55 protein-coding genes and 1 pseudogene (1 of these 56 only partly in view) are annotated in these 57003 nt (G+C 64.3%); 32 read left to right on the top strand and 24 right to left on the bottom strand.

Features of this window, described 5'->3' with window-relative positions:
* A protein-coding gene (gene rep, locus DOM57_RS13120; protein ID WP_110649656.1) for a DNA helicase Rep crosses the window boundary here: on the bottom strand, nt 1–1574 show its 5' portion. It extends 475 nt beyond the left edge of the window; 1574 of the gene's 2049 nt are visible here — the first part of the coding sequence; its start codon is at nt 1572–1574; its stop codon lies off the left edge, out of view.
* A 65-nt stretch (nt 1575–1639) separates the two neighbouring features.
* Between rep and DOM57_RS13115 the strand changes: the two genes are divergently transcribed.
* Nucleotides 1640–2095, top strand: coding sequence for a GNAT family N-acetyltransferase (locus DOM57_RS13115; RefSeq protein WP_110649655.1), 456 nt, complete (start codon nt 1640–1642; stop codon nt 2093–2095).
* A gap of 24 nt (nt 2096–2119) precedes the next feature.
* Here DOM57_RS13115 and trmL read toward each other — a convergent pair whose 3' ends face one another.
* From trmL to pyrE, 3 genes are all read right to left on the bottom strand, one after another.
* Nucleotides 2120–2590 carry a tRNA (uridine(34)/cytosine(34)/5-carboxymethylaminomethyluridine(34)-2'-O)-methyltransferase TrmL gene (trmL, locus tag DOM57_RS13110; protein ID WP_110649654.1) on the bottom strand — a complete coding sequence of 157 codons (471 nt, stop codon included), beginning with the start codon at nt 2588–2590 and terminating at the stop codon, nt 2120–2122.
* A 403-nt stretch (nt 2591–2993) separates the two neighbouring features.
* Complete coding sequence (locus DOM57_RS13105; protein ID WP_110649653.1) at nt 2994–3563, bottom strand: YfaZ family outer membrane protein; 570 nt, start codon at nt 3561–3563, stop codon at nt 2994–2996.
* Nucleotides 3564–3708: 145 nt separating this feature from the next.
* Nucleotides 3709–4398, bottom strand: coding sequence for an orotate phosphoribosyltransferase (gene pyrE / locus DOM57_RS13100; protein WP_110649652.1), 690 nt, complete (start codon nt 4396–4398; stop codon nt 3709–3711).
* 124 nt (nt 4399–4522) lie between these two features.
* Here pyrE and DOM57_RS13095 point away from each other — a divergent pair, with 124 nt between their 5' ends.
* The gene (locus DOM57_RS13095; RefSeq protein WP_110649651.1) at nt 4523–5290 is read left to right on the top strand and encodes an exodeoxyribonuclease III; all 768 of its coding nucleotides are present in this window, start codon (nt 4523–4525) and stop codon (nt 5288–5290) included.
* A gap of 111 nt (nt 5291–5401) precedes the next feature.
* Here the strand turns inward: DOM57_RS13095 and rph are convergent, their stop codons facing one another.
* On the bottom strand, nt 5402–6124 hold the full coding sequence (gene rph, locus DOM57_RS13090; protein WP_110649650.1) for a ribonuclease PH: 723 nt from the start codon (nt 6122–6124) through the stop codon (nt 5402–5404).
* A 187-nt stretch (nt 6125–6311) separates the two neighbouring features.
* Between rph and DOM57_RS13085 the strand changes: the two genes are divergently transcribed.
* The 4 genes from DOM57_RS13085 to DOM57_RS13070 all read left to right on the top strand — a co-directional run bounded on the left by DOM57_RS13085 (nt 6312) and on the right by DOM57_RS13070 (nt 8813).
* On the top strand, nt 6312–7175 hold the full coding sequence (locus DOM57_RS13085; protein ID WP_110649649.1) for a YicC/YloC family endoribonuclease: 864 nt from the start codon (nt 6312–6314) through the stop codon (nt 7173–7175).
* A 79-nt stretch (nt 7176–7254) separates the two neighbouring features.
* Nucleotides 7255–7494 (top strand): type II toxin-antitoxin system Phd/YefM family antitoxin, encoded by a 240-nt coding sequence (locus DOM57_RS13080; RefSeq protein WP_110649648.1) that lies wholly within the window; start codon nt 7255–7257, stop codon nt 7492–7494.
* Complete coding sequence (locus DOM57_RS13075; protein ID WP_239496219.1) at nt 7466–7882, top strand: type II toxin-antitoxin system VapC family toxin; 417 nt, start codon at nt 7466–7468, stop codon at nt 7880–7882. Before DOM57_RS13080 ends, DOM57_RS13075 begins: the two co-directional genes overlap by 29 nt.
* 91 nt (nt 7883–7973) lie before the next feature.
* Nucleotides 7974–8813 carry an inositol monophosphatase family protein gene (locus DOM57_RS13070; RefSeq protein ID WP_110649646.1) on the top strand — a complete coding sequence of 280 codons (840 nt, stop codon included), beginning with the start codon at nt 7974–7976 and terminating at the stop codon, nt 8811–8813.
* Between the two features lie 49 nt (nt 8814–8862).
* Here the strand turns inward: DOM57_RS13070 and DOM57_RS13065 are convergent, their stop codons facing one another.
* On the bottom strand, nt 8863–9219 hold the full coding sequence (locus DOM57_RS13065) for an RcnB family protein (RefSeq protein WP_110649645.1): 357 nt from the start codon (nt 9217–9219) through the stop codon (nt 8863–8865).
* A gap of 315 nt (nt 9220–9534) precedes the next feature.
* On the opposite strand from DOM57_RS13065, the pseudogene DOM57_RS22715 reads away from it, so the two are divergent.
* The 3 genes and pseudogenes from DOM57_RS22715 to DOM57_RS13050 all read left to right on the top strand — a co-directional run bounded on the left by DOM57_RS22715 (nt 9535) and on the right by DOM57_RS13050 (nt 12005).
* Nucleotides 9535–10628 (top strand): annotated as a pseudogene (locus tag DOM57_RS22715) (MFS transporter).
* A 93-nt stretch (nt 10629–10721) separates the two neighbouring features.
* Nucleotides 10722–11378, top strand: a complete 657-nt coding sequence (gene grxB / locus DOM57_RS13055; RefSeq protein ID WP_162619527.1) for a glutaredoxin 2 — start codon at nt 10722–10724, stop codon at nt 11376–11378.
* Nucleotides 11379–11441: 63 nt separating this feature from the next.
* Entirely contained in the window at nt 11442–12005 is a 564-nt protein-coding gene (locus DOM57_RS13050; protein WP_239496217.1) for a DUF924 family protein, read from the top strand.
* On the opposite strand, the gene DOM57_RS13045 is transcribed toward DOM57_RS13050, so the two are convergent.
* Complete coding sequence (locus tag DOM57_RS13045; protein ID WP_110649641.1) at nt 11997–12572, bottom strand: cytochrome b; 576 nt, start codon at nt 12570–12572, stop codon at nt 11997–11999. The genes DOM57_RS13050 and DOM57_RS13045 overlap by 9 nt on opposite strands.
* A complete protein-coding gene (locus tag DOM57_RS13040; RefSeq protein ID WP_110649640.1) occupies nt 12569–13639 on the bottom strand; it encodes a catalase family peroxidase in 1071 nt (356 codons plus the stop codon). The genes DOM57_RS13045 and DOM57_RS13040 overlap by 4 nt, the downstream gene beginning before the upstream one ends.
* A gap of 179 nt (nt 13640–13818) precedes the next feature.
* Here DOM57_RS13040 and DOM57_RS13035 point away from each other — a divergent pair, with 179 nt between their 5' ends.
* Together DOM57_RS13035 and DOM57_RS13030 are read left to right on the top strand one after the other, a co-directional pair.
* Complete coding sequence (locus DOM57_RS13035; RefSeq protein WP_110649639.1) at nt 13819–14349, top strand: sigma-70 family RNA polymerase sigma factor; 531 nt, start codon at nt 13819–13821, stop codon at nt 14347–14349.
* A complete protein-coding gene (locus tag DOM57_RS13030; protein WP_110649638.1) occupies nt 14346–15143 on the top strand; it encodes an anti-sigma factor family protein in 798 nt (265 codons plus the stop codon). Before DOM57_RS13035 ends, DOM57_RS13030 begins: the two co-directional genes overlap by 4 nt.
* A 5-nt stretch (nt 15144–15148) precedes the next feature.
* On the opposite strand, the gene DOM57_RS13025 is transcribed toward DOM57_RS13030, so the two are convergent.
* Both DOM57_RS13025 and DOM57_RS13020 read right to left on the bottom strand, forming a co-directional pair.
* Nucleotides 15149–15751: a LysE family translocator gene (locus DOM57_RS13025; protein ID WP_110649637.1), complete on the bottom strand. Its 603-nt coding sequence runs from the start codon at nt 15749–15751 to the stop codon at nt 15149–15151.
* Nucleotides 15748–16485, bottom strand: coding sequence for an alanyl-tRNA editing protein (locus DOM57_RS13020; RefSeq protein ID WP_110649636.1), 738 nt, complete (start codon nt 16483–16485; stop codon nt 15748–15750). The genes DOM57_RS13025 and DOM57_RS13020 overlap by 4 nt, the downstream gene beginning before the upstream one ends.
* Nucleotides 16486–16590: 105 nt before the next feature.
* Here DOM57_RS13020 and DOM57_RS13015 point away from each other — a divergent pair, with 105 nt between their 5' ends.
* Nucleotides 16591–17988 carry an aminotransferase-like domain-containing protein gene (locus DOM57_RS13015; RefSeq protein ID WP_110649635.1) on the top strand — a complete coding sequence of 466 codons (1398 nt, stop codon included), beginning with the start codon at nt 16591–16593 and terminating at the stop codon, nt 17986–17988.
* 13 nt (nt 17989–18001) lie between these two features.
* Here the strand turns inward: DOM57_RS13015 and DOM57_RS13010 are convergent, their stop codons facing one another.
* A complete protein-coding gene (locus DOM57_RS13010) occupies nt 18002–19003 on the bottom strand; it encodes a D-2-hydroxyacid dehydrogenase (protein ID WP_110649634.1) in 1002 nt (333 codons plus the stop codon).
* Between the two features lie 237 nt (nt 19004–19240).
* Here DOM57_RS13010 and DOM57_RS13005 point away from each other — a divergent pair, with 237 nt between their 5' ends.
* From DOM57_RS13005 to DOM57_RS12985, 5 genes are all read left to right on the top strand, one after another.
* Complete coding sequence (locus DOM57_RS13005; RefSeq protein ID WP_110649633.1) at nt 19241–20248, top strand: ABC transporter substrate-binding protein; 1008 nt, start codon at nt 19241–19243, stop codon at nt 20246–20248.
* An 8-nt stretch (nt 20249–20256) separates the two neighbouring features.
* Complete coding sequence (locus tag DOM57_RS13000) at nt 20257–20955, top strand: ABC transporter permease (RefSeq protein WP_239496216.1); 699 nt, start codon at nt 20257–20259, stop codon at nt 20953–20955.
* A 104-nt stretch (nt 20956–21059) separates the two neighbouring features.
* A complete protein-coding gene (locus tag DOM57_RS12995) occupies nt 21060–21638 on the top strand; it encodes a histidine phosphatase family protein (protein ID WP_110649631.1) in 579 nt (192 codons plus the stop codon).
* A gap of 84 nt (nt 21639–21722) precedes the next feature.
* A complete protein-coding gene (locus tag DOM57_RS12990; RefSeq protein WP_110649630.1) occupies nt 21723–22445 on the top strand; it encodes a GntR family transcriptional regulator in 723 nt (240 codons plus the stop codon).
* Between the two features lie 176 nt (nt 22446–22621).
* Nucleotides 22622–23572 carry a dihydrodipicolinate synthase family protein gene (locus DOM57_RS12985; RefSeq protein ID WP_110649629.1) on the top strand — a complete coding sequence of 317 codons (951 nt, stop codon included), beginning with the start codon at nt 22622–22624 and terminating at the stop codon, nt 23570–23572.
* Nucleotides 23573–23625: 53 nt separating this feature from the next.
* Here DOM57_RS12985 and pyrC read toward each other — a convergent pair whose 3' ends face one another.
* From pyrC to DOM57_RS12945, 8 genes are all read right to left on the bottom strand, one after another.
* Nucleotides 23626–24675 (bottom strand): dihydroorotase, encoded by a 1050-nt coding sequence (pyrC, locus tag DOM57_RS12980; protein WP_110649628.1) that lies wholly within the window; start codon nt 24673–24675, stop codon nt 23626–23628.
* A 71-nt stretch (nt 24676–24746) separates the two neighbouring features.
* Nucleotides 24747–25943 carry an MFS transporter gene (locus DOM57_RS12975; RefSeq protein ID WP_110649627.1) on the bottom strand — a complete coding sequence of 399 codons (1197 nt, stop codon included), beginning with the start codon at nt 25941–25943 and terminating at the stop codon, nt 24747–24749.
* 297 nt (nt 25944–26240) lie between these two features.
* Nucleotides 26241–27014: an ABC transporter ATP-binding protein gene (locus tag DOM57_RS12970; protein ID WP_239496215.1), complete on the bottom strand. Its 774-nt coding sequence runs from the start codon at nt 27012–27014 to the stop codon at nt 26241–26243.
* Nucleotides 27011–27787 (bottom strand): ABC transporter ATP-binding protein, encoded by a 777-nt coding sequence (locus DOM57_RS12965; RefSeq protein WP_110649626.1) that lies wholly within the window; start codon nt 27785–27787, stop codon nt 27011–27013. The genes DOM57_RS12970 and DOM57_RS12965 overlap by 4 nt, the downstream gene beginning before the upstream one ends.
* A gap of 10 nt (nt 27788–27797) precedes the next feature.
* On the bottom strand, nt 27798–28787 hold the full coding sequence (locus tag DOM57_RS12960) for a branched-chain amino acid ABC transporter permease (protein ID WP_110649625.1): 990 nt from the start codon (nt 28785–28787) through the stop codon (nt 27798–27800).
* Nucleotide 28788: 1 nt separating this feature from the next.
* Nucleotides 28789–29703 (bottom strand): branched-chain amino acid ABC transporter permease, encoded by a 915-nt coding sequence (locus tag DOM57_RS12955; RefSeq protein WP_110649624.1) that lies wholly within the window; start codon nt 29701–29703, stop codon nt 28789–28791.
* Between the two features lie 122 nt (nt 29704–29825).
* A complete protein-coding gene (locus tag DOM57_RS12950; protein ID WP_110649623.1) occupies nt 29826–30947 on the bottom strand; it encodes a branched-chain amino acid ABC transporter substrate-binding protein in 1122 nt (373 codons plus the stop codon).
* Nucleotides 30948–31123: 176 nt separating this feature from the next.
* Nucleotides 31124–31846, bottom strand: coding sequence for a GntR family transcriptional regulator (locus tag DOM57_RS12945; protein ID WP_110649622.1), 723 nt, complete (start codon nt 31844–31846; stop codon nt 31124–31126).
* Nucleotides 31847–32080: 234 nt separating this feature from the next.
* On the opposite strand from DOM57_RS12945, the gene DOM57_RS12940 reads away from it, so the two are divergent.
* Together DOM57_RS12940 and DOM57_RS12935 are read left to right on the top strand one after the other, a co-directional pair.
* A complete protein-coding gene (locus tag DOM57_RS12940; protein WP_110649621.1) occupies nt 32081–33082 on the top strand; it encodes a 4-hydroxyproline epimerase in 1002 nt (333 codons plus the stop codon).
* Nucleotides 33083–33351: 269 nt separating this feature from the next.
* Complete coding sequence (locus tag DOM57_RS12935; protein ID WP_110649620.1) at nt 33352–35907, top strand: membrane-bound PQQ-dependent dehydrogenase, glucose/quinate/shikimate family; 2556 nt, start codon at nt 33352–33354, stop codon at nt 35905–35907.
* Nucleotides 35908–35979: 72 nt separating this feature from the next.
* Here the strand turns inward: DOM57_RS12935 and DOM57_RS12930 are convergent, their stop codons facing one another.
* Both DOM57_RS12930 and DOM57_RS12925 read right to left on the bottom strand, forming a co-directional pair.
* The gene (locus tag DOM57_RS12930; RefSeq protein WP_110649619.1) at nt 35980–36741 is read right to left on the bottom strand and encodes an SDR family NAD(P)-dependent oxidoreductase; all 762 of its coding nucleotides are present in this window, start codon (nt 36739–36741) and stop codon (nt 35980–35982) included.
* A 79-nt stretch (nt 36742–36820) separates the two neighbouring features.
* Nucleotides 36821–37579: a sulfite exporter TauE/SafE family protein gene (locus DOM57_RS12925; protein ID WP_204352965.1), complete on the bottom strand. Its 759-nt coding sequence runs from the start codon at nt 37577–37579 to the stop codon at nt 36821–36823.
* Nucleotides 37580–37882: 303 nt separating this feature from the next.
* On the opposite strand from DOM57_RS12925, the gene DOM57_RS12920 reads away from it, so the two are divergent.
* Nucleotides 37883–39211, top strand: coding sequence for an aspartate aminotransferase family protein (locus DOM57_RS12920; protein ID WP_110649617.1), 1329 nt, complete (start codon nt 37883–37885; stop codon nt 39209–39211).
* A 62-nt stretch (nt 39212–39273) separates the two neighbouring features.
* On the opposite strand, the gene pdxR is transcribed toward DOM57_RS12920, so the two are convergent.
* The gene (gene pdxR / locus DOM57_RS12915) at nt 39274–40734 is read right to left on the bottom strand and encodes a MocR-like pyridoxine biosynthesis transcription factor PdxR (RefSeq protein ID WP_110649616.1); all 1461 of its coding nucleotides are present in this window, start codon (nt 40732–40734) and stop codon (nt 39274–39276) included.
* A gap of 215 nt (nt 40735–40949) precedes the next feature.
* Between pdxR and DOM57_RS12910 the strand changes: the two genes are divergently transcribed.
* The 8 genes from DOM57_RS12910 to DOM57_RS12875 all read left to right on the top strand — a co-directional run bounded on the left by DOM57_RS12910 (nt 40950) and on the right by DOM57_RS12875 (nt 49178).
* Complete coding sequence (locus DOM57_RS12910) at nt 40950–42353, top strand: sodium/glutamate symporter (RefSeq protein WP_110649615.1); 1404 nt, start codon at nt 40950–40952, stop codon at nt 42351–42353.
* A complete protein-coding gene (locus DOM57_RS12905; RefSeq protein WP_110649614.1) occupies nt 42350–43978 on the top strand; it encodes an amidohydrolase in 1629 nt (542 codons plus the stop codon). The genes DOM57_RS12910 and DOM57_RS12905 overlap by 4 nt, the downstream gene beginning before the upstream one ends.
* On the top strand, nt 43971–44879 hold the full coding sequence (locus tag DOM57_RS12900; protein ID WP_110649613.1) for a CobW family GTP-binding protein: 909 nt from the start codon (nt 43971–43973) through the stop codon (nt 44877–44879). Before DOM57_RS12905 ends, DOM57_RS12900 begins: the two co-directional genes overlap by 8 nt.
* 179 nt (nt 44880–45058) lie before the next feature.
* A complete protein-coding gene (locus DOM57_RS12895) occupies nt 45059–45952 on the top strand; it encodes a transporter substrate-binding domain-containing protein (RefSeq protein WP_110649612.1) in 894 nt (297 codons plus the stop codon).
* Nucleotides 45953–46036: 84 nt separating this feature from the next.
* Entirely contained in the window at nt 46037–46678 is a 642-nt protein-coding gene (locus tag DOM57_RS12890) for an amino acid ABC transporter permease (RefSeq protein WP_110649611.1), read from the top strand.
* 29 nt (nt 46679–46707) lie between these two features.
* On the top strand, nt 46708–47373 hold the full coding sequence (locus DOM57_RS12885; protein WP_110649610.1) for an amino acid ABC transporter permease: 666 nt from the start codon (nt 46708–46710) through the stop codon (nt 47371–47373).
* On the top strand, nt 47366–48139 hold the full coding sequence (locus DOM57_RS12880) for an amino acid ABC transporter ATP-binding protein (protein ID WP_204352964.1): 774 nt from the start codon (nt 47366–47368) through the stop codon (nt 48137–48139). The genes DOM57_RS12885 and DOM57_RS12880 overlap by 8 nt, the downstream gene beginning before the upstream one ends.
* Before the next feature lie 73 nt (nt 48140–48212).
* Entirely contained in the window at nt 48213–49178 is a 966-nt protein-coding gene (locus DOM57_RS12875) for a D-2-hydroxyacid dehydrogenase family protein (protein WP_110649609.1), read from the top strand.
* 60 nt (nt 49179–49238) lie between these two features.
* Here the strand turns inward: DOM57_RS12875 and DOM57_RS12870 are convergent, their stop codons facing one another.
* The gene (locus DOM57_RS12870) at nt 49239–49925 is read right to left on the bottom strand and encodes a glutathione binding-like protein (RefSeq protein ID WP_110649608.1); all 687 of its coding nucleotides are present in this window, start codon (nt 49923–49925) and stop codon (nt 49239–49241) included.
* A gap of 123 nt (nt 49926–50048) precedes the next feature.
* A complete protein-coding gene (locus DOM57_RS12865; protein ID WP_110649607.1) occupies nt 50049–50759 on the bottom strand; it encodes a glutathione S-transferase N-terminal domain-containing protein in 711 nt (236 codons plus the stop codon).
* Nucleotides 50760–51195: 436 nt separating this feature from the next.
* Here DOM57_RS12865 and DOM57_RS12860 point away from each other — a divergent pair, with 436 nt between their 5' ends.
* The 4 genes from DOM57_RS12860 to glcF all read left to right on the top strand — a co-directional run.
* Complete coding sequence (locus DOM57_RS12860) at nt 51196–52893, top strand: L-lactate permease (RefSeq protein WP_110649606.1); 1698 nt, start codon at nt 51196–51198, stop codon at nt 52891–52893.
* 176 nt (nt 52894–53069) lie between these two features.
* Nucleotides 53070–54569: a glycolate oxidase subunit GlcD gene (gene glcD, locus DOM57_RS12855; RefSeq protein WP_110649605.1), complete on the top strand. Its 1500-nt coding sequence runs from the start codon at nt 53070–53072 to the stop codon at nt 54567–54569.
* 23 nt (nt 54570–54592) lie between these two features.
* Complete coding sequence (gene glcE, locus DOM57_RS12850; protein WP_110649604.1) at nt 54593–55738, top strand: glycolate oxidase subunit GlcE; 1146 nt, start codon at nt 54593–54595, stop codon at nt 55736–55738.
* 30 nt (nt 55739–55768) lie between these two features.
* A partial coding sequence (gene glcF, locus DOM57_RS12845; protein ID WP_110649603.1) for a glycolate oxidase subunit GlcF occupies nt 55769–57003 on the top strand: 1235 nt, incomplete at its 3' end.

The following is a 57003-nucleotide window of genomic DNA, read 5'->3' as shown; positions in this document are numbered from 1 at the left end:
ATCGACTTTTCGAGCTGGTCGATCAGCGTCCAGACGTTGGCCATGCGACGCTCGGCGATGGTTGGCGCGCTGGCGTTCTGGTAGAGCCAGGCCTCGTAGTCCATGTCGCGAATCATCTCGCGGATCGCGCTGATGGCATCACCTTGATCCATGCGTTTGCGCACGCCATCGATAAAATGCGCGAAGCGGCCCAGCCGCTCGACGGCGCGGGTCGGCAGCACCTGCTCCAGCCCCATCTCGCCGCAGGCAGCGAACATCGAACCGCCGCGATCACTCGAGTAGTTGGCGAGTTTTTCCAGCGTGCCGGGGCCGATCTCGCGGCGCGGCACGTTGACGATGCGCAGGAAGGCGTTGTCGTCGTCCGGATTGATCAACAGCCGCAGATAGGCCATCGCATCCTTGATCTCGTTGCGCGAGAAGAACGAAGTACCGCCGGAGAGCTTGTAGGGAATCTGATGGTGCTGGAGCTTGAGTTCTAAAAGCCGGGCCTGGAAGTTGCCGCGATAGAGCACGGCGAAATCTCGCCACTCCGCGCGCTCCTTGATTCGCCGGGTGAGAATCTCGCCGGCGACGCGTTCGGCCTCGGCTTCCTCGTGGCGGTTGACGATCACGCGGATCGGGTCGCCCTGGCCCATGTCGGACCACAGCGTCTTGTCGTAGACGTGGGGATTGTTGGCAATGAGCGTGTTGGCCGCGCGCAGGATCGTACCGGTCGAGCGGTAGTTCTGCTCCAGCTTGATCACGTTCAGGCGCGGGAAGTCCTCGCCGAGTGTGACCAGGTTCTCCGGCCGCGCGCCGCGCCAGGCGTAGATCGACTGGTCGTCGTCGCCGACCACGGTGAAGGTCGCGCGCTCCTCCATCAACAGCTTGACCAGCTGGTACTGGCTGACGTTGGTGTCCTGGTACTCGTCCACCAGCATGTAGTGGATGCGCTTGCGCCAGCGCGCCAGCGCCTCCGGATCGGTCTTCAGCAGCACCACCGGCAGCATGATCAGGTCGTCGAAATCGACCGCGTTGTAGGCCTTCAAATGCCGGTTGTAGGCCTCGTAGATACGCGCGGCGTACTGCTCGTCTTCGTCCGTCGCGTGCGAGATCGCCTGCCCCGGCAGCACCAGGTCGTTCTTCCACTGCGAGATCAGGCTCTGCACCGCACCGATCTGCTCGGCGTCGGTATCGGCCTCCTTCTGCATCAGGTCGCGCAGCAGCGCCTTGGCGTCCTCGGGATCGAACAGCGAAAAGCCGGGACGGAAGCCGAGCGCCTTGAGTTCGCGGCGGATGATGTTGAGGCCGAGGTTGTGGAAGGTCGAGACGGTCAGGCCATGGCCTTCGCGCCCCTTGAGCATCTGCCCCACGCGCTCCTTCATCTCGCGGGCCGCCTTGTTGGTAAAAGTGACGGCGGCGATCCTGCGCGCGCTCATCCCGCACTCCTGAACCAGGTAAGCGATCTTGGTGGTGATCACGCTGGTCTTGCCGGAACCGGCCCCCGCCAGCACCAGGCAAGGGCCATCGATATAGCGCACCGCTTCCTGCTGACGCGGATTGAGTTTGGCGAGGCGTTGGCGAATATCGGACATGGAGGCAGAATCGCAAAGGTGGAGACAGCATCGAGAAGAACAACCGAACGGGAATGATACACCCCATGGACATCATCCGAGACGACTTGCGTGGCCCGGAAATCGCCGCGTTGCTGGAAGCCCACCTCAAGGACTTCGCGCCGCACTCACCCCCGGAGAGCCGCCACGCGCTGGATCTCGAAGGCCTGCGGCGCCCGGAGATTCACTTCTATAGCGCCTGGGAAGATGGCCAGCTACTGGGCTGCGGCGCGTTCAAGCGCCTCGACGACACCCACGCCGAGGTCAAATCGATGCGTACCGACCCGAAACATCTACGCAAAGGCGTGGCGCGGGCGATACTCGCCCATCTGATCGACGAAGCGAGGGCGCTCGGCATTCAGCGGTTGAGTCTGGAAACCGGTTCAATGGAAGCCTTTGCCCCGGCGCGCCAACTCTACGCAGCGTTCGGCTTCGATTACTGCGAGCCGTTCGCGGATTACGTCGAAGATCCCTACAGTGTTTTCATGACGCGGACGTTATAAGAAAAGACGTCACCCAACGGCGCGCTAGATATCCACCGCCCCGGCGAAATCCAACTGGCGCCAAGCCTCGTAAACGATGATCGCGCAGGCGTTGGAGAGGTTGAGGCTGCGGCTATCGGGCAGCATCGGCAGGCGTAACCGTTGCGCCGGGGGCAGCGCGTCGAGCATGTCCTGCGGCAGGCCGCGGGTTTCCGGGCCGAACACCAGTGCATCGCCTTCTCGGTAATGGATATGGTTGTAGCCGTGACGACCGCGCGTGGAAACGGCGAATACCCGCTCCGGGCCGACGGTCTCGAGAAACGCCGCCCAGTTGGCATGGACCTGGACGCGCGCCCACTCGTGGTAATCCAGCCCCGCGCGCCGCAGGCGTTTGTCGTCGAGCTCGAAGGCCATCGGCTCGATGATATGCAAGCGAAAACCGGTATTGGCGCACAACCGGATGATGTTGCCGGTGTTGGGCGGGATTTCGGGTTCATAGAGCACGATATCGAGCATGGCGGCCGGGCTCGCAGGTGAGGGAACTCCCGCATGATACGCAATCGGCGCCACTCTCTACAGGGCCCCGACGCCGGCCCTTGCTACAGAGCCCCGACGCCGGCCCTTGCTACAGAGCCCCGACGCCGGCCCTTGCTACAGAGCCCCAAGCCGGCCCGCGCTACAGGACCCGACGCCAGCCCTCGCAATGGGACGCCGATAGCTGATCTCTCAAGCGCCCCGAGACTGGCGTCATCTCATGGTTTTCGAACATTCACTCCATTGGGCACGAATATCCAAAACTCTTCGAGCGAAGATCAGGCGAGGCAAAAATTCGCGAAAGCGCGGAGTTTACGGGTTGTAAATGAGCAGCTTGAGCGAATTTTTAACACTGCTTGATCGAGCGCAGAATGTTTTGGGCGGCTTAGAAACCGACGCTGACCCCCAGTACCGGCCCGCTGTCGAGCGTGTGACCGTCATCGTTGTCGAAGTCGGTGCGCATGTAACGGTAGCCGCCATAGACATAAGTCTGAGAGATGATGTTCACCCGTGCCTGGGCGCCATATTCGTAGCTCTTGTCGATATCTCCATGGGTCAGACCATCCGGCGTGTAGAAGCCGTAGGCACCGATGGAGGTCAGCGGAATCGGTGTATCGACGAACGCCGAACCGCCCAGGCCAACACCACCACCGTCACCGTAATGCGTATCCTGATACTGGTAACGGGCACCGACTGCGAGATCGATGCCCGGCAACCAGGGCGAGAACATCAGCGAACCCGAATAGGCCTTGGCGTTGTGGCCGCTGTCGTCGGTGGTCAGATAGCCGACGCCGGCGCGCACGCTGGGAAAAATGGTCTGGCTGGCTTCAACGCCGAAGGAATCGTCGCCGCCGTTGGCCGATACGCTGAGCGCCATTGCCTGCTGACTGGCAAAAACGAAGGTCGCTGTCGCGAGGGCAGAACCCCAAAGTTTGAACCTGCTGCGCTTGATCATGTCACGTCTCCCGAAATCGCGTCGAAACGCGTTGGACTACGAACGCAAGCGTGACATAATTCCGAAAATTATCAAACGGTGTTTTTAAACCGTTTGTAACGCGCCGCGCGTCGATACGTCGCAGCAGCGGATGAAGGCAGACTCTTCAGCCAGCCTGAACGCCGTAGCGATCGCGGTAGACCCGAATCGCTTCAGCATGGCTGGCCAACGAATCGCTGTCCGAGGCGTGGCTTTCGAGGTAAGCGAGCATTTGATCGAGGTTGACGATGCTGACGACCGGCATATGATACGCCGCCTCGACTTCCTGGATGGCGCTATGCGGTTTGAGGCCATTGGCATCCTGGCCTCGCTCCTGGCGATCCAGCGCAATGACCACGCCAGCCGCCTTGGCGCCGGCGCCCTGGATGATCTGCATCACTTCGCGGATGGCGGTGCCGGCGGTGATCACGTCGTCGATGATCAGTACGTTACCGCGTAGTTCGGCACCGACGATGTTGCCGCCTTCGCCGTGATCCTTGGCTTCCTTGCGGTTGAAAGCGAAGGGCATGTCATGGTCGTGGTGGTCGGCCAAAGCGATGGCCGTACTCGCGGCCAATGAAATACCCTTGTAAGCTGGACCAAATAGTACATCGGCCTCGATTCCACTGTCGGCAATGGCGCTGGCATAGAAACGCCCCAAGCGGGCCAAGGCACGGCCGGAGCGGAACAGCCCGGCATTGAAGAAGTAGGGACTGAGACGGCCTGACTTGAGCGTGAACTCGCCGAATCGCAGCGCCCCCTCGGCGATCGCGAATTCGATGAATTGCTGTTGGTAAGGCTGGATCTCCACGCTCACTCGGTCCCCCTAATCGCGCCGGCCGTTGTCTTGGGCTGGGAACGCCCCCATTTAGGGGCGTTCTCGTTTACCTAAATCTCTCAAGCTCGGGTATCATACACGCGCGACAAAGAAGGAACACGGTATGAAAATCGCCAGCATCAATGTCAACGGAATCCGTGACGCCGTCGAACGGGGCTTTCTCGACTGGCTGGCCGAACAGGATGCTGACGTCGTTTGCGTGCAGAACCTGAAGGCCAAGAGCTTCGAGCTCGACGACAGCGTCCTCTATCCGGAAGGCTATGAAGGTTACTTCCTGGATGCCGAGCAGGACGGATTCTCGGGCGTGGGACTCTATTGTCGCAAGATCCCCAAGGCGATCATGTATGGCCTGGGCTTCGAGCAGTGCGATCACGAGGGACGCTTTCTGCAGGCGGATTACGATCGCTTCAGCATCGCCTCCTTCCTGATGCCGGACGGGCAGGACCCGGCCGCCAAGCAGGCGTTCATGACGCAGTATCTGGAGTACTTGAACAAGATGGCGCGCAAGCGTCGCGAGTACATCATCTGCGGCACCTGGCATATCGCGCACAAGACGCTCGATCTGGCCAACTGGACCGACAACCAGACCACGCCGGGCTTCAAACCCGAAGAGCGCGCGTGGATGGATCAGGTCTTCGGCCCGACCGGCTTCATCGACACCTTCCGCGAGGTCAATCGCGAAGCCAACCAGTACACCTGGTGGCCGAAGCTGGACCAGGAAGTGCCGCGTGCGCGTCAGGAAGGCTGGCGACTCGATTATCAGATCGTCGGCCCCAACTTCCGCCGCCACGTCAAGGATGCCTGGATCGACACCGACGCCACCTTCAGCGAGTTCGCTCCGCTGATCGTGGAGTACGATCTCGAGCTGTGATCGCTCGGCCTTGGACATAACGGCAAGCAGGACAAGCACACCCGCTGTTGTCATTACCTGAAACGCCCCGCAACCGCGGGGCGTTTTCATGCCTGGAAGGGAAAGGCAAAGTCAGCGGCGCATGCCCAGCGCTTCGCGCTGCTTCTCGAACAGCATCTGGCAGCCGCTCTCGGCCAGATCGAGCATGCCGTTGAGCTCGGCGCGGGAGAATGCCTTGGCTTCGGCCGTGCCCTGGACCTCGATCAACTTGCCATCCTCGGTCATCACCACGTTCATGTCGGTGTCGGCAGCGCTGTCTTCCGGATAGTCCAGATCCAGCACCGGCGTCTCCTGGAACACGCCCACCGAAATCGAACTGACCAGTTGTCGGAACGGATCGGTCTTGATCAGCTTCTTGCGCTGCATGAACTGCAGTGCCTCGACCAGCGCCACGCAAGCGCCGGTGATCGACGCCGTGCGCGTGCCGCCATCGGCCTGCAACACGTCGCAATCGACCGTGATGGTGAACTCGCCGAGCTTCTTCAGATCCACCGCCGCGCGCAGCGATCGGCCGATCAGGCGCTGAATTTCCAGCGTACGCCCGCCCTGCTTGCCCCGTGCCGCCTCGCGGCCACCGCGGGTATGGGTCGCGCGCGGCAGCATGCCGTACTCCGCCGTCACCCAGCCCTGGTTCTTGCCACGCAGCCAGCGCGGTACGCCGGCCTCGACGCTGGCGTTGCACAGCACCTGGGTGTCGCCGAAGCTCACCAGCACCGAGCCTTCGGCATGGCGGGTGAAACCGCGGGTCAGCGTGACCTCGCGGGGCTGGTCGGGTTGTCGTCCACTCGGGCGCATGAAAGCCTCTCGATCCAAAACATCAATGATAGAAGCACCACGCTGACGGCGCCTCAAGGAGGTCGGCCATTCTACACATCCTGCACGCACAATCACGGCCCAACGCAGCGACCCCGATTGGCGGCGACCAACGACCTTGTCGATGCGGTACACTCGAACGATCAGCTCGCCGATTCAAGGATTCCCCATGCCTCACAGCATGACCGCCTTCTCCCGCCAGACCTGTGATGCCGAGTGGGGCAGCCTGCAGCTCGAACTGCGCTCGGTGAATCAACGCTACCTGGAGCCGCACTTTCGGCTTGCCGATCCACTGCGCGATCTCGAACCGCACTTTCGCGAGGCACTGCGCCAGCGCATCTCGCGCGGCAAGGTGGAGTGTACCCTGCGCTTCGAACCTGCCGAGACGGGCACCGCCCCGGAGATCAACCTCGATCAACTCAATGCGCTCGCGCAAGCGCTGGAACAGGTCCGTCGCCAACTACCGGAAGCGCCAATGCCCAACGCGCTGGAACTGCTCGCCCATCCCGGCGTGATGGCAACGCAGCGACTGGACCTGGAAAGCATCAAGGCCGCCGGAATCGAACTCTTCGACGCCGCGCTGAAGGATCTGGAGACCGGCCGCGCCCGCGAAGGCGACCGCCTGGCGGAACTGATTCGCGAGCGGCTCGATGGCGTTCGCGAGCAAGTCGCCATGGTGCGCACACATCTGCCGACGATTCTCGAACGCCAGCGCGGCCAACTGCTCGAACGACTGGAAACCGCCAAGGCCGAACTCGACTCACAGCGGCTGGAAGCGGAAATGGTGCTGATGGCGCAGAAGGCAGACGTCGCCGAGGAACTCGACCGGCTGGAAACCCATGTCACCGAAGTAGAGCGCCAGCTCAAGCAAAAAGGCCCCATCGGCCGCCGCCTCGACTTCCTGATGCAGGAACTCAACCGCGAAGCCAACACCCTCTCCTCCAAGGCCATCGTCGCCGACACCACCCGCTGCGCGGTGGAGCTGAAAGTGCTGATCGAGCAGATGCGGGAACAGATTCAGAATCTGGAATGACGACGCCAAACCTCGGTAGCGACACTATCGGCCACTTCGAATAGACTAAGTCTATTAAACTAGATCGTCGGAGCATCCCATGGAATCCGTCAACATTCACGAAGCCAAGACCCGTCTCTCCCAACTCCTCGCCAAAGCCGCGCAGGGAGAAGGGTTCATCATTGCCAAGGCCGGCAAGCCGATCGCCAAAGTGACAGCCATCGAGAGCCCGGAAGCCGGTCAGCAGAAACGGCTTGGCTTCATGGAAGGTCAGTTCAAGGTTCCCGAAGACTTCGATCGCATGGGCGAGGATGAAATCGCTGGAATGTTCGGGGGCTGAAATGAACTTGCTTCTCGATACACATGTGTTGCTCTGGGCAGCGGCGGAGCCCAGCCGGCTCTCCGATGAGTCGATCGCGCTGATCAATGACCGAGGCAACAAGGTCTATTTCAGCGCGGCGAGTCTTTGGGAGATCGTCATCAAAGCCGGCCTAGATCGCCCTGACTTCCAGGTAGATCCGCATCTCCTACGCCGCGGCCTGATCGAGAACGATTACCTCGAGCTGCCAATCACCTCTCGGCACACCTTGGCTATCAGCCACTTGCCAGATATTCACAAGGATCCGTTCGACCGTATTCTGGTAGCCCAGGCCGAGTCCGAGGGTTTTCTATTATTAACGGCGGATGAACTGGTCGCGCGTTACCCGGGACCGATTCGGCGGGTTTGAGTGCAAGGTGGGATGCTCAGCGCGGACCGACGAACCTGGGCGACGGAATCGGTTACCCTAGGGAGAAGTCCCAACGAGCCAGGAGCCCCGCATGCCCACCCAAGCCATCAACCTTGAACTGCAGCAGCAACTGATCGAGATCGTGCGTCGGGCCGCCAAGGCCGAGATTCTGCCGCGCTTTCGCAATCTCTCCGAAGACGCGATCCGTTCGAAGAGCGCGCCGGACGATCTGGTCACCGACGCCGATCAAGGCGCAGAGCGGATGATGACGGCGGCGATCCGTGATCTGCTGCCGGAGGCGACGGTGATCGGCGAGGAAGCGGTGGCGGAGGACAGCGCCAGTCTCGGCGACATCGCCGGCGCGGAGCTGGCGCTGGTCATCGACCCGGTCGACGGCACCTGGAACTTCGCCCGCGGGCTAAATCAGTTCGGCGTGATCCTGGCGGCGACCAGCTTCGGCGAGACGATCTTCGGCCTGCTCTACGATCCGCTGGCGGATGACTGGATCGTCGCCCGGTGCGGCGAAGGCGCCTGGTTCGGTCGCCCGGACGGCACCCAGCGTCAACTGCAGGTGTCGGAAACCGACAGGCTCGACGAGATGGTCGGCTCGACCTCGATCCGGCTCTTTCCCAAGCCGCAGCAGTACCAGTTGGCGGCCACCTTTCCCGACTTCCAGCGCATGATGGCCTTCGGCTGTGCCTGCCACGAATACCGCACCATGGCGTTCGGCTTCGTCGACTTCATGCTCACCGGCAAGCTGATGCCGTGGGATCATGCCGCCGGACTGCTGATCCACGCCGAGGCCGGCGGCTATTCGGCATTGCTCGATGGCACACCCTACAAATCGACCGTTCACCAGGGCCACCTGCTTGCCGCCAGTTCCCGCAACCATTGGGAACAGTTGCGCGACAAGTTCGCGTTTCTGGTGTGAGGCCGATGGGGCACTGCCGGTTGATGGTAGCCGGCAGTGCCCAGCGCGATCAGTGCCCCAGAATGACCGCGGCGATCACACCGGTCGCCACGGCCGCCAGCACGTAGTCGCCATCGATTCTGATCCAGCGATGGCCGTGCGGCGGTTCGGGCAGATGGCGCGCATGCCAGTCGCGGACCCAATAGCGGTCGTCGCGATAGTAGCGCGAGTCGATGTGTCCGCCTTTGTGCCAGTTGCGATGAGAGTCGTGCCCCTGGTAGTCATGACCGCCTTGATGATGCGCGTTCCCATGCTTGTTGCCATTGCCATGACCGTGCCCATGGCCATGTCCGGGGTCGGCCTGTGCCAATCCCGTCACACCCAGCGCGGCGATCAGCAGGCTGGTCGTCAATATGCGACGCTTCATGATCAGTCTCCTCTCTTCGCCCTTGATGGCGAGATGTCGTCAGCATGCGGGGAAAATTAGAAAACACTGTTCATGAATTATGAATGCTGCATGCTTCACTCATTCGGGCAGCGCCATGTTCTCGGAGCGCTCAAGAAGTGCCGAAGCCCGATGATGCATTTAGCGTGCTAATATCGTTCATCATTCGCCTCCAGCTCGGATACACCGCCTGTGCCGACCTCACCCCAGCGCATCGATACCACTCCCTGGCCCACCATCATCCTGCTGGCGCTGACCGCTTTCTGCGCCGCCGCCACGCAGCGAATCCTCGACCCCATGCTGCCGCGGGTCGCCGAGGTCTATGCGACTTCGCTCTCCGCGGCGTCATGGGCGATCACCGCGTTCGCCATCGTTTATGGCTGTCTGCAGCTGGTCCTGGGTCCCAGCGGCGACCGCTACGGCAAGCTGCGGGTGATCTCGCTGTTTTCCCTGGTGGCCGCCGTGGCCAGCCTGCTGTGCGCACTTTCCGGCAGCCTGGCGACCCTGATCGCAGCGCGCATGCTGGCCGGGGTCGGCTGCGCCGCGGTGATTCCGCTGGCGATGGCATGGATCGGCGACAACGTTCCCTACGAGCAGCGACAGGCGGTGCTGGCGCGCTTTTTGATCGGCCAGATCTGCGGGCTGGCCTGCGGCCAGACCTTCGGCGGCCTGGCCGCGGAGCAGAGCTGGTGGCAGTGGCCGTTCGTCGCCTACACGCTACTGTTTGCCGCCGCCGGTGGACTCTTGTGGTATCGCGCCGGCCGTCACGAGCGGCCCCAGGGTCGGAAGCGGGAATCGCTCGGCGTGAGCCTGCGCCATGTGCTGCAGAAGCCCGGGCGCGGGTGGTACTCATCGCCGTGTTCTGCGAGGGGGCGGCAGTATTCTGCGGATTTGCCTTCGTCGCCAGCCACCTGCATGTCGCCGGCGACATGCCGCTGACCGAGGCCGGGCTGATCCTGGCGGTATTCGCCGTGGGCGGCCTGAGCTTCGCCCTGCTGGCACGGCGTCTGGTGCCGAGACTCGGCGAGAGCGGACTGTGCCAACTGGGGTGCGTGCTGATCGCGATCGCCCTGGTCGCCATCTGTGTCTGGCCGACGCCCGTCGTCGCCATCGTTGGGTGTTATCTCTTCGGGCTCGGCTTCTATATGCTGCACAACACTCTGCAGACGACCGCGACGCAGATGGCGCCGGAACGCCGCGGCGCGGCCGTATCGCTGTTCTCGACCGCGTTCTTTACCGGTCAGTCTCTCGGCACCGGCATCGGTGGTGCCATCATCGCGTTCTCGGGCACGGCCCCCACATTGGCACTGGCGGCCATCGCCATACTGCCGGTCGGCTTCGGTTTTGCCTGGCAGATCCGCAGTCGCGACCGGGAACTGGTCACGGAATAAAGCGCACTGGCGTTAAAAAATGTCACCACCCGGGCAGCCTCACTGTCCCTTTTCTACCTTGTAATGACGCGTCGATATCATGGAGGAGCGATTATGCGTCTTTACATCTACGATCACTGCCCATTCTGTGCGCGGGCTCGCATGATCTTCGGTCTGCGCGACGTACCGGTGGAAGTGCAGACACTGCTGTTCGACGATGCCGAAACCCCGACCCGCCTGGTCGGCGAGAAGACCGTGCCGATTCTGGAATTCGACGACGGCGACACCCTGAGCGATACCCAGGAGATCGTGCGCGGCATCGACTCGGAAGCGGAGGGCGTCAAGGTCATGGAAGGCCCTCAGAATCCGGAGATCGAGCGCTGGGTGAAGGCCGCCAACGACATCATCTTCAAGCTGTTCGCGCCGCGTGCGGTGGAAGCGCCGTTCGGTGAACTGGCAACACCGGAAGCAGCCGCGCTGTTCGGCGCCAAGATGACCGATATGGTCGGCGACCTCGACGAGCTGCGCGAGCAGACCGCGCCACTGATGAACGAGCTCGAGCGTTGGCTCAACGAGTTGGAACCCCTGATTCAGTCGCCCGAGGCGGTCAATCAGGTGCTCTCGCTCGACGACATCGCACTCTATCCAACCCTGCGTCATCTCTCGATCGTCGAAGGCGTGAAGTACCCCGAAAAGGTCGACGCCTACCGCCTCGCCATGGCCCAGCTGTCCCGCGTGCCGCTGCACGATCAGGCCATCGAGCCCACCTGAGTCGCCACGCCTCGCTGTCGGCGGGTTATGCTGCTATTCACCGACAGACAGCGAGGCAATCCCGTGTACCGAGCGCCCGAATACATCGCCACGCCGCAGCAGATCCTCGAGTTCTGGTTCGAGGAGCTCATTCCCAAGCAGTGGTTTCTCAAGGATTCCGAACTCGACCGCATGATCGGCGAGCGCTTCGGCGCGACCCTGGCCGCCGCCACGCGCTGCGAATGCTGGGCTTGGCGAAAGACGCCCGCCGGCCGGGTGGCGGAGATCATCGTGCTCGACCAGTTCTCGCGCAATATGCATCGCGACACGCCCGACGCCTTCGCCCAGGACCCGCTGGCGCTGGCGCTATCTCAGGAACTGATCGGGCTGGGCCTGGATACGTCATTGCCGCTGGCGCAGCGCATCTTCGCCTACATGCCATTCATGCACAGCGAGTCGTTGCCGATTCACGACCGCGCCCTCGAGCTGTTCGACCGGCCCGGCATGGAAGAGCAGCTCGACTACGAGCGACGCCACCGCGTGATCATCGAGCGCTTCGGCCGCTATCCGCACCGCAACGCGATCCTGGGGCGGGAATCGACGCCGGAAGAGATCGAATTCCTGCGCCAGCCGGGTTCTTCATTCTGAACCGGGGCCACGGCGCCGTGTCCCCGAAGTCATGCTGGCGAACACGTCGTCGCGCAGCATCCAGGCGTGATACAGCGCCGCCGCCAGATGCAAGAGAATCAATGCGAACAGCGTGAGCGCCAGCCAGGTATGGGCGAAACGCAAGGCGGCGTAGAGCGTCACCGATGTCGGCACCAGTGGCGGCAAGGTGATGCCGGGCGCCAGTGTCACCGGGTAGCCAGCGGCCGAGACCATCGCCCAGCCGATCAGCGGCATCGCCAGCATCAACGCATAGAGCAGCCAGTGCGACAGCCTGGCAGCCAGTCGCTGCCAGGCTGGAAGGTGCCGTGGCAACTCGGGTGTCGGGTAGCGCCAGCGCACGCCGAGGCGCACGATCGCCAGCAGTAGAATGGCGATGCCGAGCGGCTTGTGGATCGAAATCAGCAGGGCGTGGCGCTCCGAGACCGTCGCCACCATGCCGGCACCGATGAACAGCATGGCGATGATCATCACCGCCATCGCCCAGTGCAGCAGGCGAGCCGGTATCGAAAAGTCCTGCCCGTGGCGGGAGGCGTGGCGTTCGTTCATGACTGCGGCTCCTGGTGGCGGTTGGGTGCCTCGGCCTGCTCGCGGGTACGGCGGTTGAAGGATTCGGAATAGGCCGCCGAGCGCGCGCTCAATATCGGATCGTCGGAGCCCTCGATGCCGTCCGGCAGGATCAGCGGATCGTAGTTGATGTCCCGGCACGGGCCGTCGACCTGGGATTGCGCGCTGTCGACGGTCACGATGCCGGCGTCGATCCTGCGCCGCTCCGCCGGCCACGCCAGGGTCGCGTCGTCGGTGGGGTCGCCGGGCTCGGCGACGGTGATGATCAGATGCCAGCGCTGCGGCCCGTCGGCCAACCGCTGCCGCAGTTCCTGGGAGAGGAAATCGGGATCCTGCTTCTGAGCCTCGGTCATCGGCGAGAACGGCGCTTCGGGCTCCACGCCCCAGCGCACGAAGTGCGTATTGCCGTCGTCATCGATGAAGCGGAAGGCGTTCAGGCTGTTGTAACCGATATTGGCGTAGCTGGAGGAGCGCCGAGCGGTCTTGGCCCAGGCGAGAAACGGCTTGGTTTCCGGGTGCGCCTGGAAGAAGGCCGCCAGCTTGTCGGGATCGGGCTTGCCGGTTTGCGGGTCCGGCTGCGATGCCTCCAACTGCTCCCGGAAGGCCTCCGGCGTGGAAACCGAAAAGACCGGCATGGCATTCATCGCCGTACGCCACTGTTCGTTGTCCGGCAACCGGAACAGCAGCGCGAAACTGCGCACCGGCGGCATCGCATCCGACGCATTCGGATCGGGACCAGGGATCGCCAGCCTGCCGATCACCGGAACACGGCGGCCCGGGTCGAAAACACTGGCCCGGGAAAGCGCTGCCGCCTGGCCGTTGCTCTCGAATTCACCAGTCACGCAGATACCCTTGGCATGGTTGCGGCGGTAACCTGCATGGATTCCGGTGTCCGCCTCCAAGGTATCGATCAGGCTATCCGGCGTCAGCCAGCCGGGGTCCAGCCAACCGGAAACGTAGGCGAAGGCCGTCGCCAGGATGGCGATGACCAGGCCGATCGCCGCCAACCGGAAGATGGCACGGGGCGGTCGCGGGGGTTGTCGAGACATGGGCACTCCACGAGTGATTGCCGTTGGGAGCGGGTAGGACGAGCCGATCGACGGTTTATTCCCGCCGGCGCGCGAAGAGGATCGCCGGAAAGGCAAGGAAAGTGACGAGTCAGCGCTCGGCGGGAATAGCCTTGCGTCTCGTTCGTCTGACGGGGACTTACCCGGATTGCGAGCACACCATGAACCCACCGGACGATGACCAACTGCGTGACGTCCTGCCCCGGCTGCGACGCTTCGCGCTGTCGCTGACGCAGGACCCCAGCAACGCCGACAATCTGGTGCAGTCGACCATGGAGAAAGCGATCGGCCGCTGGCATGACCGCCGCGCCGATGGCGATCTGCGCGCCTGGCTGTTCTCCATCCTCTATCGACAGTTCATCGACGGACAGCGACGCGCCAAGCGCTATACGCGGTTGTTGCAGTTGTTCACCGGCGAGACCTCGACCACTGCCTCGGCGGAGGAGGTGGTGATCGCTCGCGCCACCTGGGAGGCTTTCGACCGGCTACCCGCCGAACAGCGGGCACTGTTGATGCTGGTCACGCTGGAAGGGCTGAGCTATCGCGAGGTCAGCGCAACCCTGAACATCCCGATGGGTACGGTGATGTCACGCCTGTCCCGGGCACGCCGGGCCTTGCGCACGCTGGACGAGGGCGAGTCCGATGGAGCGGGACGACAGAAAGAGCAAGCGGCATTGCGGAGGCTGAAATGAACGAGCGTCATCCGAGCGAATACGATCTGCACGCCTACCTCGATGGCCAGTTGGACGACGAGCGCCAGCGCTGGGTCGAGGCATGGCTGGCAACCCAACCGGAGCGGGCCGCCGAGGTCGAAGCCTGGCGCCGGGATGCCCGGCGTCTGCGCGCCGTCTACGCCAATCCGCAGCAGTGGCCCCACAACCCGGCACTGGACCCCGCCGCTCTGCGCCGCCGACGCCACCAGCGGCAACGACGACACCTGGCCACGGCGGCCATGCTGGTGATGGCGCTCGGTCTCGGCATGACCGGCGGCTGGCAGGCCAACGACATGATGCGCCCACCCTCCCCGCCGCCCATGGCCGACGCGGTGCAAGCCTACCGTCTGTTTGCCGATGCCTCGCCGGTCGGTCTCGAGCCCGAGACAACGCCGGCCAATGGCCGCGACGCCCACGCCGAACCCGCCGTCGACACCCGGGCGCACGTCGAGCAGCTCTTTCATACTCATTTCAGCGGTGGCGTCATGCCTCCCGATCTCAGCGCCGCCGGTCTGCGTATGGTCGACGTCCGCCTGCTCGCGACCGAACAGGGACCAGCCGCCATGGTGATCTACCGTGACCGCGCCGGACGCCGGATGATGATGTATATCCGCCCACCCGGCAGCGGCAATCGTCTGCTCGATCCCGGCAAACGACTCGACGGCCACCTGATGGCGCAGTATTGGTCCGAGGGCAACTACAACTACGCCGTGGTCAGCCAGCCCGACGACCCCAATGCCGCCATGCTGGAACGCATGCTACGCAGCAGCTAGGCGCTTCAACTGAGGATAAAGCCCACGCAGGCGGCGGTGGCGAGCCCCATCACGCCGTTGAACACCCGCCAGGCTCGGTGCGTCTTCAACAGCCGGCCGATCGCCATGCCGAAGCCGGCCCAGAACGAGATGCAGAAAAATCCGACCAGTTCCATGAACAGCGACAGCACCACCGCATTCACGATCAACGGCCCTTCATGCGGCATGAAGCCGGCGATCAGCGCAATGCCCATCACCCATGCCTTGGGATTGACGAACTGGAACACCGCCGCCTGCCACGCCGTCAGCGGTCGCGCGCCCTCCGTGGCAGCCAGATCGGGCGATGGCGCGGTGGCGATCTTCCACGCCAGATAGAGCAGGCAGATGGCGCCGGCGATCCTGAGCGCCTGCTGCACGATCGGGAAGCGCTCGAACAGCACACCCAGGCCCAGCGCCACGGCCATGAACAGCACGAAGCAGCCCGCCATGATGCCGAAGATATGCGGCAGCGTGCGGCGATAGCCGTAGAGCGCACCGGATGCGGTCAACATCACGTTGTTGGGACCGGGCGTGCCGGTCATCGAAATCGCGAACAGTGCCACCGAGAACCACCAGGCCAGCGACGTCATGACGGCTCGCCTCCCTGAGCGTTATCGTCGCCCCACACCAGGGTGATACGGCGGTTGCGCGCGCCACGGTTCTTGATGCTGGCGACCCGGACCGGCCCGATCTCGGCGGTGGAAGCGACATGCGTACCGCCGCAGGGCTGGTAGTCGATATCGCCGATACGCACCATGCGGATTTCGCCCGCGCCCCGCGGCGGCGCCACCGACATCGTCTTCACCAGTTCCGGGTGCGCGTCCAGTTCCGCTTCGCTGATCCATTCGCTGGTGACCGGATGGTCGGCGGCGATCAAGGCGTTGAGCCGCTCGGTCAGCTCGTCCTTGTCGAAGCTGGCGTCGCCGAGATCGAAGTCGAGCCGCCCGCGATCGGCACCGATACTGCCGCCGGTGACGCCATGGGGCACGACCACCGAGAGCAGGTGCAGCGCGGTATGCATGCGCATGTGTGCCCAACGGCGCGGCCAGTCGAGTTGCTGGGTGACGCTCTGGCCGACTTCGAGGCCGTGTCCGGGATCGAGCAAGTGGCATACCTGCCCACCCTCGCCCTTGCGGGTATCGTTGACCGCCAGCGTGCGCCCGTCGGCGGTAATGAACGCGCCGCGGTCGCCGGGCTGACCGCCGCCATGCGGATAGAACAGCGTGGCATCGGTCACCACGACGCCGTCGTCGCCGATCGCGGTTACGGTCGCCAGGCTTTCCCGGGCGGTAGGCAATTCACGAAAGAGCAACGCGGTAGACATGGGGCCTCCAATTGTACGGGTTCAATTTATTGACATAACGACTAATCTTCCGAACAATCCGAGCATAAACCCACCGTTTCCCCGGTCAACTCGATTTTTGTCACCATGACAATCTGGATACCCGAACTTGCCGGCCAAGGCCCGCGTTATCGTCAACTGGCCGACGCCATCGGCCATGCCATCGCCCGTGGCGAACTCGCGCCGGGCACCAAGCTGCCGCCACAGCGTCGCCTGGCGGATGCGCTCGGCGTCACCGTCGGTACGGTCACGCGCGCCTACGCACTGGCGGAACAACGTGGCGACGTCATGGCGCGTGTCGGCAGCGGTACCTATGTTCGTGGAGCAGAAAAAACACAGCTGGCGTTCAATCACGTGCGCCAGACGCCGCCGGAAAGCGACACGGTCGACCTCAGCCTGTCGCTGCCGCCGGCACACCCCGAGCGCGAAGCCGCGCTGGGGCGGGCGATGCAGGCGATCCAGCGGGAGCCCGCCAACCTGCGCGCGGCGATCGATTATCAGCCGGAGCAGGGCCAGGCCGGCCAGCGCGAGATCCTGGCCGACTGGTTCACCCGGCTGGGCCGACCGGTCTCGGTGGACGAACTGCTGATCGATCAGGGCGGAATGCACGGCATCTATCTCAGCCTGAGCGCACTGCTGGCGCCCGGCGAACGCCTGGCTGCCGAACGCCTGACCTATCCGGGACTGATCAGCGCGCTACAGCAACTCTCGCTCAAGAGCGTGGCAATCCCGCACGATCGTGACGGTATCGATGTGGACGCGTTGGCCAGGGCCTCCGACCAGCAACCGTTTCGCGCGCTGTACGTGATGCCGGATTGCCACAATCCGACCACCACGCGGCTTACCGAATCACGTCGGCGGGATCTCGTGGCGCTGGCCCGCGAGCGGCAGTTCTGGCTGATCGAGGACGAGGTCTACCAGCATCCGCATGTCGAGCCCGCCACGCCGCTCTACCAACTGGCACCGGAGCGCACCGTGACGCTGTTCTCGGTCGCCAAGCTGCTTGGCGGCGGCCTGCGCGTCGGCGCCCTGCGCGCGCCCGGGGAACTGCACGGCCGCCTGACCGCCGCTCTCCGCGCACAAAGCTGGATGCCGCCACCGCTGATGACCTCGCTGGTGTGTCAGTGGATCGCCAGCGGCGACGCCGACGCCCTGCTGGCATGGCAGCGCGAGGAGCTGGTCTGGCGCTTCGACCGCGCCATGCAGAAACTGGAAGGCTTCCAGCCGCGCGGTCAGCGCGGCGGTTTCTATCTGTGGCTGCCGCTGCCCGGCGAGCTGCGCACCAGCCATGTCATCGAACAATTGAAGGCACGCCAGGTCACCGTCAGCAGCGCCGAAAGCTTCTGTCTCGGCAATGTCGCGGCCCCGCAGGCGATCCGCGTCTGCATCAGCGCCGCCGAAAGCCGGGAAGCGCTGGATCGCGCGCTGGACATCATCGCCGAGACGCTGGGCAATCCGGACCCGATGCTGTGGCAGACAGTGTGAGCTTCGATTTCGATCAGTAGCCCAGTGCCGTATCGACCCGGTTCTGCAACGGCTCGCCGTCGAGATAACGCGCGACGTTGGCGAAGAAGAAACGCAGGCAGCGCGGCACGTAGTCGGCGTCGTAGAGCCCGCTATGCGGCGTGACGATCAGGTTGCGCGTGCGCCAGTAGGGCGAATCCGCCGGTAGCGGTTCCTCGGGAAACACATCGAGCACGGCGCCGCGCAACTGGCCCGCTTCCAGCCGCTTGGCCAGCGCCTCGACATCCAGTACCGGGCCGCGGCCGATGTTGATCACGCCGGCACGCGCTGGCAGCGCCGCCAGTTCCGCCTCGCCGACCGCGTGCCGAGTCTCCGCCGTCAGCGGCAGGGTGATGAGCAGAAAATCCGCCTCCGCCAGCGCTTCCCGCAACCGGCTCTGGGGCAGGCTCGCATCGGCCAGCGCATGCTCGCGTCCCGATCGGCTGACGCCGATCACCTTCAGATTCAGCCGCTTCGCCGCCTCGGCCGCCGCGCTGCCCAGTGCGCCCATGCCCAGAATGACCACCGTCTTGCCGTCGATCGGCTCGATCGCGGTCTGCTCCCAGTGCCGCTGGATCTGTTGGGTAACGAAATCCGGCAAGCGATTGTTGAGCATCAGCAGCGCGGTCATCGAGAACTCGCGGGTGCGTGCCTCGTGGTTGCCCTTGGCATTGGTCACCAACACGTCCGCCGGCAACCGATTCAGCGGGATGCGGTCAACGCCGGCGCTGGTGATATGAATCCAGCGCAACTTCGGCGCTCTGGCTGCGACGTCGGCGATATCCAGCGCCCCGACCAGAATCAGTACCTCCGCCTCGGCCAGCGCCGCATCGAGAGTCGCTTCGTCGTGGCTGAAACTCAGCGCGACACGCGATGACAGCCCCGTGAATTCGGCCAGAATCGACAGCACGCGCTCGTCGGCGAAATCCTTCGACTGGCGGAATTCGGGGTCGGTATAGATATGGATATTGAGCGGAGCGGGGCTTTCGGTGGCCATGATGTTCCTCGTTGTCGTGATGCTGGCGCAGGTTCGGATGGTTGTATGACGTTTGAGCCAGCAGTGTTACCGTAAAACGGAATAGCCGGCAAATCGGTGGCGGACTCATCGCCATTTGGCTGTCACCGCATTGTCATATTGCCGACCTAGCCTGTCCTGATAGTTGTCGCGACAGGCACACGCCATGGCGCGCTTCGCTCGCGATTTTGATCCGCCATCCGCCAACGTTGTCCGCCCATGACTCCCAGATCGTCCCTCGTTCGCCTTGCCGCTCGGCTTTCCGTTCAGCTTGGCGCCGGCCTGGCCTGTATCGCCGTCGCCGGCACTGCCAGCGCCGAATCGCTGATGCTCTACACCAGCCAGCCGACCACCGACGCCCAGCAGACCGTCGACGCCTTCGAGGCCGCCAATCCGGATATCGACGTCGAGTGGGTGCGCGACGGCACCACCCGGCTGATGGCGCGTCTGCAGGCCGAACTGGCCGCCGGCCAGACCAAGCCGGACGTACTGCTGGTGGCCGATGCCGTCAGCCTGGAGAGCCTGCGCCAGCAAGGTCGCCTGGCGGCCTATCGGCCGGAAGGGCTTTCGCACTATTCCAAGGATTTCTACGATCCCGATGGCTATTACTACGGCACCAAGCAGATCGCCACCGGCATCGTCTATCATCAGCGCGCCGCCGAGCATCCGCAGCATTGGCAGGATCTCGCCGATCCGGCGCTGGCCAATCAGGTCGCCATGCCCAGTCCGCTCTACTCCGGCGCGGCGCTGATCCATCTCGACACGCTGGTCAACGATCCCCAGTTCGGTTGGGACTACTACGAGCAGTTGGCCGCCAACGGCGTCAACCCGAACGGCGGCAACGGCGGCGTGTTCAAGCAGGTGGCCGCCGGCACCAAACCCTACGGCGTGGTGGTGGACTTTCTCGCCCTGCGCGAGAAGGCCAAGGGCTCGCCGATCGAGTTCGTCTATCCCGACGAGGGCGTCAGCATGGTGACCGAACCGGTGGCGATCCTCAAGGATGCCGCGCATCCCGAAGCGGCCCGGCGTTTCGTCGACTTCGTGCTCTCGCGACAGGGCCAGGAGCTGGTCAGCGAGCAGGGCTACCTGCCGGCTCGGGACGATGTCGAAGCCCCCGACGGCTATCCGCCCCGCGACGCGATTCACCGTCTGCCGTTCTCGGCGACCCGGGCGCTGGAGCAGGCCGACGCCGAGAAGGCACGCTTCTCAGAGATTTTCTCACCCTGATGCCATCGGTGGCACCTCGGGCCGGGGCCTGGCCAAGACTCCTCGGCTCGATACTCCTGCTAGCGCCGGCACTTGCGATCAGCCTGCTGCCGTTGGGACAGCTATTGTTCGATGCCATCGGCGAATTGCTCACCTCGCTGGATCACTGGCGCGATACCGCGTTGGTGGATGTGCTGACCAGCGCCGCTACCTGGCGGGCCACCGTCCACAGTCTCTACACCGCGCTGTTCGGCACGCTGATCAGCGTCGTGCTGGGCGGGGCGTTCGCCTTTCCGCTGGCGTTGACCGATCTGCGCGGCAAGCGGGCGCTGGTGCTCTGCTTCATGCTGCCGATGATGATCCCGCCGCAGGTCACGGCACTGGCCTGGCTGCAACTGTTCGGGCCTTCCAGCACGCTGTTGATCACGCTGGGGCTGGCGCCGCCACTGGGCGCACCGCAGCCGCTCTATTCCGCCAACGGCATCGCGCTGCTGCTCGGCGTGCAGCATGCGCCGATGGTCTTTCTGGCGCTGCGGGCCACGCTCAATGGCCTGCCCGGCGAGTTGATCGAGGCCGCCCGCCTGAGCGGCGCGGGTCCGTGGACGGTGTGGCGCACCGTGGTACTGCCGCTCTCCTCGCCGGGTTTGATCGCCGGCACGGCGATGGCGCTGGTGGCGGCCAGACGCTGGCCGCCTACAGCGACCGCCCGCACGCGCCGGGCAGCCTGACGCGAGTGGCGATCGATCGTGTCTGGGGGCTCGATCCCGCCGCGTGACAGCGCTCGTGGGAACGGTAGGATAGGGCATCGAATTCGTTCTGGAGTCATCGCCCCATGCCAACCTTGATTCGCCGTCCCTTCGTCTTCCTGCGCCACGGCCAGAGCACGCGCAATCTCGAGCGGCGAATCGGCGGTCAGCACGATGTGGCGCTCACCGCGCAAGGCGAAGAGGAGGCCCGGCGTGCCCGGGTACTGCTGGGCGATATCGACTGGTCGCTGGTGGTCTCGAGTCCGCTCGAGCGCGCCCGACGCACCGCCGAACTGGCGCTGGGCCGCGCGCCGGATCGACTCGTCGACGGGCTGATGGAGCGCCACTGGGGCGAGTTGGAGGGCCAGCCGATTCCCGAGACCATTCCCTACATGAGCACACCCAAGGGAGGCGAATCCTGGGACGCCTTCGTCACGCGCATCGCCGATACCCTCAATGCGTTGCTCGAGGAAGCCGACACGCCGCTGATCGTCGGCCACTCGGGTCTGGTCCGCGCGGTACGCTGGTTGACCGCCGGCAGCCCCCATGGCCCGCGCTCGGCCAACGCCGTGCCGCTGTGGATCGCACCCGAGGGACGCCGCGCATGGTCGATCGCCCCCTTCGACGCAACGCTCGCCCGCACCAACGGTTCCGTCGGCTGCTGAGAACGCGGTCGCCCCTGTTCGAGACACGTTTTTTTGCTATCGTCCGTCATCCTCACTGGCGGGCGACGATACAAGGGATACTCCATGGCCAACGGCGACGATGCGAAGACAGGGCGGCCGCGCGCGAAGCACAAGCGCGGTCACGGCGTCATCACGGCCTACGAAACCTTGAAGCGCGAGATTCTCGAGCTGACCATGGCGCCCGGCAGCCCGGTCGACGAGATCCAGTTGTCGCAGCGCTTCGGCATGTCGCGTACGCCCATACGCGAAGCCCTGGTACGCCTGGCCAGCGAGGGGCTGATCGTGACCCTGCCCAACCGCTCGACCATCGTCGCCCCGATCGACTTTCTCGACCTGCCGCAGTTCTTCGATGCGCTGACCCTGATGTATCGGGTCACCACCCGTCTCGCGGCGATGAACCGCAGCGACGACGAGATCGCGCACATTCGCCAGCTCCAGGCGGGTTACGCCGAGGCGGTGGAAGCCAAGGACGTGGCCGGCATGATCGAGGTCAATCGCCATTTCCACGCCGCCATCGCCCGGGCCGGCAAGAACCACTACTACACCGAGCTGTTCGAACGCCTGCTCGACGAGGGCCGGCGCCTGCTCCGCTTTTACTACTCCTCCTTCAACGATGAGTTGCCACGGGTCTATCTCCAGGAGCACCAGGACATGGTCTCCGCCATCGAAGCGCGCGACATCGAGGCGGCCGACCGTATCGCCCACGCCCATGCCGACCAGATCGTGCGCCAGATACGCGCCTACATCTCCGCCGACCGCCGCCTGAACGCTTCCATTCCACTGTGACCTGAAGCCGCCGCACCGGCTTCTCCTCATAAATCGGGTTTTCCGGTTATCGAGCGATATCTCGACGCATCGCTATGGCTCGATACTTTGTATTTTTTAAGTCGACAAAAAGGGCTAAGCTCGATATGTCACAGGAAGCCAGCTCGACACACCCGAGAAACCTCGAAGGAAAAACGATGAACGACACGATTTTCACCGGTTGCATTCCAGCGCTGATGACGCCCTGCACCGCCGAGCGCAAGCCGGACTACGACGCCCTGGTCGCCAAGGGTCGTGAACTTGTCGAGACCGGCATGAGCGCGGTGGTCTATTGCGGTTCGATGGGCGACTGGCCGCTACTGACCGAAGCCGAGCGCCAGGAAGGCGTCGCACGCCTGGTCGCCGCCGGCGTACCGACCATCGTCGGCACCGGCGCGGTCAACTCCAAGGAGGCGGTATCCCACGCGGCCCATGCCGCCAAGGTCGGCGCCCAGGGGCTGATGGTGATTCCCCGCGTACTCTCGCGCGGTACTTCGAGCGCCGCTCAGAAAGCGCATTTCTCCGCCATCCTGGAGGCCGCGCCCGAACTGCCGGCGGTGATCTACAACAGTCCCTACTATGGTTTCGCCACCCGCGCCGAGCTGTTCTTCGAACTACGCCGGGAACACCCCAACCTGATCGGCTTCAAGGAGTTCGGCGGTGCCGACGACCTGCGCTACGCGGCGGAGCACATCACCTCGCAGGACGACGACGTTACCCTGATGGTCGGCGTCGATACCCTGGTGTTCCACGGCTTTATCAATTGCGGCGCGACCGGCGCCATCACCGGTATCGGCAACGCCCTGCCGCGCGAAGTGCTGCACCTCGTTTCGCTGTGCAAACAGGCCGCGCAGGGGGACGCCGAGGCGCGCCGGCTGGCGCAGGAGCTGGAATCCGCCCTGGCGGTGCTTTCCTCCTTCGACGAAGGCGTGGACCTGGTGCTCTATTACAAGCATCTGATGGTGCTGAACGGCGACACCGAATACACCCTGCACTTCAACGAAACCGACGCCTTGAGCCCCGCCCAGCGCAACTACGCCGAAACCCAGTACACCCTGTTCCGCAACTGGTATGCACAGTGGTCCCGGCAATTCGATAACCGGTCCTAAGTTCTAACCTGGACAGCGAGGCGCTAGCGGCAAGGTGCTATTTCAATCCCGCGTCAATCTCGTGCCACCGACCAGCTCAGCGACTCACCCGCCTTATAGGGCACGAAGGTTTTGTCGCCCTCGCCGACCGATTCCGCCACCGGGGTCGATCGGCGAGTCAGGGTGACATAGCCGTCATTGAGCGGCAGGCCGTAGAAGCGCGGGCCGTTTTCGGAACAGAAAGCTTCGAAGTGTTCGAGCGCGCCTTCCTGTTCGAACACGTCGGCGTAGACCGAGAGTGCGGCTTCGGCATTGAACACGCCGGCACAGCCGCACGCGGTCTCCTTGGCGGCGCTGACGTGGGGCGCCGAATCGGTGCCGAGGAAGAAGCGCGGATGACCGCTGGCCACCGCCTTGCGCAGCGCCTGTTGGTGCTCGCCGCGCTTGAGGATCGGCAGGCAGTAGAGATGCGGTCGGATACCGCCGACCAGCATGTCGTTGCGGTTCTGGGCCAGATGCTGCGGGGTCAGCGTGGCACCGAGGTATTCGTCGCCCTCGAGCACGAACTGGGCCGCGTCCCGGGTGGTGATGTGCTCGAAGACCACTTTCAGTTCGGGGAACCGGCGACGGATGTCGATCATCACTTCGTCGATGAAGATCTTCTCGCGATCGAAGATGTCGATCTCGCCGCGCGTGACTTCGCCGTGGACCAGCAGCGGCATGCCGATGCGCTGCATCACTTCCAGCAGCGGGTAGACGTCGGCAATGCGCTTGACGCCGTGCTGGGAGTTGGTGGTGGCGTTGGCGGGGTAGAGCTTGGCGGCGGTGAACAGGCCATCGGCGTGGCCGCGTTCCAGGGTTTCGCGGCTGACGCTCTCGTTGAGGTAGCAGGTCATCAGCGGGGTGAAGTCGTGGCCGGCAGGGATCGCCGCCACGATCCGCTCGCGGTAGGCGCTGGCCGCTTCGATCGTGGTTACTGGCGGTACCAGATTGGGCATGACGATGGCGCGGGCAAAGGTTCGGCTGGTATAGGGAAGCACCGTCTTCAGCACCTCGCCGTCACGCAGATGCAGGTGCCAGTCGTCGGGGCGGCGGATGCGAAGCGTATCGGGCGAAGCGGTCATCGAGAACTCCTGGCGGCGGGTGGGTAACCAAACGCCGCTCATGATACCAGAGCGCCGTGCCGGCGGGCTGCTCATCCTCGAGCCGGCCTGCGCAGCAGCAATATCAGCGCCGCGCAGCAGAGCAGCGCCACCAGTAGATCGAACAGCAAGCCGGTCAGTTTCAGGCCGATGAGATTGGCGATCACGCCGATGCCGATCACCGGCAGCGAGATGGCGACGTAGGCGACGACGAAGAAGGTCGAGACCACCGCCGCCTTGTGCTGCGCGGGGCTGGCCGCCGCCACCGCGCCCAATCCCGCACGAAAGGCGATACCCTGGCCGATGCCGGCAACCACGGCACCGATGAGGAAGCCGGCGAGCTGTGCCGCGCCGATGCCCCAGGCGAAGAACAGCACCCCCAGCAGCAGCACGCCGCAGCCGATCGGCAGGCGGCGCGCCTCCGGCAGCTTTTGCTGCAGCGTCTGTCCCAGCATGGAAGCGATGAACAACAGCCCGGCGGCGACGCCGATCAGCGCGTGATTGCTGTAGCCCAATACCTTGCCCAGGAATGCCGGGGTCACCGACGTGGCAAAGCCGCACACCATGAAGCCGGCGAAGACGGCGATCGCCGCCGGCACGAATACGCCCCGCACCTCGGCGGGCACCTTGAGCTTCTGCACCCGCAGGCGAATTCGCTCGGGACGCTTCACGGTTTCCGGTGCGCGCCAGATACAGATTACTGCGACCAGCGCGAGCGCCAGGTGCACGATATAGGGCAGCGCCAGCGGCATGGGGAAGAGTACCGCCAGTACCCCCGCCAGCATCGGTCCCAGGCCCAGGCCACCCATGTTGGCGGCGGTGGCGATCAACGTTCCGACACGCTGCCATGAGTCGGGCACCAGCTCCATCACTGCCACCGTCGCGGTGCCGGTGAAGATGCCGGCCGAGATTCCGGAAAGCACGCGCCCCAGCAGAATCACGCCGAGACCGCCGGCATGCCAGAACACCAGGTCGCTCAGCGCCGATGCCAGCAGGCCGGCGAACAGCATCGGCCGCCGCCCCAGTTGATCCGACCAGCGTCCGGTGATCAGCAGCGCCGCGATCACCCCGACGGCGTAGACCGCGAAGATCAGCGTGATCATCAACTGCGAGAAACCGAACTGTTGCTGATAGATCGGATAGAGCGGCGTCGGCATGGTGGTGCCGATCATGGTGACGGCAAAGGCGAAGGCGGCGCCGAGAAAGGTGGCCGGGCCACCGGAAACCGCGCGAGACGTGGACGAGGCCATTGGGGGTCCTTGCGATGAGTCGATTCGAATCGAATTAAGTGCCGCCTAATCATTATCAACGGCAACCCATGGAAATGCTGAATAAATCGGCGAGCAGGATGAAGCGCAAGGCGCACGGAGCGCAGGACCCGGAGCCTATGGGTTATATGTGAGGACTCCGAGCACCGCGCACAAATTCGCCGGGAGCGAATTTGAACGGCCGTAGGCCGGCCTTCGGTGACCGCCAGGGATGGCGGTCATAGCGCAGCGATTCGCCTGCGCAGACATTTAGGCAGTGTTTCCTTAGGGAAGCTCTGTCTATGACTCGCCGACACCGAGATAGGCCTTGACCACCGATTCGTCCGCGCGCAGCTTGGCCGCCTCGCCCTGCATGCGAATCTCGCCGTTCTCGATCACGTAGGCGTAGTGGGCCAGTCGCAACGCCAGACGGGCGTTCTGTTCCACCAGCAGAATCGTCGTGCCGGCCTCGTTCAGGCGCTTGATGATGCGCATGATGTCGGTGACCAGCTTGGGCGCCAGACCCATCGAAGGTTCGTCGAGCAGCATCACGCTGGGGCCGTGCATCAGCGCGCGGCCCATCGCCAGCATCTGCTGCTGGCCGCCGGAGAGCAGCGAGCCGTCCTGATGGCGGCGCTCGTGGAGGATCGGAAAGAGTTCGTAGACTTCCTCGAGCCGCTGGCGACGCAGGGCGTTGTCCTTGAGCGTGAAGGCGCCCAGCTCGAGGTTTTCCTTGACCGTCAAGCCGCGCAGGATACGCCGCCCCTCGGGCACGTGGACCACGCCGCGCCGGGCGATCTCGTGGGCCGCCAGCCTGGCGATCGACTGCCCTTCCAACTGAACGTCGCCACGCCGGGCGCGCACCAGCCCGGAGATGGTCTTGAGCGTGGTCGACTTGCCGGCGCCGTTGCTGCCGAGCAGGGTCACGATCTCGCCTTCGCGCACCTCCAGCGAAACCCCGCGCAGGGCCTGGATCTGGCCATAGAACGCCTCGACGCCTTCAACGCACAGGCGCACGCGCTCGGGGCGCTTCGCGGCCGCGGCCGGCGCCGGTTGGGTGGGGGATTGCGTCACAGTGCCAACTCCTCGTCGTCCTGGCCGAGATAGGCCTCGATCACCCGCGGGTCGTTCTGCACCGCCTGGGGCGCGCCCTCGGTGATGAGGCTGCCGTGGTCGAGCACGCTGATGCGTTCGGAGACGTTCATCACCAGGCTCATGTCGTGCTCGATCAGCAGCACCGAAACGCCGCGCTCGTCACGAATGCGTCGGATCAGTTCGATCAGTGCCTGTTTCTCGCCGCTGTTGAGCCCCGCCGCCGGTTCGTCGAGCAGCAGCAGCTTGGGTTCGGTGGCCAGGGCGCGGGCGATCTCGACCCGCCGCTGGTGACCGTAGGCGAGATTGGTCGCCAGACGGTCCTGTTGCCCCATCAGGCCGACGAAATCGAGACATTCGAGACTGACTTCGAGGATCTTGCGCTCCTCGGCGCGCTGACTCGGCAGCCGCAGCACCGCAGCCAGGGCACCGGCCCGGGAGCGGCAGTGCTGGCCCGCCATGACGTTCTCGAGCACCGACATCTCGCGGAACAGGCGCACGTTCTGGAAGGTGCGCGCGATTCCCAGCTGGGTCACGCTGTGGGGTTTGCGCTTGACGATGCGCTCGCCATCGAAGGTGATCTCGCCCCGCTGGGGGCGATAGAAGCCGGTAATGACATTGAACATCGAGGTCTTGCCGGCGCCGTTGGGGCCGATCAGGCTCTGGATGCGTCCCGGTTCGACGCCGAAGTCGACATCGTGCAGCACGGTGTTGCCGGCGAAGCTCAGCGACACCTGGTTGAGTTGCAGCAGCATCGCTTCCCCCTCAGGAACGTTTCTCGGGCCATATGCCGCTCGGCCGGAACAGCATGATCAACAACAGCAGCACGGCGAAGATCAACAACCTCAGGGTATCGAAGTCGCGCAGCAGCTCCGGCCCCAGCACGACGATGAAGGCGCCGAGAATGACCCCGGGAATCTTGCCCATGCCGCCGAGCACCACCGCCAGCAGAATCAGCACCGACTGCTGAAAGCTGAAGCTCTCGGGCGAGATCGCGCCCAGGTTGACCGAGAAGAAGATGCCACCGATCGCGCCGAAGATGGCACCGATGACGTAGGCCGCCAGCTTGGTCGCGACGCGATTGATGCCCATCGCCTCGGCGGCGTCCTCGTCGTGGCGCACGTAGAGCCAGGCGCGCCCCAGGCGCGAATCGAACAGTCGCTGGCTGGCGATGTAGGCGAGCACCGCCAACAGCGCGAAGACGTAGTAGAAGTCGATCGAGCTATCGATCTGCCAGCCGAACAGCGAAGGTTCCGGGATGTGCGAAAGCCCGCTGGCGCCACCGGTGATCTCGAGATTGCGCGCGGTGAAACGCACGATCTCGCCGAAACCGAGGGTGACGATCGCCAGATAGTCGCTGCGCAGCCGCAGCGTCGGCCCGCCGATGATCACCCCGGCGATCGCCGCGGCAAGCAGCGCGAACGGAATCGCGGCCCAGAAATTGATGCCGAACTGCTGGGTCAGAATGCCGACGGTATAGGCGCCGACGGCAAAGAACGCGGCATAGCCGAGGTCGAGCAGGCCGGCGTAGCCGACCACGACGTTGAGCCCGAGACACAGCACCACGTAGAGCAACGCGTTGGTCAGGATCACCGTGACGTACTGGCTCGAGATCCACGGCGTGACGATCAGCAACGCCACGATCAGCGCATGCAGGGCACGCCGGCGACCCGGGGACTCGAAGGAGGCGTAGAACCGCTGGAAGACATTGCCGCGGGGGATGTCTTCCCGCAGGGTCGGTGTTCGATTGGCCATGTCACATCCTCTCCACTTCGGACTTGCCCAACAACCCGGTCGGTTTGAACACCAGCACCAGGATCAGGATCGAGAAGGTGAAGACATCCTTCCATTCGCTGCCGATGAACGGGATATGGGTACCGAACGATTCCAGCAGTCCCAGGATCAGGCCACCGAGCATGGCGCCGGTGATGCTGCCGATGCCGCCGATTACCGCTGCGGTAAAGGCTTTCAGCCCGATCAGAAAGCCCATGAAGTACCAGATGCTGCCGTAGTAGGCGCCGGCCATGGTGCCGGCGGCGGCGGCCAGCCCCGAACCGATGAAGAAGGTCACCGCGATCACCGCGGAGACGTTGATCCCCATCATCCGGCACATGTCCTTGTCGATCGACACCGCGCGCATGGCGCGGCCATAGAGCGTCCTGGACACGAACAGCTCGAGCGCGATCATCAGCACCGCCGCCGTCGCCACCAGCACGATCTGGTTGTAGGAGAGAAACAGGTTGCCGAGATTGAAGCCGCCGAAACCGAGATCGGTGCGAAACGCCGTATACTGGCCGCCGGTCAGCGATAACGCCGCGTTCTGCAGCACCAGCGATACCGCCAGCGCGGTGATCAGGATCGACAGCCGCGGCGCCGCCAGCATCGGATGGTAGGCGACGCGCTCGATCACCACGCCGAGACAGCCAACCGCCAGCATCGCCAGCAACATCGCCACGAAGATGCCGAGCCAGCCGGCACCGAGAAAGCCGGAGACCAGCGACAGCCCACCGAAGCCAGCGAAAGCGCCGGTCATGTAGAGATCGCCATGGGCGAAGTTGAGCAGTTTGATGACCCCGAACACCATGGTGTAACCAAGTGCCACCAAGGCATAGAAGGAGCCCAGCACCAGCCCGTCGACGAGCTGTTGCAGAAAGGAGTCGTACCAGGTCATGGACGTATGTCTCTGGACAGCGGAAAGCGGATGAGCAGAGCGGAGGCGTCGCGGGTTTCACGTCCCGCAACGCGTGACGACATCCTCGGTTCGAGCCGAGGCTCGAACCGAGGAGCGAATCGTCATTCCTCGTAGCGAATCCACTTGCCGTCCTGCCCCTCGAGCACCACGAAGTTACTGCGCGCCAGCGTATGCTGCGGCGTGAACGAGATCGGCCCCGCCAACCACTCCTGGTCGTCGGCGCTGGCCAGCGCCTCGATGATCGCGTCGCTGTCGGTGGAGCCGGCCTTGTCGATCGCCCAGGCCATCAGTTGCATGCCGTCGTAGGCGAGCGGCGCATACGGCCCCGGCGCATTGCCGAACTCAGTCTGGTAGTCGCCGATGAACTGCTTGGCGGCCGGCAGGAAGTCGGCGGTGGGATTGGAGAAGGCGAACACCCCTTCGGCGGCCTGGCCGGCGATGTTGAACAGCTCCGGCGAGTTGGAGCCGTCACCCACGGCGATGGTGCCCTGGAAGCCACGCTGGCGCAGCTGGCGGATCAGCAGGCCGCCATCGGCATAGTAGGCGGTCCAGAACACCGCTTCGGCACCCGAACTGCGGATCTTGTTGACCAGCGCGGAGAAATCCTGCTCGCCCTTGTTGACGTACTCGAAGGCGGAAACGGTATGGCCAGCCTCGGTCCAGGCGTCGCGGGTCAGGTTGGCGAGATCCTGGGAGTAGGCATCGCCCTGATTGACGATGGCGACTTTCTCGATGCCTTTGCCCTCGAAGAAATCGACCGCCGTCTTGGCCTGGTCGGCACCGGTCGAGTTGATCATGAAGGCGTTGCCGGGGTTGGCGGGAATCAGTTGGGTCGAGTTGGCGGCGACGATCACGAACGGAATATTGGCATCGCCGTAGGTCTTGAGCGTCGGCTGGGTGGCGCCGGAGCAGTAACCGCCGACCACGCCGACGACCTGCCGCGAGGCCAGGCGGCTGGCGGCGTTGACCGACTGCTGCGGATCACAGGCGGTGTCACCGGTCACCAGTTGGATCTGGCGGCCATCGAGCAGACCGCCGTCGGCATTGATCTCGTTGGCGGACAGGGTGACGGCATTGAGCATGTCCTTGCCGTAGGTGGCTTCGGAGCCGGTCGTCGGCACCTGCACGCCGATGGTGATCGGACCATCCTGCGCCATGGCCAGGCTGCCTGCGGCCAGATTGATGACCGCCGCGGAGGCGATGAGACTGAGGATCTTGTTCATTATCGCAACTTCTCTCTTCAGCGCTTTGTGGTTATTCGTACTGCCCAGGGTTGGGACTGAGTATCAGGATCGGGCGCTGCGCCCACCAGGTCGGCGGTATCTGCGAGATCGCCGATAGCTCATCCTGCCATGGCCGTTAACAAACTGATACCGCATCTTTTGTATAAAATATACGATCAGCGAAACTGTCGATCGTCCTTGCTTTTGTCATCCACACCATTCGATCCATTGGTGCGAGTGATCAAAAAATCCAGCAACTCGTCGCGCGCCGTCAGGATGTGTTCATTGAGCAGTCGTGTCGCCTCGACGCCGTCACGCTGCTCGCATAACGCCACCAGCCTGGCGTGCTCCGACCGGGCACGGTCATTGCTGCGCTGGGCGATTTTGAGTTGCATGCGCAGATAGCGGTCGGCGCTGCGATGCAGTGACTGGAGCATGCGCATGGTCTGCTCGCGCCCGGCCGGGGCGTAGAGCGTCGAATGCAGCTGCCAGTTGAGCACGCCCCAGTTGACCTCCTCCGCTTTATGCTTCAGGCGATCATCGAAGGTCTCGACGATCGACCAGGCCTTGGCGATCACCTCATCGGTCATCCGCGGAAGCGCCCGGCGCAGCAGATCCACTTCGAGCAGCGCACGCAGATCGAAAAGCTCGCGAATGTCATCGCAGGACAGTACCGAAACGGTATAGCCCTTGTGCGCGACCTGCACCACCAGCCCCTCGCCTTCCAACTGCAGCAGTGCCTCGCGCACCGGAATGCGGCTGACGCCGAACTCGCTCGCCAGCGCATCCTGGCGCAGTGCGCTGCCCTCCTCAAGTTCCTGATTGAGGATGCGTTCGCGCAAGGCATCGGCCAGGGTGGCGGCGACGGTTTGACGCTTGAAGTTGGCACTTGGGCTCATGCACCGATCCTGCAGATAAAATGATATGGCCGGCTTGCCACCGAGCCGTTCCGGGACCACCGGTCGCGAGCATCAGGCATCCGCCAGGTCATGTACGAAAACTGTCTGCGCTCGCCGACTTTTCATACACGCCCAAGGATTGCCCACCGCATCCGTATATTATATACAATATCCAAAACGACAACGGGGATGCACTAACCCGCGCGGAGTTGCATTCCGATCGAGGAGAGAGCGATGGCCAGACACACCTTCATGTGCGTCGACGGGCATACCTGCGGCAATCCGGTGCGCGTCGTGGCCGGCGGCGCGCCGCGACTGGAGGGCGCGACCATGAGCGAGCGCCGCCAGCACTTTTTGCGTGAATACGACTGGATTCGTCGCGGGCTGATGTTCGAACCGCGCGGCCACGACATGATGTCCGGCTCGATCCTCTATCCTTCGACCCGGGACGACTGCGATATCGGCGTGCTGTTCATCGAGACCAGCGGCTGTCTGCCGATGTGCGGTCACGGCACCATCGGCACCGTGACCACGGCGTTGGAAGAGGGCTTCGTCACGCCGCGGGTCGAGGGCAAGCTGTCGCTGGATACGCCGGCCGGCCGCGTCGACATCGAATACGAGCGCAACGGGCGCTACATCGAGAAAGTCCGCCTGTTCAACGTACCGGCATGGCTCGAGGCGGCCGATGTCGAGGTCGACGTTCCGGGCTTCGGCAGGCTCAAGTGCGATATCGCCTACGGCGGCAACTTCTATGCCATCTTCGATCCCCAGCCGGGCTTCGGTGGCCTCGACGCGCTGGACGTCGACCAGATCCTCCGGCTCTCGCCGATCGTGCGCCGACGCCTCAACGAGATCATCACCCCGGTCCATCCCGAGAATCCGACCATCCGCGGCGTTTCCCACGCCATGTGGACCGGCCCGGCGCATGAGCCGAATGCCGACGCCCGCAACGCAGTGTTCTATGGCGACCGCGCCATCGACCGCTCTCCCTGCGGCACCGGCACCTCGGCGCGCATGGCCCAACGTGTCGCTCGCGGCTGGCTCGAGGCGGGCCAGACCTTCATCCACGAGAGCATCATCGGCAGCCTGTTCGAAGGCCGGGTCGAATCGCTGACGGAGGTCGGCGGCAAGCCGGCCATCCGTCCCAGCATCGCCGGCTGGGCGCGAGTCACCGGCTACAACACCATCTTCATCGATGATCGCGATCCGTTCGCCCACGGTTTTAGCGTCGTCTGACCCAGCCGCTCCTCGATTTTCCTTCCATCCCCCTCGCGCCGAGACATCGGCGCGTTTTTCATGGCACCCGCCGTGAGCAACAGAACGCCGTTTGACGCTTTGATGATCGAGGTTCGATCAATGTCGTAATTCTCCCCCGAGCGCTTTACAAAGCGGCATTCAGCAACTTGATTGAATCAAGCGGATTGCGACTGCGGCAGATTGTCGCGACAATTCATTAGCCGGTTATCTATACGGCTTTGGAATTGAGTCATTCAAGGGAGGGAATAGTGGCCAATACAGATTCTTCCCCCGGAGCAGGCGGAACATTCGCCAAAATCGTGGGGATCATTGTCGCGCTCGTCGGTCTCGCCCTGGGCGGCGGCGGGCTTTATCTCGTCATATTGGGTGGTTCCTGGTACTACCTGATCGCCGGCGTGCTGATGCTGATTGCCGGCATCCTGCTGTTCCGAGGACAAGTCTCCGGGGCCTGGCTCTATGCGCTGGTATTCATCGGCACTTTTCTATGGACCGCGTGGGAGTCGGGACTCAACTACTGGGGCTGGATTCCCCGCTTCGATGTCGTACTGATCCTGGGTATCCTGGTTGCCTTGATCACGCCCGCCCTGATCGGCGGCCCGTCGCGAAAGGTCGGTTTTTCGCTGGCCGGCGTGCTGTTCCTGGGTCTGGTCGTGGCCGGCGCACTGGCCTTCGTCCCCGGCCGGGGTTACGAGAATCCCAACGAGGTGCCGGCGATCGCCGACGACTCATTGGCGACCGATGTCGGCAACGCGCAACCGGCGGACACGCCCGACGAGGGGGATTGGACCGCTTACGGCCGCGACTCGGCAGCCACACGCTATTCGCCGCTGGACCAGATCACGCCCGATAACGTCGGCAATCTCGAAGTCGCCTGGCAGTATCGTACCGGCGACCTGCTCGATCTCCGCTGGGGCTCGGAGAATACCCCGCTCAAGGTGGGCGACAGCGTCTATGTGTGCACCTCTCATAACATCCTGATTTCCCTGAATGCCGCGACTGGCGAAGAGAACTGGCGTTACGATCCGCAAGTCTCCGACGAGGCCATCCCTTACACGGCCGCCTGCCGCGGCGTGACCTATTACGAGGTCCCCGAGGAACGCCTGAACGCATCGAACGCCGCCGCCGACAACGACCAGGGCGAACAGGGCTCTGCTACTGCTGCCCAGAACGCAGACGGCGACCAGGCCCCCGCGGAGGAAGCGCCCGCGCAAGCGACGGTTGCCGCCGACGATGACCAGGCCTGCCGCACGCGTATCATCGCCGGCACGCTCGATGGTCGTATCATCGAAGTCGACGCCGCTACCGGCGAGCCCTGCACCGACTTCGGCGACAACGGCCAGGTCGATATCAAGCGCAACATGGGCGAGACCCCGCCGGGTTACGTCTCGATCAACTCCGCCCCGGTGGTGGTGCGCGATGTGATCGTTACCGGCCACCAGGTGCTCGACGGCCAGCGCCGCTACCCGCCATCCGGCGTGATCAAGGGCTTCGACGCCGTTACCGGCGAAATTCAGTGGGCCTGGGATGCCGCGCGCCCCGACCAGAGCGAACCGCTGACCGGCGACGAGACCTACGTGCGCGGCTCTCCAAACATGTGGACCACTGCCGTCGGCGACAGCAAGCTCGGCATGGTTTACCTGCCGATGGCCAACAGCGCCGCCGATTACTGGAGCAGCTCGCGCACGCCGGAGGAGAACGAGTGGGCCAGCTCCCTGGTCGCGCTCAATGTCGAGACCGGCCTGCCGGTATGGCACTTCCAGACCGCGCACAAGGATGTCTGGGATTACGATCCCGGCTCGCAGCCGACGTTGATCGACTTCCCCACTGACAACGGCAAGGTACCGGCAGTAGTGATGCCGACCAAACAGGGCGAGATCTATGTCTTCAACCGCGAGACCGGCGAGCTGCTGGGCGGCGGAGCCGAAGAACGCCCGGTGCCGCAGGGTGGCGCCGAGCCGGAACAGCGCAGCGAAACACAACCCTTCTCGCTCTACGCCACCCTGCGTCAGCCGGACATCACCGAGCATGACATGTGGGGCATGTCGCCGTTCGACCAGCTGTACTGCCGCATCCAGTATCGCCAGGCCAGTTGGAAAGGCATGTACACGCCGCCCACCGCCGAACAGCCGTGGATTCAGTACACCGGTTACAACGGTGGTTCCGACTGGGGCAGCGTGGCGATCGACCCGCGGCGTGGCGTGATCATTGCCAACTACAACGACATGCCCAACTACAACGAACTGGTGCCGCGTGACGTCGCCAACCAGCTCGGCTGGGTTCCCCGGGAAGAGCAGGAGGCGGACGGTGGCGGTGCCGAAGGCGCCGGTGATCCGCAGGCCAATACGCCCTATGCGATCAACGTCAACGCCGGTTGGCGCGTGCCCTATACAGGCATGCTGTGCAAGCAGCCGCCTTATGGGCACATCCGCGCCATCGACCTGGCCAGCGGCAAGACCCTGTGGGACCGCCCGTTCGGTACCGCTCGCGCCAACGGCCCCTGGGGTATCCGCTCGGGACTGCCGATCGACATCGGTACGCCCAACAACGGCGGCTCCGTGGTCACCGCGGGCGGCCTGATCTTCATCGCCGCCGCCACCGACGACCTGATCCGCGCGATCGACATCGAAAGCGGCGAAACCGTGTGGCAGGCACCGCTGCCCGCCGGCGGCCAGGCCAACCCGATGGTCTACGAAGCCGATGGCCGCCAGTACCTGGTGATCGTTGCCACTGGCCACCACTTCATGGAAACGCCAAGTGGCGACTACGTGATCGCCTATGCCTTGCCGGAGAACAGCGGTTCCTGACCGCCGGTTTCATTCGGCATGCACGTCGCCCCGGCCGTCTGGCCGGGGCGATGTCGTTATAAGCTGGACTTCTCAGTCATCACGATCGATGGCGAACGCCGACCAGGCCTGGCGCGTCGGCATCACTTCCAGGCGATTGAAATTGATGTGCGCCGGCAAGGTGGCGATATAGAACATCTGTTCGGCGATATCCTCGGCGGTTAGCGCCGTGGTCCCGCGATAGAGATTGTCGGACGCCGCCTGATCGCCGCCGGTGCGCACCAGGGTGAACTCGGTTTCGGCGATGCCCGGCGCCAGGTCGGTCACCCGCACGCCGGTGCCCAGCAGATCGCAGCGCAGGTTGTAGCTGAACTGCTTGACGAATGACTTGGAAGCACCGTAGACGTGGCTGCCCGGATAGGGCCACTGGCCAGCGATCGAGCCGACGTTGATGATCGTCGCCCCTTCGCCCACCTCGATCAGTGTCGGCAACAGCGCATGGGTCACGTTGACCAGCCCGGTGACGTTGGTGTCGATCATGGTGTGCCAGTCCTTCAGCGCGACCTTCTGCGCCGGCTGCGGTGCCAGCGCCAGACCGGCATTGTTAACCAGCGTACGCACGCGCTTGAAGGCTTCCGGCAGCGTATCGACGGCGTGCCGAACGGCCTCGTCGTCGCGCACGTCAAGCACGATGGTGTGAACTGCCACCTTGTCCGCCAGCTCGGCCTTCAGCGCTTCCAGGCGTTCGCCACGGCGGCCGGACAGCACCAGCGACCAGCCGGCGGCGGCGAAACGATGGGCTGCGGCGCGACCAAATCCAGACGTGGCACCAGTAATGAAAACGACGTCGCTCACAGTATTTCCTCCTCGTCAGATTTCGATAGCCGAGCGACAGTCTGCGCTCGGCGCTGTGTACAAGTTGACGGAACGGGGCCTAGCCATAGCCGGCTTCACGGGCCAGCACCCATACCGACAGCACGATCAGTAGCGGCGCCACGGTAACCTTCATCGAACGTGGCTTCGATCGCTCGAACGCCCACTGCCCCAAAAGATTGCCAAGCAGTGCGGGCACCATCAGCCAGGCGGCGCGAATCAGTGTCTCCCGCCCCAACTCGCCCGCCAGCCCCAAGCCGATCAGAGAAGAGGCACTGCTGGCTGCAAAGAAGAGGATCGCCGTGGCCCGAAGCGCCACCGGGCGCATGCGCTGATGCAGCAGATAGAGCATCAGTGGCGGCCCGCCGGAAGAAGCCAGGGTCATGCACAGCCCGGCAACCGCGCCGGCGACCAGACTGTTTCCCCCTCGCGGGCCTTCTGCCGGGGCGTCGAACGCGAGTTCACGTCGCAGTATCAGCGCTACCGCCCCGGCCAGCGCCAGCAGTGCGATCGCGATTCGCATCGGGGCGGCGGGAACCGACGAGATCAGCCACACGCCCGCCAGCGTTGCCGCGAGCATGCCGATCAATAGCCAGCGCAGGCGTTTCCAGTCGGCATGACGCAGCGCGCGTCGCCACAACCCGACGCTGGTCACCAGGTCCAGCAACAGCGCCAGCGATACCGCCTCGATCGGCGGCAGAAACAGCATCAATCCCAGGGCCAGCAGCATCGCAAAGCCGAATCCGCAGTAGCCCCTGATGAATCCGGCGAAACACGCCAGGCCGACGGCCGGCCACAGCAGCGGCATCGATGGGATCACCCCGGCTAACCTCCTCCGGCTGCTTCCGCAGCCGCCAAACACAAGCCGAAGCGGGAACCATACCGAGCCCCCCGGCCTCCGGGTAGAGCCAGTTTTCCGACCGCCACGGGACATCCGCCAAGGCTGTCACGACGTCCGACGAATTCTGGCTCTACGGGATTCGGTCACGGCCCCCTAGTCTTGAATCGAGACAGTGAACACCCCCGTTCGAGCAGCCGTCCGGAAGCGCCAGCCATCGCCTCGTCGAGGTAGGCCAGCCATTGTAGACGCTCGTCAGCAACGCCAAACGACAGGAACCCAGCCATGACCGACCCCATCACCAACGACGATGTTTCCAACGCCTATGTCCATCAGCTCGACCGCCAGCACGTATTCCATTCCTGGTCGACGCAGGGCAATCTTTCGCCGATGGTGATCGCCGGTGGCCAGGGATGCCGGTTGTGGGACTACGCCGGCAAGGAGTACCTGGATTTCAGCAGCCAGCTGGTCAACACCAACATCGGCCATCAGCATTCCAAGGTGATCGCCGCCATTCAGGCCCAGGCCGGGCAGCTCGCCACCGTGGCGCCGGCGCACGCCAACCTGGCGCGCGGCGAGGCGGCCAAGCGCATTCTCGAGCGGGCTCCCTCCGGTTTCGGCAAGGTGTTCTTCACCAACGCCGGCGCCGACGCCAACGAAAACGCCATGCGCATGGCGCGGGCTTTCACCGGCCGCGACAAGATCCTGTCGGCCTACCGTTCCTATCACGGCAATACCGGCGCGGCGATCGTCGCCACCGGCGACCCGCGACGCGTGCCCAACGAGTTCGCTCGCGGCCACGCGCACTTCTTCAATCCGTTCCTCTACCGCAGCGACTTCTGGGCCGGCAACGAGGAAGAAGAGTGTCAGCGCGCGCTACAACATCTGAAGCGGGTGATCGAATGCGAAGGGCCGAGCGCCATCGCCGCGATTCTGCTCGAATCGATTCCCGGCACCGCCGGCGTACTGATTCCGCCCAAGGGCTACATGGAAGGCGTGCGCCAGCTGGCCGACCAGTACGGCATTCTGCTGATCTTCGATGAGGTCATGGCCGGCTTCGGCCGCACCGGCCGCTGGTTCGCCCTCGAGCATTTCGGCGCCAGGCCGGATCTGATCGTGTTCGCCAAGGGCGTCAATTCCGGCTATGTGCCGGCCGGGGGCGTGATCGTCTCCGACGAGATCTGTCGCTACTTCGACGATCATATGTTCTTCGGCGGGCTGACCTACTCCGGCCATCCGCTGGCGATGGCCGCGATCGTCGCCACGCTGGATGCGATGGCCGAGGAAGGCGTGGTCGAGAACGCCGATCGCGTGGGTAACGGGGCACTGGCCGCCGGACTCCGGCAGCTGGCGGCCGATCACGCCATCGTCGGCGAAACCCGCGGCCTCGGCGTCTTCCACGCACTGGAGCTGGTCAGCGATCGCCACACCCGCGCGCCATTGCCGGCAGATCGGATGGGCGCCATCAAGAACGCGCTGATCGCCAAGGGCCTGCTGCCGTTCGTGGTCGAGAACCGCATCCACGTGGTGCCACCGTGCATCGTCAGCGAAGCGGAAGTCGCCGAGGGGTTGGGCATTCTCGACCGGGTGCTGGGCGAGTTTGCGGCCGGCTGACAGATACCGGAAAGCACCGTGAGCGACCGGCGTTTGCCGGTCGCAGTCGTTTGGGTTTCAGGCTAACCGAAAGCGCGTGCCAGCCGGGCGATCCCCGGCGCGATGCGCTCGGCGTCGATGGCGCCGAATCCCAACCGCATGTAGTTGCGTGGCGGCGCCTGGTCGAAGAAGTGCTGGAAGCCGGGCTCGATCAGCACGCCATGCTGCGCCGCCTGCCAGGCCAGCCGCTGGGTATCGACCGCACTAGGCGCTTCCAGCCAGAACACACTGGCATGTTCCCCGCCTACCCGGCGGCAGTCGGGCAGCTCCCGCCCGATGGCGGCATTCATGACTTCCCAGCGCTGGCGCATCTCGTCGGCAAACTGACGCAAGTAACGGTCGTAATGCCCCTGGGAGAGAAACTGTGCCAACTGCTGCTGCAGGCCGGAAGGTGGATGGCGGTACATCAACCGGCGCAGCGCCCGCAGCTCGTCGATCAGTTCGGCGTCGGCCACCACATAGCCCAGGCGCAATCCAGGCGACAGCGGCTTCGACAGGCTGCTCATGTAGATCACTCGGGAGCCGGCCCGGCTCGCCTTCAGCGCCGGCTGGGCATGACGATCGAAATTGACCTCGGCGTCGTAGTCGTCCTCCAGCACGATCTGGTCGCGGCGCTGGATCTGCTCGATCAATGCCTCGCGCCGACGGCGGCTCATGGTCACGCCGGTAGGGCCTTGATGGCTGGGCGTCACGTAGAGGTAATCGCTCTTCGCCGCCGACGCGTCGAGACACATGCCTTCACCGTCGATGGGCTGGTAGCTCAGCTGCGCGCCCTGGCGCAGAAAGACGTTGGCCGCCTCACGATAGCCGGGATTCTCGACCGCGACACGGGTGCGACGATCGAACAACAGCTGCGCGATCAGAAACAGCGCATTCTGCGAGCCCAGCGTGATCAATATCTCGTCGCTGCGCGCATGGATGCCGCGCTTGGGCAGGACACGGGTGCGCAGCTGCTCCACCAGCATCAGATCGTCCTGATCGTAGCGGTCGCTCAGCCAGTGGCGTTCGCGATGACTGCCCAACAGACGCCGCGAGGCTTCGCGCCACTGCTCCAGCGGGAACAACCGGGTATCGAGCTGACCATAGACGAAGGGAAATTCGTAGTGCATCCAGTTGCTGGGGCGCAGAACGCCCTGCAGATGGCTCGGCCGGTGGGTAAAACGTCGGCTCCAAGTTGGTGCATCCAGGACTGCGTCATGCATCGCCCGGGACGATTCCAGTGCATCGGGCTCGTGGTAGGCGTCGTGCAGGTAGTAGCCGCTGCGTGGCCGGCTGATCAGATAACCGTCTTCCACCAACCCCTCGTAGACCAGCGCCACGGTATTGCGCGAGATACCCAGTTGCAGCGACAGCTTGCGGCAGGACGGCAGCGCCTCGTCGGCGGGAATGGTACCGGTGTGGATGGCATCGAGCAGCGCCTCGCGCAGTTGCTCCTGTAAACCTCGCTGGGCATCGAAGTCGAGATGGAAATAGTGGTCGAGCATGCGGGACTCCCGCGGCAATCACAGAAATGGACTGCTCTCACTCCTGCAAGATTTGCGCCAGTGGCACGCTCAACTGTCTCGAGCACGACGGGAATCTGTCCTGTAGCGCCGCGCATTCCGAACTTTAGTATGACCCGACTTACGTATGACCCGGCCCTGTCGCGTCGGAGCGACTCGCCCCCGACCATAACAACGTCAATCACGAGGACTACAACATGGGCAGTACCTTCCATGGCGTCATCGCCTTCGCGCTGATCGCTGCCTTGCTGGTTGTCGGCAGCCTGCTGCGCAGCCGTCTTCCCTGGCTACGAGCCAGCCTGATTCCCGGCAGCATCGTCGCGGGCATCATCGGTTTCATCGGGCTCTCCGCGGGGCTGGTTCCCGGCTATGCCCCTTCCGATTTCACTGCGCTCGCATTCCATTTCTTTACCCTGAGCTTCATGTCGCTGTGCCTGACCGGCAGCTCCAAACCAGCCGCAGGTGAACAGCGCCAGAGCATCGTCGGTGGCGGGTTGTGGCTGACGCTGATCTGGACCGCCAGTCTCGGCGCCCAGGCGGTGATCGGTTTTGGCCTGATGGCGGGCTACGACCTGATCAGCGGCAGTGATCTCAGCCCATTGCTGGGAGCGATCGTCACCCACGGATTCACCCAGGGCCCGGGCCAGGCGTTGACCTACGGCACGATCTGGGAGAACGATTACGGCATCGCCAATGCCGCGCAGGTGGGCGTCATTTTCGCCTCGCTGGGCTTCGTGGCCGCCTTCGTCGTCGGCGTGCCGGCCGCACGCTATTTTCTCAAACAGGGGCTCAACACCAACCGCAGCTCGACGCTGGATGACGATTTCGTTCGCGGCTTTCATACGCCACAGGCACAACCCTCTGCCGGTAAGCAGGTGTCGCATTCCGGCACCGTCGACTCGCTGGCCTGGCACATAGGCCTGCTGGGCGTGGCCTATGTCATCACCTACGTCTGGCTGACCGCGATGCAGCCACTGGTGGCCGGCAATCAGGTGCTTTCGGTGTTCTTCAGCTACAACCTGTTCTTCATCCACGGGCTGACGGTCTGCGTACTGATGCGGATGGCGATCGACCGCTTCGGCTGGGCCGACAAGGTCGACGACGACACGCTCAAGCGCATCACCAGCGGGTCGGTGGACTTCATGGTCGTCGCCACCCTGATGAGCATCCAGATCGCCGTGCTCTCTGCCCTGCTGGTGCCAATCTTGCTCGTTGCGGTTGCCATCACGCTGGTCACCTTCCTCGGCGCGATGGCGATCGGACGCCTCAGCGGCCGGCTCGGGCCGGAGCGTGCCGTCACCGCCTTTGGCTGCTGCTGTGGCTCCACCGGTACCGGCTTGCTATTGCTGCGCATGCTGGATGCCGACTTCAGCACCTCGGTGCCCAAGGAGCTGGCGTTCTTCAATATCGCGATCATCGTGGTCAACATCCCGACACTGTTCTTCGTCGCCCCGATTGCGCCCTCCCTCGGCACCTGGAGCTACCTGGCGATCTTCGGTGGCTACGTGGTACTGATGGCGATCTGCATCCCGCTACTGCTGAAATGGCAGCATAGTCGGGGCGGCCAGACGCCTTCCGTTCAGGAGCCGAATCCGTCATGAACCATCGCATTTTCGCCGCCCGGCGCATTCTAACCATGAACCCCTCGCAGCCGGAGGCCACCCACATCGCGGTCCGCGACGGTCGGATTCTCGGCGTCGGCTCGCTGGAAACGCTGTCGGATCTGGGTGACTTCGAACTCGACGAGCGCTTCGCCGACAAGATCATCCTCCCCGGCTTCGTCGAGGGCCACAGCCACGCGCTGGAAGGCGTGCTGTGGGAATACCCCTACGCCGGTTTCTTCCCGCGCCAGGATCCCGACGGCCATATCTGGCCGGGGCTGACCGATATCCCCTCGCTACAGCGTCATCTCGGCGAACAGATGGCCAAGCTATCGCCGGACACACCACTGATCGCCTGGGGCTTCGATCCGATCTACTTCCCCCAGCGCCGGCTTGATCGCGACGATCTCGACGCCATCGACGCCGAGCGCCCGATTGTTGTCATCCATGCCAACCTGCACATGATGACGGTCAACAGCGCCATGCTGCGTCTTTCCGGTCTCGAGTCGCAGGCCGCTATCGAGGGCGTACTGACCTTCGACGACGGCCGACCCAACGGCGAGCTGCGCGAGATGGCGGCGATGTTCGCGATCTTCGACGCCCTGAATCTGGATCTTTTCGACCGCGGCAGTGAACAGACGACGCTCGAGCGATACGCGCGCATCGCCCAGCGCCACGGCGTGACCACGCTGACCGACCTCTACAATCCGCTGAGTGACGATGGTGTCGAGTGCATGCAGCGCACCTGTAACCGGGCCGACGTTCCGATGCGCCTGGCGCCGGCCATGAGTGCGCTGACCTACACGCCGGAAGACGGCATCGACCGAGTTCTCGGCTGTCGCGAGAAGCGCAGCGACAAGCTGCATTTCGGGCTGGTCAAGCTGATGACCGACGGCTCCATCCAGGGCTACACCGCACGTCTCAAGTGGCCCGGCTATCACGACGGATCGCCCAACGGCATGTGGAACGCGGAGCCGGAACGCCTGACCGAGATCGTCCACCGCTATCATCAGGCCGGGCTGCAACTGCATATCCATACCAACGGCGACGAAGCCGTGGAGCTGATGCTGGACGCCATCGAATCGGCGCTGGAGCTGTGGCCGCGGGCCGACCATCGCCACACCCTGCAGCACTGCCAGATCATCAGCCACGCCCAGCTGAAACGCGCGGCGCGACTCGGGGTGTGTCTCAACATGTTCGCCAACCATCTCTACTACTGGGGCGACATCCACCGCACCCGCACGCTGGGTTTCGAACGCTGCCAGCGTCTCGAACCGCTGGCCTCGGCGGATCGCCTGAGCATACCGATCGCAGCGCATTGCGATGCGCCGGTCACCCCGTTGGCGCCGCTGTTCACGGCGTGGTGTGCCGTCGCTCGTCAGACCGCCAGCAGCGAGGTGCTGGGGCCTAATGAGGCGTTGAACGTGGAACGTGCGCTGCGCCTGATCACGCTGGACGCAGCCTATACCCTGAAGCTGGACGACCACGTCGGCAGCCTGGAGGTGGGCAAGTTCGCCGATATGGCGGTGCTCGACGAAGACCCGCGTGAGGTGCCGCTGGATCGACTGGCTTCGATCGGCATCGCGGCAACGGTCGTCGGCGGCCACGTCTTCAGCAATGTCTGAGCTCGTCACCACCAGCCCGATACCTGTGACGTTGGTGGCCGGTTATCTCGGCGCCGGCAAGACCACCTGGCTCAACATCCATCTGCGAGACGGCGTGGCACCGGGCACCTTGGTGCTGGTCAACGACTTCGGCACCATCAATGTCGACGCCGAGCTGATCGACTACGCCGGGGAGCGCCTGCTCAAGCTCAGCAGCGGCTGCCTGTGCTGCTCGTTGAGCGACGAGCTGGGCTCGCAACTCTCGCGTATCGGCCGCTGGCCGGAGCCGCCCGCGGCGTTGATCATCGAGACCAGTGGTGTGGCCCGACCTCGACGCATCGCCGACATGATCCGCGTGGCGCAACGTTTCTGCCTGGATCGCATCGTCACTATGGTCGACCTGGCGAGCCTTGCGCAGCGCCTGAACGACAGCCGCGTCGCCGAGCTGGTGGCAGACCAGATCCTCAGCGCCGACCTGCTCTCCCTCAACCGCGGCGATGATCTCGATGTCGTCGAGCGTGACCACCTGATGGGTCGGCTCCACGCGCTCAACCCCACGGCTCGCATCACGTACGCCGATTCCAGCGTCGGCAGGACACCGGAACCCGCGACGGCGCAACCGATGACTGTGCGCCGCGCCGCCGGAGAACACGATCCCGACTGGCAGCGTTTTGCGATCGCCCTCCCGCCATCGTTGGAACGACGGACACTGGAATTTCTGCTCGCCAAGCATGCCGACGGGCTGGCGCGGGCCAAGGGATTCATTCAGGCCGACGGCCAGCACTATGTCTTTCAATGGAGCGGCGGACATGCCGACTGGACACCCGCCAGGCCGCGTCCGGGCGCCAGCCAACTGGTAGGAATCGGCTTTGCCGGGGCGCCCTTCGATGCGCTGATCGCGGCACTGAAGGCGCTCGCCTGATTTGCCAGCGGCAACGCCAATCTGGCCAGCCAATGACAGCAAACTGGCTCTATAGCGACATCGCGTGAATTCTTTAGGGTGGAGAGACCGACTCGGGGCGTCCGCAACGCTCTTTCAACGGCGCCGCCGGGCCAACCGACAGACCTATCACCGACAACAATATATCGAGGGTGTTCTTCATGCTGCGCTTCCCGACCAATGCCACTTCGCCTTCCCGCCGCCTGTCCAGACTCGTCGCCACCACCGTAGCCGGTACGTTGATGGCGTTGTCGTTGTCGGCCTTCGCCGCCGACCTCTCCGAGATAGAGAGCCGCGGCTACCTGAGCGTGGCTACCGAGGACAACTACTCGCCGTTCAACTACATCGAGGATGGCAACGCCGTGGGCTTCAATGCCGACATGCTGGAAGAGCTGCGCCAGTACGCCGACTTCGATGTGCGTCAGGACATCCTGCCCTGGACCGGACTGCTGGCGGCGGTCTCCACCGGTCAGTACGACATGGCGCTGACCGGCGCGTCGGTCTCCGACGAGCGGCTGCGCGTATTCAACTACACGCCGCCCTACGCTTCCGCCCAGCACTTCGCCATCAAGCGCGCCGACGACGACAGCATCAGCGACGTCGACGATCTCAGCGGCAAGACGGTGGGCGTTCAGGCCGGTAGCGTGCTGCTGTCCCGTCTGCCGGAATTGAAGAAGATGCTCGAGGACGACGGCGGCAAGCTCGGTGAGGTGGTGCAGTACGAATCCTACCCGGAAGCCTTCGCCGATCTGGCCAACGGCCGCCTCGACTACGTGATCGACTCGGCGGTGCCGGTCAACACGCTGGTCGCCTCCAAGCCGGATGTCTTCGCCAAGGGGCCCGCCGTTTCCGGCGCGGGCTATGTTTCCTGGCCGATTCCCAAGAACAGTCCCGAACTGCTCGATTACATGACCGACTTCCTCGCTCATATGCGCGAAACCGGACGTCTGGCCGAGTTGCAGGAGAAGTGGTTCGGCGAGAGCTTCCCCGATCTGCCCACCGAGCCGTTGACCAGCGTCGAGCAGTTCCATGAGCTGGCGGGCCTGGACGGCTGATACCTGCTCCCTCGTTGCCTTGCGCCATAAAGCGCCGTGCTGTCGCGCGGCGCCCGTTTCATCGTCTGTCTCAGGGGTCTATTCATGAACACCAGTGCCTGGCACATGCTGCTGGAAGGTGCCTGGACCACCGTCTGGATCTCCGGCGTCTCGATCGCCATCGGCGTGGTGGCCGGCCTGCTCATCGCGCTGATCCGCTTGGCCCGCATTCCGATCGTCGACCAATTGCTGGTGCTCTACGTCAGTCTGGCCCGCGCCACGCCCTTGGTGACGCTGACCCTGTTCATCTTCCTCAGCGCCCCGACATTCGGCATCAACCTCAACCGCAACGTCACCGGCATCCTGGCTCTGACGCTCAATACCACGGCGTTCAACGCCGAAATCTGGCGCAGCGCCTTCCGCAACTTCTCCCGCGAGCAGCGCGAGGCCGCCATGGCGGTCGGCATGACGCCCTGGATCACCTTCCGTCGCATCATGTTGCCGCAACTGGTGGTCACCAGCCTGCCCGGCCTGGTCAACGAGATGTCGTTCCTGATCAAGGGCAGCCCGGCGATCGCGGTGATCGGGATCGTCGATCTCACCCGCGTCACCAATCGCATCTCGGCGGTGACCTACGAACCGCTGCCGCCGATCCTGGCCGCCTGCGCGCTCTACATGCTGGCGATCGGTTGCCTGGTGTGGCTGCAGCGACTCGCCGAACGTCGCGCCAATCGGTTGGCCGTGTGATCGGCTGACAAACGCAAGCGAGGAGCGACATGACCAACTGGCAAATCCTGTGGGATGCCCGCGATCAATTCTGGTCCGGTTTCCTCAGCACGATGGAGATCTTCGGGCTGTCGATCAGCGCGGCCTTTCTCATCGGCTGCGTGATGCTCTTCATGCTGGAGGGCACCCGGCCCCGGCTGGCACTGCCGCTACGGATATTCATCGACGGCATGCGCATGCTGCCGTTTCTGATGCTCGCCTACGTGCTCTACTACGGCCTGCCGACCTTCGGCATTCGCCTGAACGCCTGGTGGGCTGGCGTGGGCGCGCTGGCGGTCTATCACGGCTGCTACTTCGCCGAAATCTTCCGCGGCAGCCGACTGACCTTCCCGCCGGGGCAGATCGAGGCCGCCAAGGCCCATGGGTTCACCAAGGGCAAGATGTTCCTGCGCCTGATCCTGCCGCAGATCGTGATGCAGACCCGGCCGCTGATCGGCAACCAGCTGATCTATGCGCTCAAGGACACGGCCTTCCTGGTGATCATCACCGTGCGCGAGCTCACCGCCGCCGCCAACAACCTGTCGGGAACCTACTTCATCCCCACCGAAGCCTTCATCGTGGTCATCGGTTTCTACTGGGCGGTCAGCATCGTCATGGAAATCATCATCAAACAGTGCGGGCGTTTCAGCGCCAAACGAGGATTCGACCATGTCTGAAACAACCCTGCCCGAGACGGCCGCGGTATCGATTCGCCAACTGTCGAAAAGCTTCGACGGTGTCGAAGTGCTGCGCGACGTCAACCTCGAAGTCGCGAAAGGCGAGGTGGTGACGATTCTGGGCTCGTCCGGATCGGGCAAGTCGACGCTGTTGCGCTGCATCAACTGGCTCGAGCAGCCCGATCGCGGCAGCATCCACATTGCCGGCCAGCGTATCGGTGTCGACGATGCCGGTCGCCCGATGCCGGTCAAGACGCTGGCCCGGGTCCGCGCCCGCACCGGCATGGTGTTCCAGAGCTTCAACCTGTGGCCCCATCTCAACGTCCTGCACAATGTCACCGAGGCGCCGATCCACGTGCTCGGCAAGTCGAAGCGCGAGGCCGAGGAACACGCCCGGGCACTGCTGGAGAAAGTCGGCATGTCGCACAAGGCGGATGCCTATCCCAACACGCTTTCCGGTGGCCAGAAGCAGCGCGTGGCGATCGCCCGGGCTCTCGCGATGCAGCCGGAGGTGATGCTGTTCGACGAGCCGACCTCGGCGCTCGACCCCGAACTGGTCGGCGAAGTGCTCGCGGTCATCAAGGACCTCTCCGCCGAAGGCTACACCATGGTGATCGTGACCCACGAGATGGCCTTTGCCCGTGCGGTTTCCGACCAGGTGGTGTTCCTGGAGAAAGGCCTGATCATCGAGCGCGCGGACCCCGAGACCTTCTTCACCAACGCCAGTACCGAACGGGTCAGGAAATTCCTCGAGCGCGAGAGTTGAGACAACGGGTCTCGACAGCGCCCGGCGAACGTGCCAACAATGCCGAAGACGCCATCGATCCGAGGAGCCCGCCATGTCGATCACCGTCACGGTACTGAATGACTATCAGGGCTGTTGTGCCTTTCTCGATGCGGCCCATGAACTCGACGGCAGCGACATCCGTCTGGATATCGAGCACCGCCATCTCGCGCCGGCGGCGTTGCCGGCACGCCTGGCCGAGAGCGACGCGGTCATCCTGATCCGCGAGCGTACCCGTCTGACCCGCGAGTTGCTGGAGCAATTGCCGAAGCTGAAGCTGGTGGTACAGACGGGCCGCCTCTCCTCGGCGATCGATCTCGACGCCTGCCGCGAGCTAGGCATCGAAATCCGTGATGGCAACGGCTCGCCCGTGGCGCCGGCGGAGCTGAGCTGGCTGCTGATCCTGGCTGGCAGCCGGCGCCTGGGTGGCTACCTGGCGCGCCAGGCCGAGGGCGAGTGGCAACGCACCACGCCACGCCTGGAGGAAGAGTCGCTGGGCTACACCCTGCATGGTCGTACTCTGGGTATCTGGGGGCTGGGCAAGATCGGTAGTCTCGTCGCCGGCTACGCCAAGGCCTTCGGCATGCGGGTCGTCGCCCATGGCCGCGAGTCGAGCGCCGGACGCGCCTTCGAGCTCGGGGTCGAATTCGAGCCCAACCGTCGCGCCTTTCTCTCACGCTGCGACGTGGTCAGCCTGCATCTCAAGCTCACCGCCGAAACCCGCGGGCTGGTAACGGCGGCGGATCTGGCCGCGATGCGCGCCGATGCCCTGTTGGTCAACACCAGCCGCGCCGAGCTGATCCGCCCGGGGGCGCTGCTTGATGCCCTCGACGCCGGCCGCCCGGGAGCCGCCGCCGTCGACGTGTTCGAGAACGAGCCCGCCGGGGCCGTCGCCTACCAGGCCCATTCCCGCGTCCTGGCGACGCCACATATCGGCTTCGTCGAAAAAGACACTTACGAACTCTATTTTTCCACCGCCTTCCGGCAGGTACGGGAATTCTTCGAAGCCCGGCGACCCTGAGCGGCGCGCCCCGGCCCAGGCCGGGGCGCCACTATCGGGTAGCCATTGGCCAAACAGGGGCTATTGGCCAAACAGGTGTCGGCGAGCCTCGTCGTTCATTTCCACGTTGTTCTGCGGATTGATCTCTTCCGCCTTGGCGTAGGCGCGCTTGACCGCGTCGCGTTCCCCCACCCGTTCGAACCAGCGCTGCAGGTTGGGATAGTCCTCGATGTCCTGGCCCTGCTTCTCGTAGGGTTTGATCCAGGGCCAGATTGCCATGTCGGCGATGGAATAGTCGTCGCCGGCGACGTATTCATTGTCGTCGAGTTGCTTGTCGAGTACTCCGTAGAGCCGTGAAGTTTCATTGATATAGCGCTCGACGGCGTATTCGATCTTCTTTGGCGCGTAGTTGCGAAAATGGTGATTCTGCCCCGCCATGGGCCCCAGACCGCCCATCTGCCAATACAGCCACTGCAGAACCCGGTAGCGCTGGCGGCCCGACTTGGGCAGGAACTTGCCGCTCTTGTCGGCCAGGTACTCCAGAATCGCACCGGACTCGAACAGCGAGAGCGGCTGGCCGCCGTCGCTGGGGGCCCGGTCGACGATCGCGGGGATACGGTTGTTGGGGGCGATCTCGAGAAACTCGGGGGAAAACTGCTCGCCCTTGCCGATGTTGATCGGGTGAATGCGATAGTCGAGCCCGGCCTCTTCGAGAAACAGCGTCACCTTGTGGCCGTTGGGCGTCGTCCAGTAGTAGAGATCGATCATCACAAGCTCCTGTCGCGATTACCGGCATGAGGCCGGATGTGCCCCCAGCATAAGCCTTCGCCCGAGCAGCGTCTCGCATGGCATCGCGCCACCCGCCCGGACGTAACCGGCCAGCACGCGACCTCAGTCGGCGAACGCCCCTTCGATATCGACGATCCGCGTGGCGTTGCGCCCCAGGCCGCCATGCAGATCGAGCATGCGATTGAGCCAGGCATAGACCGGATCGGCGTTGGAGACCAGATCGGCAGCCGAGGTGACCCGCGCCCACAGGAAGACACCGATCACCAGATAATCCGCGGCACCGGCCGTTTCCCCTTCGAGGAAAGGCGCCTCGTCGAGCCGTCCACGCATCGGTTCCAGTGCGCGGTCCAGCATCGACAGCCCCTGGCTCGGCGAATGCATCTCTTCCAGCGTGCGCCCGAACATTTTTTCCCGCGAGGTGCGGAAATACTCCCTGTCATCGGGATGCACGGCGTTGAAGACGTCCATCAGGATCGTGCGCAGAATGCCCGGCGCCAACGAACGCTCGGCGTAGAACTTGAAGAAGCGTGCCCGGGCTTCCGCCGTGGCGTCGCCGAGCAGCGGCTTTTCGGGGTAGGCATGGTCGAGGTAACGGAAGATCTCGTAGCTGTCGACCACGCTCTCGTCACCGTCGACCAGCACCGGCACTCGCGTCTGATCGGAGAAGGCTATCGCCTGCTTGTCGGTGAACTTCCACGGAATGAATTCGCAATCCAGCCCCTTGTGCGCCAGGGCATACTTGACCCGCCAGCAGTAGGGCGAAAACCGCAGTCGCTCATCGCGACCGCACAGATCGTACATCTTGCGGCTCATGTCACTCTCCTCGTTGGCCCAAACGTCGACACGCTTGTCGATGCAGCATGTCCAAGCATCTGACCATTCGTCAACGCGATCTTGTCCTCTGCCACGGCGGCGCGATGACGAATCGTCATCACACGGTTATCGGTGTTGCCGGCCGGTAACGTCCATTAGTCGCACTCCTGCTATCTGCCATCACCGTTTTGCCTTCGGCAAATTGCGACAATAAATAATATTTATCAAATGCTTATCTCAACACACCGAACATTTCGCCATTATGGTCTGACCAATTAACCAGCGTTGGCACCCACTGCGGCGCTGGTTATCTTCCGGGCAATCGCCGCTTCCCCTCGAAGCGAGCATGCCGGGCGGCGACCGCCGTTGCTCGAGCGCCACCGCACGAGACACGGCTTCGACAAGCGCTCATAAAAATGACTCAAGGGCTTTCGATATGAACCATACGCTATTATCGCTGCTGGCCTTTCTGCCACTGGTGTTGGCCGGGGTACTACTGATCGGCTTCCGCATGGCGGCGCGCACGGCGATGCCGATCGTGTTCGTCGTCGCGGTATTGATCGCGCTGCTGGCCTGGGACATGACCGGCACCCGCGTGCTGGCCTCCACGCTGCAGGGGCTCGTCATGACCGTGTCGCTTTTGTGGATCATCTTCGGTGCCATCCTGCTGCTCAACACGCTCAAGCACTCGGGCGGTATCATGGCGATCCGCAACGGCTTCTCCGGCATCAGCCCGGACCGCCGCGTGCAGGCGTTGATCGTCGCCTGGCTGTTCGGCTGCTTCATCGAGGGCGCCTCCGGCTTCGGTACGCCAGCCGCGGTGGCCGCGCCGCTGATGGTGGCGTTGGGCTTTCCGGCGCTGGCCGCCGTGGTGGTGGGAATGATGCTGCAATCGACGCCAGTCTCGTTCGGCGCCGTGGGCACCCCGATCGTGGTCGGTGTCACCGGCGGCGTGAACCAGTCCGCGATCGCCGAACAGCTCACCGCCAGCGGTTCCAGTTGGGAGACCTATTTCCGCCTGATCACCTCAGAAGTCGTCATCACTCACGGCATCATCGGCGTGTTCATGCCGCTGATCCTGGTGGTGATGATGGTGCGCTTCTTCGGCGAGAACCGTTCCTGGACCGAGGGCCTGTCGATCACCCCGTTCGCGCTGTTCGTCGGTGTCTGTTTCGTGGTGCCGTCGATGCTGGTGGGCGTGTTCCTGGGGCCGGAGTTTCCCTCGCTGCTGGGCGGTCTGATCGGCCTGGCGATCGTAGTGCCGGCGGCGCGCAAGGGCTTCCTGCTGCCCAAGGATACCTGGGATTTCCCGGAACGCTCGCAGTGGCCCGCCGAATGGCTGGGCAAGATCGAGATCAAGGTCGACGACGTCGCCGGCAAGGCACCGATGTCGACGCTGCGCGGCTGGATGCCCTACGTCATCGTCGCCGCGCTGCTGGTGATCTCGCGCACGGTACCTTCGGTCAAGGCCGCGCTCTCCTCGGTCAGCACCGGCTGGAGCGATATCCTGGGTGAACAGGGCGTTTCCGGCAGCATCGAATGGCTCTACCTGCCCGGCGGAATCATCCTGATCGCAGTGATCGCCACGATCTTTCTTCATGGCATGCGCGCCCCGCAGGTCAAGGCCGCCTTCGCCGAGTCGTCCAGAACCATTTTCGGTGCCGGCTTCGTGCTGCTGTTCACCATCCCGATGGTACGCATCCTGATCAACTCCGGCGTCAACGAGTCCGACCTGGTCTCGATGCCGGTGGCCATGGCGCAGTTGGTTGCCGACGGCGTCGGCCAGATCTATCCGCTGTTCGCCCCGGCGGTCGGCGCGCTGGGCGCCTTCATCGCCGGTTCCAACACCGTCTCCAACCTGATGCTGTCGGCGTTCCAGTTCAACGTCGCCGAGGTGCTGGGACTCTCCACCGCGATGATGGTGTCGCTGCAGGCGGTGGGCGCCGCCGCCGGCAACATGATCGCGATCCACAACGTGGTCGCTGCCTCGGCCACCGTCGGATTGCTCGGCCGCGAGGGCACGACGCTGCGCAAGACGATCCTGCCGACGCTCTACTACTGCCTGTTCGCCGGGATCATCGGCCTGTTGGCGTTCTTCGTGTTCGGCATCGGCGACCCTCTCGTGGGTGGTTGACCCATCTCGTCGCCTGTTCGGAACGGCTCCCGTCGCTCGCTGCGGGAGCCGTTTTGGTAAGACCATTTAACAACATATTAGGCTTTCGGCTAATGGTGGCCGTTGGCTCCCTTCCACAGAATATGGAAAAGACTTCCATAAATATCCGTTCGACTCGACGACCCGAGGAGATGGCCATGAACCTGCTCTACGACGAGCGCCTCGACGGCGAGATCGAGAGCGTCGACAAGGCGTCGTTGATCGCCGCCATCCAGGCCGTGGCGCCCAAATTGACCCTGCTCGACCGCGAAGAGGATCTGCGTCCGTTTGAGTGCGACGGTCTGGCGGCCTACCGCACCCTGCCGATGCTGGTGGCGCTGCCAACGACGCTGGCCGAGGTCGAGGCCCTGATGCGGGTGTGCTACGAGCATGGCGTACCGGTGGTCACCCGCGGTGCCGGCACCGGTCTCTCCGGCGGCGCGCTGCCGCTGGAGAAAGGCGTGCTGCTGGTGATGTCGCGCTTCAACCGGATCCTGGAGCTCGATCCCGACGCCCGCATCGCCCGGGTCCAGCCCGGCGTGCGCAACCTGGCGATCAGCGAGGCCGCCGCGCCCCACGGGCTCTACTACGCGCCCGATCCTTCGTCGCAGATCGCCTGCTCGATCGGCGGCAACGTGGCCGAAAACGCCGGCGGCGTGCACTGTCTGAAATATGGCCTGACCGTCCACAACGTCATCGGGGTCGAGATCGTCACCATCGAGGGCGAGCGGATGAGGCTGGGCGGCGAAGCATTGGACTCGCCCGGCTTCGACCTGCTGGCGCTGTTCATGGGCTCCGAGGGCATGCTGGGCGTGGTCACCGAAGTCACCGTCAAGCTGCTGCCCAAGCCGGAAGTGGCCAAGGTGCTGATGGCCTGTTTCGACGACGTCGAGCGTGCCGGCAAGGCGGTCGGCGACATCATCGCCGCGGGCTGCATTCCCGGCGGGCTGGAGATGATGGACAACCTGGCGATCCGCGCCGCGGAAGATTTCGTCCACGCCGGCTACCCGGTCGAGGCCGAGGCCATTCTCCTGTGCGAACTCGACGGCGTCGAGGCCGATGTCCATGCCGACTGCGAACGCGTTCGCGGCCTGCTCGAAGCGGCCGGCGCCACCCAGATCCAGCTGGCCCGCGACGACGCCGAACGTCAACTGTTCTGGGCCGGGCGCAAGGCCGCCTTTCCCGCCGTGGGGCGGATGTCGCCGGACTACTACTGCATGGACGGCACCATCCCGCGTCGCGAACTGCCGCGGGTACTCAAGGGCATCAACGAGCTCTCGCAACGCTATGGGTTGCGCGTGGCCAACGTCTTCCATGCCGGCGACGGCAACCTGCATCCGCTGATCCTGTTCGATGCCAACCAGGCGGACGAACTGGAAACCGCCGAAACCCTCGGCGGCAAGATTCTCGAACTCTGCGTCGAAGCCGGCGGCAGCATCACCGGCGAACATGGCGTCGGCCGCGAGAAGCTCAACCAGATGTGCACCCAGTTCGCCGCCGACGAGTTGACCCTGTTCCACGCGGTGAAGGCCGCCTTCGACGAGCGGCGGCTGCTCAACCCCGGCAAGAACATACCGACGCTCGCCCGCTGCGCGGAGTTCGGCGCCATGCATGTTCACCACGGCGAGCTGCCGCATCCCGAGTTGCCCCGGTTCTAATGGTCAAGGGCAAGGAGACGTTTATGACCCACCTGCAGGATCAGCAGCCGGAATACACCGCGCCGGGCGACCCCGGCCCGACGTTCGATGCCGGACACGACGACAGCGAGGCGCTGTGCGAACGGGTCCGGCGAGCGCATCACGAGCGCAGCCCGCTGCGCATCGTCGGTGGCGACACCAAGGCGTTCTACGGCCGCCGGGTCGAGGCCGCCCATGAACTCTCGACCACCGGCCACCATGGCATCGTCCACTACGATCCGGTCGAACTGGTGGCCACGGTACGCGCCGGCACCCGGCTCGCGGTGCTGGAACGCACGCTGGCCGACAGCGGCCAGCAGCTGGCCTTCGAGCCGCCTCACTTCGGCGACTCCGCCACCGTCGGCGGCATGGTCGCCGCGGGTCTCTCCGGCCCCCGGCGCCCGTGGGCGGGAGCGGTGCGCGACTTCGTGCTCGGCGTGCGGGTGATCACTTTCGAGGGCAAGTCACTGCGCTTCGGCGGCGAGGTGATGAAGAATGTCGCCGGCTACGACCTCTCCCGGCTCATGGTCGGCGCCCAGGGCACGCTCGGCGTGCTCACCGAGGTCTCCTTCAAGGTGCTGCCGTTGCCGCCGGCGCAGGCCTGCCTGCGGCTCGAACTGCCGCTGGAGAGCGCCCGCCAGCGACTCGGCGAGTGGGGCCGCAGGCCCTTGCCGATCACCGGCGCGGCGCATGACGGCAAGGCACTGCACATCCGTCTCGAAGGTGGCGAAGGCTCGGTTGCCGCCACCTCGGCAAGCCTTGGCGGCGACGAAGAGGACCCCGGATTCTGGAGCGACCTGCGCGAGCAGCGGCTGCCCTTCTTCGCACACAACGATTCACGTCCGCTGTGGCGCCTTTCCCTGCCCGCCCGCGCGCGGCTCCCGGCGCTCGAGGGCGACTGGCTGATCGATTGGGCCGGCGCCCAGTGCTGGCTAAGAAGTGAAGGAACGAGAAGCGAGGAAAGCGGCATCCAGATCCAGGAAGCCGCTGTCGCAGTCGGGGGGCACGCCACGCGCTTTGACCGCGAGGGGAGCGCCGACTCCCCGTTCACGCCGCTGCCGCCGACACTGGCCAAGTACCACCGCCAGCTTAAGGCGCGCCTCGACCCGCACGCCATTTTCAATCCCGGCCGGCTCTATTCCGATTGGTAGAGCAAGGACCGACTGGTAGGAAACGATCCCATGCAAACCCACTTCACCGACGCCGCCCGCGCCCAACCGCATATTCGTGAAGCGGACCGTATCCTGCGCACCTGCGTGCATTGCGGGTTCTGCAATGCGACCTGCCCGACCTATCAACTGTTGGGCGACGAGCGCGACGGCCCGCGCGGACGCATCTACCTGATCAAGGAACTGCTGGAGAGCGACGAGCGTGACGATCAGGTCACCCAGGAGACTCAACTGCACCTGGATCGCTGCCTGACCTGCCGCAACTGCGAAACCACCTGCCCTTCCGGCGTGGAGTACCACAAGCTGCTCGATATCGGCCGCGCCGAGGTCGACCGCCGGGTCGGCCGCCGCCCCGGCGAACGGGCGCTGCGGCTCGGCCTGCGCAAGGCGCTGGTCGAACCCAAGCGGTTTCAGGCACTGCTGGCACTGGGCCAGACCTTTCGGCCGCTGGCGCCCCATGACCTCCGCGACAAGATTCCACCGCGCCAGCCCCACCGCAGCCGACGCCCCGCACCCGGCCGTCATTCGCGCCGGATGCTGATCCTGGAGGGCTGCGTGCAGCCGGGGCTCGCTCCCAATACCAACGATGCCACCGCCCGTGTGCTCGACCGTCTCGGCATCGGCGTGCATGCCGCCCAGGAAGCCGGCTGCTGCGGCGCCATCGACTACCACCTCAACGCTCAGCAAGCCGGACGCGCGCGCATGCGTGCCAACATCGACGCCTGGTGGCCGGCGATCGAGAACGGCTGCGAAGCGATCGTACAGACCGCCAGCGGTTGCGGCGCCTTCGTCAAGGAGTATGGCGACATGCTGGCCGACGACCCGGCCTATGCCACCAAGGCCAAACGGGTCAGCGAATTGGCCAAGGATCTGGTCGAGGTCCTGCGCGACGAGAACCTGGAAGCCCTCTCTCCATCAGTATCGCCACAAGCCGCGTCAACGGAGCAGGACACACGCCCGAAGCCCCGCCTGGCGTTCCATTGCCCGTGCACGCTGCAGCATGCCCAGCGTCTCGGCGGCGCGGTCGAGGGCGTACTCGAACGGCTGGGGTTCGATCTGACGCCGGTGCGCGATGGCCATCTCTGCTGCGGCTCCGCCGGCACCTACTCGATCACCCAGCCGACGCTCGCCAAGCGCCTGCGCGACAACAAACTGGATGCGCTCGAGGAACAGGCACCGGATACCATCGTCACCGCCAACATCGGCTGCCAGACGCATCTCAATGGTGCCGGGCGCACGCCGGTGCG

The sequence above is a fragment of the Salinicola peritrichatus genome (genome assembly GCF_003206715.1).
Classification (GTDB): domain Bacteria; phylum Pseudomonadota; class Gammaproteobacteria; order Pseudomonadales; family Halomonadaceae; genus Salinicola; species Salinicola peritrichatus.
Note: the sequence above shows the minus strand (reverse complement) of the source record. Positions and strands in the feature narration are given on the sequence as shown.

Coding starts and splice junctions, on each gene's coding strand:
- DOM57_RS13115 (WP_110649655.1), top strand. CDS start 1,640: ATGGACATCATCCGAGACGACTTGCGTGGCCCGGAAATCGCCGCGTTG.
- trmL (WP_110649654.1), bottom strand. CDS start 2,590: ATGCTCGATATCGTGCTCTATGAACCCGAAATCCCGCCCAACACCGGC.
- DOM57_RS13105 (WP_110649653.1), bottom strand. CDS start 3,563: ATGATCAAGCGCAGCAGGTTCAAACTTTGGGGTTCTGCCCTCGCGACA.
- DOM57_RS13095 (WP_110649651.1), top strand. CDS start 4,523: ATGAAAATCGCCAGCATCAATGTCAACGGAATCCGTGACGCCGTCGAA.
- rph (WP_110649650.1), bottom strand. CDS start 6,124: ATGCGCCCGAGTGGACGACAACCCGACCAGCCCCGCGAGGTCACGCTG.
- DOM57_RS13085 (WP_110649649.1), top strand. CDS start 6,312: ATGCCTCACAGCATGACCGCCTTCTCCCGCCAGACCTGTGATGCCGAG.
- DOM57_RS13080 (WP_110649648.1), top strand. CDS start 7,255: ATGGAATCCGTCAACATTCACGAAGCCAAGACCCGTCTCTCCCAACTC.
- DOM57_RS13075 (WP_239496219.1), top strand. CDS start 7,466: ATGAAATCGCTGGAATGTTCGGGGGCTGAAATGAACTTGCTTCTCGAT.
- DOM57_RS13070 (WP_110649646.1), top strand. CDS start 7,974: ATGCCCACCCAAGCCATCAACCTTGAACTGCAGCAGCAACTGATCGAG.
- DOM57_RS13065 (WP_110649645.1), bottom strand. CDS start 9,219: ATGAAGCGTCGCATATTGACGACCAGCCTGCTGATCGCCGCGCTGGGT.
- grxB (WP_162619527.1), top strand. CDS start 10,722: ATGCGTCTTTACATCTACGATCACTGCCCATTCTGTGCGCGGGCTCGC.
- DOM57_RS13045 (WP_110649641.1), bottom strand. CDS start 12,572: ATGAACGAACGCCACGCCTCCCGCCACGGGCAGGACTTTTCGATACCG.
- DOM57_RS13040 (WP_110649640.1), bottom strand. CDS start 13,639: ATGTCTCGACAACCCCCGCGACCGCCCCGTGCCATCTTCCGGTTGGCG.
- DOM57_RS13035 (WP_110649639.1), top strand. CDS start 13,819: ATGAACCCACCGGACGATGACCAACTGCGTGACGTCCTGCCCCGGCTG.
- DOM57_RS13030 (WP_110649638.1), top strand. CDS start 14,346: ATGAACGAGCGTCATCCGAGCGAATACGATCTGCACGCCTACCTCGAT.
- DOM57_RS13025 (WP_110649637.1), bottom strand. CDS start 15,751: ATGACGTCGCTGGCCTGGTGGTTCTCGGTGGCACTGTTCGCGATTTCG.
- DOM57_RS13020 (WP_110649636.1), bottom strand. CDS start 16,485: ATGTCTACCGCGTTGCTCTTTCGTGAATTGCCTACCGCCCGGGAAAGC.
- DOM57_RS13015 (WP_110649635.1), top strand. CDS start 16,591: ATGACAATCTGGATACCCGAACTTGCCGGCCAAGGCCCGCGTTATCGT.
- DOM57_RS13010 (WP_110649634.1), bottom strand. CDS start 19,003: ATGGCCACCGAAAGCCCCGCTCCGCTCAATATCCATATCTATACCGAC.
- DOM57_RS13005 (WP_110649633.1), top strand. CDS start 19,241: ATGACTCCCAGATCGTCCCTCGTTCGCCTTGCCGCTCGGCTTTCCGTT.
- DOM57_RS12995 (WP_110649631.1), top strand. CDS start 21,060: ATGCCAACCTTGATTCGCCGTCCCTTCGTCTTCCTGCGCCACGGCCAG.
- DOM57_RS12990 (WP_110649630.1), top strand. CDS start 21,723: ATGGCCAACGGCGACGATGCGAAGACAGGGCGGCCGCGCGCGAAGCAC.
- DOM57_RS12985 (WP_110649629.1), top strand. CDS start 22,622: ATGAACGACACGATTTTCACCGGTTGCATTCCAGCGCTGATGACGCCC.
- pyrC (WP_110649628.1), bottom strand. CDS start 24,675: ATGACCGCTTCGCCCGATACGCTTCGCATCCGCCGCCCCGACGACTGG.
- DOM57_RS12975 (WP_110649627.1), bottom strand. CDS start 25,943: ATGGCCTCGTCCACGTCTCGCGCGGTTTCCGGTGGCCCGGCCACCTTT.
- DOM57_RS12965 (WP_110649626.1), bottom strand. CDS start 27,787: ATGCTGCTGCAACTCAACCAGGTGTCGCTGAGCTTCGCCGGCAACACC.
- DOM57_RS12960 (WP_110649625.1), bottom strand. CDS start 28,787: ATGGCCAATCGAACACCGACCCTGCGGGAAGACATCCCCCGCGGCAAT.
- DOM57_RS12955 (WP_110649624.1), bottom strand. CDS start 29,703: ATGACCTGGTACGACTCCTTTCTGCAACAGCTCGTCGACGGGCTGGTG.
- DOM57_RS12950 (WP_110649623.1), bottom strand. CDS start 30,947: ATGAACAAGATCCTCAGTCTCATCGCCTCCGCGGCGGTCATCAATCTG.
- DOM57_RS12945 (WP_110649622.1), bottom strand. CDS start 31,846: ATGAGCCCAAGTGCCAACTTCAAGCGTCAAACCGTCGCCGCCACCCTG.
- DOM57_RS12940 (WP_110649621.1), top strand. CDS start 32,081: ATGGCCAGACACACCTTCATGTGCGTCGACGGGCATACCTGCGGCAAT.
- DOM57_RS12920 (WP_110649617.1), top strand. CDS start 37,883: ATGACCGACCCCATCACCAACGACGATGTTTCCAACGCCTATGTCCAT.
- pdxR (WP_110649616.1), bottom strand. CDS start 40,734: ATGCTCGACCACTATTTCCATCTCGACTTCGATGCCCAGCGAGGTTTA.
- DOM57_RS12910 (WP_110649615.1), top strand. CDS start 40,950: ATGGGCAGTACCTTCCATGGCGTCATCGCCTTCGCGCTGATCGCTGCC.
- DOM57_RS12905 (WP_110649614.1), top strand. CDS start 42,350: ATGAACCATCGCATTTTCGCCGCCCGGCGCATTCTAACCATGAACCCC.
- DOM57_RS12900 (WP_110649613.1), top strand. CDS start 43,971: ATGTCTGAGCTCGTCACCACCAGCCCGATACCTGTGACGTTGGTGGCC.
- DOM57_RS12895 (WP_110649612.1), top strand. CDS start 45,059: ATGCTGCGCTTCCCGACCAATGCCACTTCGCCTTCCCGCCGCCTGTCC.
- DOM57_RS12890 (WP_110649611.1), top strand. CDS start 46,037: ATGAACACCAGTGCCTGGCACATGCTGCTGGAAGGTGCCTGGACCACC.
- DOM57_RS12885 (WP_110649610.1), top strand. CDS start 46,708: ATGACCAACTGGCAAATCCTGTGGGATGCCCGCGATCAATTCTGGTCC.
- DOM57_RS12880 (WP_204352964.1), top strand. CDS start 47,366: ATGTCTGAAACAACCCTGCCCGAGACGGCCGCGGTATCGATTCGCCAA.
- DOM57_RS12875 (WP_110649609.1), top strand. CDS start 48,213: ATGTCGATCACCGTCACGGTACTGAATGACTATCAGGGCTGTTGTGCC.
- DOM57_RS12870 (WP_110649608.1), bottom strand. CDS start 49,925: ATGATCGATCTCTACTACTGGACGACGCCCAACGGCCACAAGGTGACG.
- DOM57_RS12865 (WP_110649607.1), bottom strand. CDS start 50,759: ATGAGCCGCAAGATGTACGATCTGTGCGGTCGCGATGAGCGACTGCGG.
- DOM57_RS12860 (WP_110649606.1), top strand. CDS start 51,196: ATGAACCATACGCTATTATCGCTGCTGGCCTTTCTGCCACTGGTGTTG.
- glcD (WP_110649605.1), top strand. CDS start 53,070: ATGAACCTGCTCTACGACGAGCGCCTCGACGGCGAGATCGAGAGCGTC.
- glcE (WP_110649604.1), top strand. CDS start 54,593: ATGACCCACCTGCAGGATCAGCAGCCGGAATACACCGCGCCGGGCGAC.